At 58.8% G+C, this 56,986-nt stretch carries 56 protein-coding genes and 3 pseudogenes (1 of these 59 cut by a window edge); 33 read left to right on the forward strand and 26 right to left on the reverse strand.

Going from position 1 to position 56,986, the window contains the following annotated elements; genetic code table 11:
* From HNW77_RS04230 to HNW77_RS04245, 4 genes and pseudogenes are all read left to right on the forward strand, one after another.
* Window positions 1-115: transposase (locus HNW77_RS04230; protein ID WP_146044241.1), on the forward strand; the 115-nt coding region annotated here is incomplete at its 5' end.
* Window positions 116-178: 63 nt separating this feature from the next.
* Window positions 179-535, forward strand: a complete 357-nt coding sequence (locus HNW77_RS04235; RefSeq protein ID WP_276592069.1) for a sensor histidine kinase — start codon at window positions 179-181, stop codon at window positions 533-535.
* 190 nt (window positions 536-725) lie between these two features.
* A complete protein-coding gene (locus tag HNW77_RS04240; RefSeq protein WP_241694289.1) occupies window positions 726-1,472 on the forward strand; it encodes a sulfite exporter TauE/SafE family protein in 747 nt (248 codons plus the stop codon).
* A 209-nt stretch (window positions 1,473-1,681) separates the two neighbouring features.
* Window positions 1,682-2,436: pseudogene (locus HNW77_RS04245) on the forward strand (IS5 family transposase); the annotation flags it as partial.
* Window positions 2,437-2,680: 244 nt separating this feature from the next.
* Here HNW77_RS04245 and HNW77_RS04250 read toward each other — a convergent pair.
* The 14 genes and pseudogenes from HNW77_RS04250 to HNW77_RS04305 form a co-directional block, all read right to left on the reverse strand.
* A complete protein-coding gene (locus HNW77_RS04250; RefSeq protein ID WP_010511654.1) occupies window positions 2,681-3,091 on the reverse strand; it encodes an RrF2 family transcriptional regulator in 411 nt (136 codons plus the stop codon).
* A gap of 169 nt (window positions 3,092-3,260) precedes the next feature.
* Window positions 3,261-4,598 carry a histidine kinase dimerization/phospho-acceptor domain-containing protein gene (locus HNW77_RS04255; RefSeq protein WP_007396722.1) on the reverse strand — a complete coding sequence of 446 codons (1,338 nt, stop codon included), beginning with the start codon at window positions 4,596-4,598 and terminating at the stop codon, window positions 3,261-3,263.
* The gene (locus HNW77_RS04260) at window positions 4,595-5,266 is read right to left on the reverse strand and encodes a response regulator transcription factor (protein ID WP_007396721.1); all 672 of its coding nucleotides are present in this window, start codon (window positions 5,264-5,266) and stop codon (window positions 4,595-4,597) included. The genes HNW77_RS04255 and HNW77_RS04260 overlap by 4 nt, the downstream gene beginning before the upstream one ends.
* Entirely contained in the window at window positions 5,266-8,340 is a 3,075-nt protein-coding gene (locus HNW77_RS04265) for an efflux RND transporter permease subunit (RefSeq protein WP_172155688.1), read from the reverse strand. The genes HNW77_RS04260 and HNW77_RS04265 overlap by 1 nt, the downstream gene beginning before the upstream one ends.
* Complete coding sequence (locus HNW77_RS04270) at window positions 8,340-9,491, reverse strand: efflux RND transporter periplasmic adaptor subunit (RefSeq protein WP_019092070.1); 1,152 nt, start codon at window positions 9,489-9,491, stop codon at window positions 8,340-8,342. Before HNW77_RS04270 ends, HNW77_RS04265 begins: the two co-directional genes overlap by 1 nt.
* Window positions 9,488-10,678: a TolC family protein gene (locus HNW77_RS04275; RefSeq protein WP_172155748.1), complete on the reverse strand. Its 1,191-nt coding sequence runs from the start codon at window positions 10,676-10,678 to the stop codon at window positions 9,488-9,490. The genes HNW77_RS04270 and HNW77_RS04275 overlap by 4 nt, the downstream gene beginning before the upstream one ends.
* Window positions 10,679-10,747: 69 nt before the next feature.
* The gene (locus HNW77_RS04280; RefSeq protein WP_370664434.1) at window positions 10,748-11,224 is read right to left on the reverse strand and encodes a hypothetical protein; all 477 of its coding nucleotides are present in this window, start codon (window positions 11,222-11,224) and stop codon (window positions 10,748-10,750) included.
* Between the two features lie 198 nt (window positions 11,225-11,422).
* A pseudogene (locus HNW77_RS04285) lies at window positions 11,423-11,935 on the reverse strand (transposase); the annotation flags it as partial.
* 519 nt (window positions 11,936-12,454) lie between these two features.
* The gene (locus tag HNW77_RS18040; RefSeq protein ID WP_338033768.1) at window positions 12,455-12,814 is read right to left on the reverse strand and encodes a type II toxin-antitoxin system PemK/MazF family toxin; all 360 of its coding nucleotides are present in this window, start codon (window positions 12,812-12,814) and stop codon (window positions 12,455-12,457) included.
* Window positions 12,697-13,506 carry an IS5 family transposase gene (locus tag HNW77_RS04290; RefSeq protein ID WP_171791363.1) on the reverse strand — a complete coding sequence of 270 codons (810 nt, stop codon included), beginning with the start codon at window positions 13,504-13,506 and terminating at the stop codon, window positions 12,697-12,699. Before HNW77_RS04290 ends, HNW77_RS18040 begins: the two co-directional genes overlap by 118 nt.
* Window positions 13,475-13,633 carry a hypothetical protein gene (locus HNW77_RS18045; RefSeq protein WP_338033769.1) on the reverse strand — a complete coding sequence of 53 codons (159 nt, stop codon included), beginning with the start codon at window positions 13,631-13,633 and terminating at the stop codon, window positions 13,475-13,477. The genes HNW77_RS04290 and HNW77_RS18045 overlap by 32 nt, the downstream gene beginning before the upstream one ends.
* An 87-nt stretch (window positions 13,634-13,720) precedes the next feature.
* The gene (locus tag HNW77_RS04295; RefSeq protein ID WP_053323998.1) at window positions 13,721-13,873 is read right to left on the reverse strand and encodes an AbrB/MazE/SpoVT family DNA-binding domain-containing protein; all 153 of its coding nucleotides are present in this window, start codon (window positions 13,871-13,873) and stop codon (window positions 13,721-13,723) included.
* Window positions 13,874-13,942: 69 nt separating this feature from the next.
* Window positions 13,943-14,611, reverse strand: a complete 669-nt coding sequence (locus HNW77_RS04300) for a MucR family transcriptional regulator (protein ID WP_039998424.1) — start codon at window positions 14,609-14,611, stop codon at window positions 13,943-13,945.
* A 384-nt stretch (window positions 14,612-14,995) separates the two neighbouring features.
* A complete protein-coding gene (locus HNW77_RS04305; protein ID WP_039998423.1) occupies window positions 14,996-15,295 on the reverse strand; it encodes a WGR domain-containing protein in 300 nt (99 codons plus the stop codon).
* A 542-nt stretch (window positions 15,296-15,837) separates the two neighbouring features.
* On the opposite strand from HNW77_RS04305, the gene HNW77_RS04310 reads away from it, so the two are divergent.
* The 3 genes from HNW77_RS04310 (at window position 15,838) to HNW77_RS04320 (ending at window position 17,826) form a co-directional block, all read left to right on the forward strand.
* Complete coding sequence (locus tag HNW77_RS04310) at window positions 15,838-16,227, forward strand: hypothetical protein (protein ID WP_039998422.1); 390 nt, start codon at window positions 15,838-15,840, stop codon at window positions 16,225-16,227.
* Window positions 16,228-16,288: 61 nt separating this feature from the next.
* A complete protein-coding gene (locus tag HNW77_RS04315) occupies window positions 16,289-17,293 on the forward strand; it encodes a hypothetical protein (protein ID WP_019092077.1) in 1,005 nt (334 codons plus the stop codon).
* Window positions 17,290-17,826, forward strand: coding sequence for a hypothetical protein (locus HNW77_RS04320; RefSeq protein ID WP_039998421.1), 537 nt, complete (start codon window positions 17,290-17,292; stop codon window positions 17,824-17,826). The genes HNW77_RS04315 and HNW77_RS04320 overlap by 4 nt, the downstream gene beginning before the upstream one ends.
* A gap of 409 nt (window positions 17,827-18,235) precedes the next feature.
* Here the strand turns inward: HNW77_RS04320 and HNW77_RS04325 are convergent, their stop codons facing one another.
* The 6 genes from HNW77_RS04325 to HNW77_RS04350 are packed head-to-tail and all read right to left on the reverse strand — an operon-like array spanning window position 18,236 to window position 24,719.
* Complete coding sequence (locus tag HNW77_RS04325; protein ID WP_139064262.1) at window positions 18,236-18,733, reverse strand: hypothetical protein; 498 nt, start codon at window positions 18,731-18,733, stop codon at window positions 18,236-18,238.
* A gap of 23 nt (window positions 18,734-18,756) precedes the next feature.
* Window positions 18,757-21,117 carry a DotA/TraY family protein gene (locus HNW77_RS04330; RefSeq protein WP_039998419.1) on the reverse strand — a complete coding sequence of 787 codons (2,361 nt, stop codon included), beginning with the start codon at window positions 21,115-21,117 and terminating at the stop codon, window positions 18,757-18,759.
* A gap of 22 nt (window positions 21,118-21,139) precedes the next feature.
* Window positions 21,140-22,552 carry a hypothetical protein gene (locus HNW77_RS04335; protein WP_007396697.1) on the reverse strand — a complete coding sequence of 471 codons (1,413 nt, stop codon included), beginning with the start codon at window positions 22,550-22,552 and terminating at the stop codon, window positions 21,140-21,142.
* A 9-nt stretch (window positions 22,553-22,561) separates the two neighbouring features.
* Complete coding sequence (locus HNW77_RS04340) at window positions 22,562-23,746, reverse strand: hypothetical protein (RefSeq protein ID WP_007396696.1); 1,185 nt, start codon at window positions 23,744-23,746, stop codon at window positions 22,562-22,564.
* Window positions 23,746-24,333 carry a hypothetical protein gene (locus HNW77_RS04345; protein ID WP_172155690.1) on the reverse strand — a complete coding sequence of 196 codons (588 nt, stop codon included), beginning with the start codon at window positions 24,331-24,333 and terminating at the stop codon, window positions 23,746-23,748. Before HNW77_RS04345 ends, HNW77_RS04340 begins: the two co-directional genes overlap by 1 nt.
* Window positions 24,330-24,719: a hypothetical protein gene (locus HNW77_RS04350; RefSeq protein WP_241694290.1), complete on the reverse strand. Its 390-nt coding sequence runs from the start codon at window positions 24,717-24,719 to the stop codon at window positions 24,330-24,332. Before HNW77_RS04350 ends, HNW77_RS04345 begins: the two co-directional genes overlap by 4 nt.
* Between HNW77_RS04350 and HNW77_RS04355 the strand changes: the two genes are divergently transcribed.
* The 13 genes from HNW77_RS04355 (at window position 24,718) to HNW77_RS04415 (ending at window position 38,018) form a co-directional block, all read left to right on the forward strand.
* Window positions 24,718-25,095, forward strand: coding sequence for a hypothetical protein (locus HNW77_RS04355; RefSeq protein ID WP_172155691.1), 378 nt, complete (start codon window positions 24,718-24,720; stop codon window positions 25,093-25,095). The genes HNW77_RS04350 and HNW77_RS04355 overlap by 2 nt on opposite strands.
* Window positions 25,096-25,450: 355 nt before the next feature.
* Window positions 25,451-26,254 carry a helix-turn-helix domain-containing protein gene (locus HNW77_RS04360; RefSeq protein WP_172155692.1) on the forward strand — a complete coding sequence of 268 codons (804 nt, stop codon included), beginning with the start codon at window positions 25,451-25,453 and terminating at the stop codon, window positions 26,252-26,254.
* A gap of 248 nt (window positions 26,255-26,502) precedes the next feature.
* Window positions 26,503-27,381: a hypothetical protein gene (locus HNW77_RS04365; RefSeq protein ID WP_010511937.1), complete on the forward strand. Its 879-nt coding sequence runs from the start codon at window positions 26,503-26,505 to the stop codon at window positions 27,379-27,381.
* A 132-nt stretch (window positions 27,382-27,513) separates the two neighbouring features.
* Window positions 27,514-28,149, forward strand: coding sequence for a DotI/IcmL/TraM family protein (locus HNW77_RS04370; RefSeq protein WP_048852104.1), 636 nt, complete (start codon window positions 27,514-27,516; stop codon window positions 28,147-28,149).
* On the forward strand, window positions 28,146-29,126 hold the full coding sequence (locus HNW77_RS04375; RefSeq protein WP_172155693.1) for a DotH/IcmK family type IV secretion protein: 981 nt from the start codon (window positions 28,146-28,148) through the stop codon (window positions 29,124-29,126). Before HNW77_RS04370 ends, HNW77_RS04375 begins: the two co-directional genes overlap by 4 nt.
* Entirely contained in the window at window positions 29,126-30,364 is a 1,239-nt protein-coding gene (locus HNW77_RS04380) for a DotG/IcmE/VirB10 family protein (RefSeq protein WP_172155694.1), read from the forward strand. The genes HNW77_RS04375 and HNW77_RS04380 overlap by 1 nt, the downstream gene beginning before the upstream one ends.
* A gap of 531 nt (window positions 30,365-30,895) precedes the next feature.
* Complete coding sequence (locus tag HNW77_RS04385) at window positions 30,896-31,597, forward strand: hypothetical protein (RefSeq protein ID WP_241694291.1); 702 nt, start codon at window positions 30,896-30,898, stop codon at window positions 31,595-31,597.
* Between the two features lie 17 nt (window positions 31,598-31,614).
* The gene (locus HNW77_RS04390) at window positions 31,615-32,160 is read left to right on the forward strand and encodes a hypothetical protein (protein WP_014106830.1); all 546 of its coding nucleotides are present in this window, start codon (window positions 31,615-31,617) and stop codon (window positions 32,158-32,160) included.
* A 907-nt stretch (window positions 32,161-33,067) separates the two neighbouring features.
* On the forward strand, window positions 33,068-33,340 hold the full coding sequence (locus HNW77_RS04395) for a BrnT family toxin (protein WP_014106829.1): 273 nt from the start codon (window positions 33,068-33,070) through the stop codon (window positions 33,338-33,340).
* Entirely contained in the window at window positions 33,309-33,587 is a 279-nt protein-coding gene (locus HNW77_RS04400; RefSeq protein ID WP_172155695.1) for a helix-turn-helix domain-containing protein, read from the forward strand. The genes HNW77_RS04395 and HNW77_RS04400 overlap by 32 nt, the downstream gene beginning before the upstream one ends.
* A gap of 187 nt (window positions 33,588-33,774) precedes the next feature.
* Entirely contained in the window at window positions 33,775-34,245 is a 471-nt protein-coding gene (locus HNW77_RS04405; protein WP_023524230.1) for a hypothetical protein, read from the forward strand.
* A gap of 274 nt (window positions 34,246-34,519) precedes the next feature.
* Window positions 34,520-34,921, forward strand: a complete 402-nt coding sequence (locus tag HNW77_RS17610) for a hypothetical protein (protein WP_227744670.1) — start codon at window positions 34,520-34,522, stop codon at window positions 34,919-34,921.
* A 13-nt stretch (window positions 34,922-34,934) separates the two neighbouring features.
* Complete coding sequence (locus HNW77_RS04415; RefSeq protein WP_014106826.1) at window positions 34,935-38,018, forward strand: secretion protein; 3,084 nt, start codon at window positions 34,935-34,937, stop codon at window positions 38,016-38,018.
* 168 nt (window positions 38,019-38,186) lie between these two features.
* Here HNW77_RS04415 and HNW77_RS04420 read toward each other — a convergent pair whose 3' ends face one another.
* The gene (locus HNW77_RS04420; protein ID WP_019087396.1) at window positions 38,187-39,419 is read right to left on the reverse strand and encodes a type II toxin-antitoxin system HipA family toxin; all 1,233 of its coding nucleotides are present in this window, start codon (window positions 39,417-39,419) and stop codon (window positions 38,187-38,189) included.
* The gene (locus HNW77_RS04425) at window positions 39,419-39,796 is read right to left on the reverse strand and encodes a helix-turn-helix domain-containing protein (protein ID WP_019087395.1); all 378 of its coding nucleotides are present in this window, start codon (window positions 39,794-39,796) and stop codon (window positions 39,419-39,421) included. The genes HNW77_RS04420 and HNW77_RS04425 overlap by 1 nt, the downstream gene beginning before the upstream one ends.
* Window positions 39,797-40,007: 211 nt before the next feature.
* Here HNW77_RS04425 and HNW77_RS04430 point away from each other — a divergent pair, with 211 nt between their 5' ends.
* A complete protein-coding gene (locus tag HNW77_RS04430; protein ID WP_172155752.1) occupies window positions 40,008-41,168 on the forward strand; it encodes a pyridoxal phosphate-dependent aminotransferase in 1,161 nt (386 codons plus the stop codon).
* 210 nt (window positions 41,169-41,378) lie between these two features.
* Here HNW77_RS04430 and HNW77_RS04435 read toward each other — a convergent pair whose 3' ends face one another.
* Window positions 41,379-41,768, reverse strand: coding sequence for a hypothetical protein (locus tag HNW77_RS04435; protein WP_007396668.1), 390 nt, complete (start codon window positions 41,766-41,768; stop codon window positions 41,379-41,381).
* Between the two features lie 326 nt (window positions 41,769-42,094).
* On the opposite strand from HNW77_RS04435, the gene HNW77_RS04440 reads away from it, so the two are divergent.
* The 11 genes from HNW77_RS04440 (at window position 42,095) to HNW77_RS04490 (ending at window position 52,157) form a co-directional block, all read left to right on the forward strand.
* Window positions 42,095-42,553, forward strand: a complete 459-nt coding sequence (locus HNW77_RS04440; protein ID WP_172155696.1) for a DotD/TraH family lipoprotein — start codon at window positions 42,095-42,097, stop codon at window positions 42,551-42,553.
* Window positions 42,546-43,586: a type IV secretory system conjugative DNA transfer family protein gene (locus HNW77_RS04445; RefSeq protein WP_172155697.1), complete on the forward strand. Its 1,041-nt coding sequence runs from the start codon at window positions 42,546-42,548 to the stop codon at window positions 43,584-43,586. The genes HNW77_RS04440 and HNW77_RS04445 overlap by 8 nt, the downstream gene beginning before the upstream one ends.
* Window positions 43,583-44,746 (forward strand): type IV pilus twitching motility protein PilT, encoded by a 1,164-nt coding sequence (locus HNW77_RS04450; protein WP_172155698.1) that lies wholly within the window; start codon window positions 43,583-43,585, stop codon window positions 44,744-44,746. The genes HNW77_RS04445 and HNW77_RS04450 overlap by 4 nt, the downstream gene beginning before the upstream one ends.
* Window positions 44,746-44,994 (forward strand): IcmT/TraK family protein, encoded by a 249-nt coding sequence (gene icmT, locus HNW77_RS04455; RefSeq protein ID WP_010511855.1) that lies wholly within the window; start codon window positions 44,746-44,748, stop codon window positions 44,992-44,994. The genes HNW77_RS04450 and icmT overlap by 1 nt, the downstream gene beginning before the upstream one ends.
* Window positions 44,991-45,413: a hypothetical protein gene (locus tag HNW77_RS04460; RefSeq protein ID WP_172155700.1), complete on the forward strand. Its 423-nt coding sequence runs from the start codon at window positions 44,991-44,993 to the stop codon at window positions 45,411-45,413. Before icmT ends, HNW77_RS04460 begins: the two co-directional genes overlap by 4 nt.
* Window positions 45,410-45,919: a lytic transglycosylase domain-containing protein gene (locus HNW77_RS04465; protein WP_007396660.1), complete on the forward strand. Its 510-nt coding sequence runs from the start codon at window positions 45,410-45,412 to the stop codon at window positions 45,917-45,919. Before HNW77_RS04460 ends, HNW77_RS04465 begins: the two co-directional genes overlap by 4 nt.
* Window positions 45,916-47,061: a secretion/conjugation apparatus DotM-related subunit gene (locus HNW77_RS04470; RefSeq protein ID WP_172155702.1), complete on the forward strand. Its 1,146-nt coding sequence runs from the start codon at window positions 45,916-45,918 to the stop codon at window positions 47,059-47,061. Before HNW77_RS04465 ends, HNW77_RS04470 begins: the two co-directional genes overlap by 4 nt.
* 10 nt (window positions 47,062-47,071) lie before the next feature.
* Window positions 47,072-47,677, forward strand: a complete 606-nt coding sequence (locus tag HNW77_RS17615; RefSeq protein ID WP_007396658.1) for a hypothetical protein — start codon at window positions 47,072-47,074, stop codon at window positions 47,675-47,677.
* A 3-nt stretch (window positions 47,678-47,680) separates the two neighbouring features.
* The gene (locus tag HNW77_RS04480; protein WP_172155704.1) at window positions 47,681-50,023 is read left to right on the forward strand and encodes a type IV secretory system conjugative DNA transfer family protein; all 2,343 of its coding nucleotides are present in this window, start codon (window positions 47,681-47,683) and stop codon (window positions 50,021-50,023) included.
* Complete coding sequence (locus HNW77_RS04485; RefSeq protein WP_010511861.1) at window positions 50,020-51,324, forward strand: DUF1173 family protein; 1,305 nt, start codon at window positions 50,020-50,022, stop codon at window positions 51,322-51,324. Before HNW77_RS04480 ends, HNW77_RS04485 begins: the two co-directional genes overlap by 4 nt.
* A gap of 227 nt (window positions 51,325-51,551) precedes the next feature.
* Complete coding sequence (locus HNW77_RS04490; protein WP_081472674.1) at window positions 51,552-52,157, forward strand: hypothetical protein; 606 nt, start codon at window positions 51,552-51,554, stop codon at window positions 52,155-52,157.
* Between the two features lie 34 nt (window positions 52,158-52,191).
* On the opposite strand, the pseudogene HNW77_RS18050 reads toward HNW77_RS04490, so the two are convergent.
* A pseudogene (locus tag HNW77_RS18050) lies at window positions 52,192-52,465 on the reverse strand (MucR family transcriptional regulator); the annotation flags it as partial.
* A gap of 306 nt (window positions 52,466-52,771) precedes the next feature.
* Between HNW77_RS18050 and HNW77_RS04500 the strand changes: the two are divergent.
* A complete protein-coding gene (locus HNW77_RS04500; protein WP_172155706.1) occupies window positions 52,772-54,316 on the forward strand; it encodes a Fic family protein in 1,545 nt (514 codons plus the stop codon).
* 389 nt (window positions 54,317-54,705) lie between these two features.
* On the opposite strand, the gene HNW77_RS04505 is transcribed toward HNW77_RS04500, so the two are convergent.
* Window positions 54,706-55,191 (reverse strand): MucR family transcriptional regulator, encoded by a 486-nt coding sequence (locus HNW77_RS04505; RefSeq protein ID WP_010512514.1) that lies wholly within the window; start codon window positions 55,189-55,191, stop codon window positions 54,706-54,708.
* A 625-nt stretch (window positions 55,192-55,816) separates the two neighbouring features.
* Window positions 55,817-56,986, reverse strand: the 3' portion of a protein-coding gene (gene mobF / locus HNW77_RS04510; RefSeq protein WP_172155708.1) for a MobF family relaxase. 2,049 nt of this gene lie beyond the right edge of the window; the window shows 1,170 of its 3,219 coding nt (coding positions 2,050-3,219); the start codon falls outside the window, past its right edge; it ends in the stop codon at window positions 55,817-55,819.

Consider the following 56,986-nt stretch of genomic DNA (forward strand, 5'->3'; position numbering starts at 1 on the left):
CCTCTGGGCTCGCCTCAAGGAGTGGCGCGCTGTCGCAACCAGATATGAAAAAACAGCAACGTCGTTCCTCGCGGTCATCCACATCGCTGCCGCAGCAGACTGGATCAAGCCCTAACAGGCCCTAGAACCGTATCGCTCCGTTATCGAAGACAATGGACAGCGCCTGGAAACCGAAATCATTCCCGCCTGCCCTACCGTCACCGGTCATCCAGTCCTTTTACGGCAGGCATTCTCCAACCTGATCGAGAATGCCGTACGCCATACGCCTGACCAGACCACCATCACAGCGACCATAATGCTTTCGGACAAGACCATCACGATAGAAATAGCCGATAATGGTCCAGGCATTCCGGACGAAGCCATGCTTCGGGTATTCGACCGCTTTGTCCGTCTTGATACAAGCCGTACGCATGACGGTAACGGGCTAGGGCTTACCATGGTGAAAGCCGTAGTACAACTGCACCGGGGCACGATCGTCTTGTCTCACAACAACCCTGGCGTAAGGTGTATCGTTAAATTACCCATAGAGATCTAGCCTTCACGGCCTCATAGACAGCAGACCTCCTGGCTGGTTAGAGATGTGCAAATACGACTGAAGATTGGGGCATTGTAAGCTGACATCCCCGTGAGCTTTCGCCAGAAATAATGATGCCGCGCGCCCATGCGATGTGGCCGCCTGCAACGGTCCCGGCGAGCAGGGATCCAAATCGGGATTCATACAAACCATGCTGCTCTGGTCCCTGATTCTGGTTGCATCAGCCGCGGCATTTGGCCTGAGCGCCGTGTCGGGAGGCGGTGCCCGGCTGCTCCTAATGCCCCTGCTGGGGCTGGTGCTGCCTGGCACTCAGGTGCCAGCCGCCCTGTCGATCGGGACAGTTGCCAGTTCGGCGACGCGCATCATCTCGTTCCGGCAGGCGATCTGGTGGGACATCGTCCGGCATTTTGCGCCCACCGCGTTGCCCTTCGCCGCCCTGGGCGCATGGGCATTGAGCCGTATGGAGCCAGCCTATCTGTCGCTGCTTCTTGGCGTATTCCTGATGGGCAATCTTCCCCTTCTCTTTCGCAAGCCTGCACCCCAGGTCACTGTGAAAACGCCCCACGCTATCGAACTGCACGTGCTGGGTGCTACCGCCGGCTTCATTTCCGGTTTTACCGGAGCGGTCGGCCTGGTGTTCAATGGGTTTTATTATCGACTTGGTCTGCGGAAGGAAGAAATCGTCGCAACCCGCGCGGCCAACGAAATCATGCTGCATGTGCTCAAGATCGCTCTCTACGCTGAGTTCGGCCTGTTGAATACCCGGGCCAGCATTGCGGGTATCGCTGTTGCTGCGGCGGCGGTTCTGTCATCAATAATCATGAAGTACCTGTTGCCGCACCTACATGATCGCTTGTTTCACCATATTGGTCATGCCGCCATGGTCGTGGCGGGTGTCATGATGGTGATCTCCGCCAGTAGTCAGTTAGCGCGGTAGGCAAATGTCACGGTGCATTTCGCCCACGTAGCCCATGAAGCCGCAGCGTCCGTGTCATGGCGGCAACACACTTTCGCGGTCGAATGGGAAAATGGTGATGAACGCGAGTTGAGCCCCCGAGTGCTTTCCAGACTGGCTTCATCCCCTATGATAACAACCCATTGATTTGAGTGCGGGAATCTGATTCAGGCTCTGTGAGGAGACTGGAGATGAGCGACCTGTTTTGGCTGCCGGACGAACAAATGGAGCGTCTGCGGCCCTTTTTCTTTAAGAGCCATGGTAGAGCCTGCGTTGATGACCGCCGAATGCTGAGCGGCATCATTTTTGTCAATCGGAACGGCTTGCGCTGGCGCGATGCGCCCCGGGAATACGGTCCACATAAGACGCTCTAAAACCGTTGGAAGCGCTGGGGCGCCATGGGGATCTGCGCCCGGATGATGGACGGTCTGGCTGCCGGAAAGGCAGAGCCCCAGACCATCATGACTGATGCGACGTATCTCCAGGCACACCGCACGGCTTCGAGCGTGCGGCTAAAAAAGGGGATCCAGGTCGCTTGATCGGCCGCACCAGAGGGGCATAAACACGAAGCTGCATGCGATCACCGACCAGAGTGGGCGACCGCTGAGCTTTTTCATGACTGCGGGACAGATAAGCGATTATACCGATGCCGCTGCCCTGCTGGATAGTCTTCCTGAAGCACAATGGATGCCGGGAGATCGCGGGGATGACGCCGACTGGTTCAGGGACGCCCTGGAAGCAAAAGGTATAAAAGCCCTGCATTTCAGGACAGAAATCTCGCGGAAAACCGGTCAGATACGACAAGAGAAAATATAAACGCCGCAATCGCGTCGAGATCATATTCGGAAGGCTCAAGGGCTGGCGGCGGGTTGCAACCCGCTACAACAGGTGCCCGACCGTCTTCTTCTCAGCCATCTGTCTCACCGCAACCGTCATGTTCTGGCTATGTGTCCCGAGCCTAGAAGCCGTCCGTACTTTGGTAAAAATCTTTCAACACCGCAATAATAATAACGTCCGCTATCATTATATTACCCGCAACAAAATGAACTTTGCACCTGAAGATTATATGAATCTTACTTCACACGAGATTCACTATGACTACAGTGACATTTTTTTCATCGACGGCTTCAAATGTTCTATCAACTGTTTGAGGGAGGCATCATGCCAGGATAGAAAAGTGAGCAAACACATTATCCTGAACCACTAGTGAGATCCAGTAAGCTCATTCCATCGGAAAATGCCATAAATGCATCAACGGCCTGTACTATGAGATGGCGAAACTGACAAGCATTGCCCAGTATACACTGGTTATTGCCAGATGGGTGACAGGCACCAGGGGATTCTTTTTCAGTTTCCATGAGCCGCATAATATGACCGACGTTGATGTTTCTGGCAGACACAGCCAGACGGATGCCACCAGTACCTCCCCGGGTACCTTGTACGATCCCGGCATGACACAGGTGTTGTACAACTTTCACAAGATGATTGTGCGAAATGCCCTGCAACTCAGTGATGTTCCTGACGGTAACACGCGAATCAGGATTACACGCCAAGTGGATTAACACACGGAAAGCGTAGTCGGTACGCAGCGAAAGAGGCATCAGCCCCACCACCCATAGGCACGTGTTGACTGATTTTCCCAAGCAGCCTCTCAGAATATTGCCAACGGGCTGCTGTACCAGGCAACCGTGACGCAGGGCATTCGTGACATAGGGGAGTAGAGTACGCAAAATGGAGTTGCCTGCGCGTCTGTTCCTCTACTGTCATGAATTAGGTTACCTTCGAGTTTGGAAAGGTGACACACACACCAAATCCTCTGGCAGATCCTGTAAGTGGGGAACGTAAGCGCAGAGTAACGTCCATTTGGGTAGCGATATTACTGGCAATGGCGAGACCCAGGCCACTGCCATGATTACCGGTCCCGCCGCGCACGAATGGGCTAGTCAGCCGCTGGAATATGCCGGGTGGCAGCGCGGGGCAGTCATTGGTGATGTCGATTCCACCATCTGGTAGCACGGCCACCCGCACGGGCATATGGTGCCCTCCATGCAGCAGGGCGTTTTCAAGCAGGTTGCGCAACATGATGCCGGTCGCATCCATGTCACCATGTACGAATATGTGGTGAATCCCGTCTGGCGCGATGACAATGCCCTGCCCGTCACACGGATTATGCCCAAGATCATCGACAAGGACATGCACTACGGTCATCAGGTCGAAACGGTCGCGCCGGAAAGCGACGCCGGACGAGGCGCGGGAAAACTGCAGCAGTTTTTCCACCGTGCGGCCCAGCCTGCGGGTCCGGTCGGCAATGAGCTCCACCCGCCGGCCCGTATCCGAACCCGCCGGCATCAGTCGGCCCAGCATCTGTACCTGCGCCAGAAGGGCTCCAAGCGGGTTACGCAGTTCATGCGCAGCGCTTGCGGCAAAGGCGCGCTCGGTAGAGAGCGCTGCCTCCAACCGCGCCAACAGCGTATTGATCGAGCGCTGGATGGAGACTAGTTCGTCAGGGAGATCAAGGGGGGGAATGGGCTGAAGGTTGCCGCTGCCACGTGCGCGCATCTCGTCATGCAGCAGGTCCAGCGGGCGCAGGGCGCGCCGCACGATCAGGCGCACCAGCCACCAGATCACCGGCATGAAAAGCAGCATGGGCACGACAGAGATCAGCATCGCGCGCCGGACGGCCTCGCGCCGGTGGAAGGTCGGTTCCCCCACAAGAACGCGGTATTTCTCCGCCACGGGTGACGCGACATAAACGCGAAAATGCGGAACATTAGCAAACCCGGTCCGCCACGCGCGCTCGAATGCGTCCTGCGGGGCATTCTGGGAACGCAACACGACATGCCCGGTCACATCCACGATCTGATAGGCCAGGGTGCGTGGCCCGACTTCCGGCAGCCAGGCGATGGACGACGCCGCACCCGGATCATGCAGTCGTGTCTCCACAGCCGTCTGCAGGCGCTCGGAAACTTCCTGAAGCGAGTTGTCCAGCCGTTCCGTTACCTCGTAGCGGGTAAATCCACCTACCGCGACACTGAGGATCAGCAGCCCCAGTATCACGACCATGAGTACGCTGCTGATGATCCGGGTAGACAGGCTCCAGCTTTTCATGCGCCGTCCCTTGCATCGAGGCAGTAGCCACGGCCGCGTATGGTCCGGATGACCGTGTTGCCGACCTTGCGCCGCAGGCGGCTGATGAAAACCTCGACGGTATTGCTGTCCACGTCCCGGTCCAGCGCATACAGCGCGGTGTCAATCTGCTGGCGCGAATAGATCCGGCCCGGACTGCGCGACAGCAGTTCCATGATGCTCCATTCCCGCGCGGTCAGGTCCAGCCGCTCGCCATCACGCGATACAGACCGGTTCTCCCGGTCTATCGTAATCTCTCCCACGCGGCAGTGCGCGTGCCTGCGCGGCGATGCATACCGGCGGGCCACTGCCGCAATACGTGCCACGAGTTCATTCAGGTCATAGGGCTTGACGATATAATCATCTGCCCCTTCGGACAGACCCGCGATACGGTCACTGATCTGGTCCTCTGCCGTGGTGATGAGGATGGCGATGTCTGATGATGTCCGACGGACCTCACGCAACAGGTCGCGCCCACTTCCATCGGGCAGGCCAAGGTCGAGCAGCATGAAATCATAATCCACCGTTGCCATGGCCGCGCGCGCGTCCTCCAGCGTCGTGAACCAGTCCACGGCATGCCCGTCCAGACCCACGCGCTCCTGCACCGCCACACCCAGATCGTATTCATCCTCGACAATAAGGATACGCATCAGTCCTGATCCTTTTCCCGCATGACCCGGGCATACAGTGATGGCAGCACAAGCAGGGTCAGCAACGTGGACGTGACCAGCCCGCCGATCACCACACTGGCCAGCGGGCGCTCGACTTCCGCGCCCGCACTTTCGGAAAACGCCATGGGAAAAAAGCCAAGGCTGGCGACAAGGGCTGTGGCCATGACGGGACGGAAGCGGGATTCCGCGGCCGCAAAGGCCGCCTGTGCCACGGCCATTCCCCGTGCCCGCAGGGCTGCGATCTCACTGACCAGCACCACGCCATTCAGGATCGCCACGCCAAACAGCGCGATGAAGCCGATCCCCGCCGAAATGCTGAACGGCATGCCGCGCAGCGTCAGCGCCACGATGCCGCCGGTTGCCGCCACCGGCAGGTTGACGAACACCAGCAGCGCGGGCCGCACCGCGCCAAACGCCACCACCAGCAGCGCAAAGATCAGGCCAAGGGCAACGGGCAGCACGATCTCCAGCCGCCTTGTAGCTGATTGCAGGTTACGGAACTGCCCGTCCCACTGCATGTTATATCCTGCAGGCAGTTTTACGTCCCGCGCCACACGGGCCTGTGCTTCGGCCACGAATGATGCAAGGTCACGCCCGCGCACGTTGGCCTGCACCACCATGCGCCGGCGTACCCGGTCGCGGCTTATGCGCGGCGGCCCATCGACTTCATGCACATGCGCCACCTGTGACAGCATCGCATTCCCCTGCCCGTCCATCCGCCGGACCTGCAGCGCGCCAATGGCGGCGGCGGATGTCGCCACGCGGGGGTCAAGGCGGACCTGCGTGCCGATGATGGCGTTATCCACGATCACCGGCCGGGCGCCGATATGCCCGCCTATGGCCTCCACCGTATCGAGAATGTCCTGCACCGCCACATTGCGGCTGGCAGCCTGCGTGCGGTCAATGTCGACCACGATCAGCGGCACGGTGCCGTCCCCCGCAGCCGCCACGTCCGCTGCCCCCTTCACGCCGGACATAGCCGCCACCACCCGATCACCCAGCTCGGCCAGCATGGCCAGGTCATCGCCAAAGATCGAGACGGCAATCTGCGTGCGCACGCCAGAGAGCAGGTCATCCATGCGCATCTGCACCGGCTGGCTCCATGAATACAGCGCATCGGGCAGTTCGCGCCGCAGGGTATCATCCATCGCGGCGACCAGCCCCGCCTGCGTGCGGGCGGTTTTCCATGTGGAGGGCGGGTTGAGGAAGATGAAGCTGTCGGTCTCGTTCACGCCCATCGGGTCGGTGGGAATGGCGGACGTGCCGGTATTGCTGACCACCGCGCGCACTTCAGGGAAGCTGCGCAGGATCTGCTCCTGCTTCGTGACCGAAGCCAGCACGGTATCAAGCGAGGCCGAGGGCAGCCGCGTGGTGGTGACCGCCAGCGCCCCTTCATCAAGCTGGGGAATGAACTCACCGCCCAGCCTCATCGCAAGCCCCGCTGAAAGGGCCAGCACCACCAGCGTACCGCCAAACAGGATGCGTGGATGGGTTTCCCCCCATGTCACCATATGGGTATAGGGCCGGCGCAGGAAGGCAATCAGCCGCGTATCACCCGCAGGCCGCACGCCCCCCAGCGCAAGGGCGGCCAGAACGGGCACGCAGATGAAGCAGTACGCCAGCGACGCCAGCAGCGCCATGATGACCGTCTGCGCCATGGGGCGGAACATGTGCCCCTCGATCCCCTGCAGGGTCAGGATCGGCAGATAGACCATGATGATGACCAGTATGGCAAACCCCACCGGGCGCATGACCTGCTGCACGGAGGAGATGACCAGCGGAATGAATTCGGCGTCCGGCTCCTCCTCCCTGCGCGACAGCACATGTTCGATCACCACCAGCGAACCATCGACAATCATGCCGAAATCGATTGCGCCAAGGCTGAGCAGGTTGGCCGAGATACCGAACTGCCGCATGCCCGCCATCGCGCAGACAAGGGCAACCGGAATGACCGAGGCAATGACAAGGGCGGCCTGCCAGCGCCCGATCACCACCACCAGCACCCCCACCACCAGCACGGCGCCCATGACCAGGTTGTCACGCACGGTGGCGATGGTCTGCCCGGTCAGGGTGGCGCGGGTGTAATAGGGTTCGATCGTGACGCCTGCGGGCAAAGCCTGCCGTATGCCCGGCAGCGCACGGTTGATGGCGGCAAGCGTTGCGTTGGAACTCGCCCCGCTTTCCATCATCACCACGCCGATCACGATCTCGCCCTGCCCGTCACGCGTTACCGCCCCCAGACGGGTGCGCGCGCCCCTGGTGATGCGGCCAAGGTCACGCAGCCGCACGGCGGAGCCATCGGGGTTGGTCCGCACGGCGATATTGCCAAAATCCGCAAGGCTGCCCACCAGCCCGCGTCCGACCACGCTCTGCTGTTCGGCATGGTGCGTGATCCATCCGCCGCCGGATGCCGCGTTGCCGGCATCCACCGCACGATAGACCTCGCCTACCGAAAGGTTGCTGCCGATCAGCCGCGCGGGGTCCAGCGTCACCTCATAGGTTTCTTCCGCCCCGCCATTGACGTTGACATCCACCACACCGGGTACAAGACGCATCTGCGGCACCACGGTCCAGTTCATGATGCGGTTGAGTTCCATGAGCGAACGCCCCGCGCCACGGATCTGGAACTGCATGATTTCGCCCATGCCAGTGGCCAGCGGCCCCATGCTGACGGTAATGCCGGGCACGGATATGTTTGAACGCGCCTGCTGCATGCGCTCGTTCACGCGGGTGCGGTCCAGGTTGATGTCGGTATCATCGGCAAACTGCACATACACCACCGAGACGCCGCCGCGCGATACGGAACGCAGGTCAGTCATGCCGGGGATTCCGGTCATGCTGGTCTCGACGGGAAAGGTGATGAGTTTTTCCACTTCCTCCGTCGCAAGGCCCGGCGCCACGACCGAGACGAGAACCTGCCGGGGCGAAATATCCGGCACCGCTTCCACCGGCAGGCCCAGGACAGTCATGATGCCCGCGGCCAGCAGCAGGCCAAGACCGCCCAGCACCAGCATGCGCGCGCGGATCAGGGTGGCAAGGTAGGCATGTGCCATCAGTCTGCATCCATTCCGGCCAGACCGATGACGGAACGCAGGGCAAAACTACCATGACCCACCACCGGCTCGCCCTCTGTCAGGCCGGAACGCAGCACTGCCTGCCGCCCGTCATCCAGTGCCACATCGACCACGACCGGCCGGTAGTCCGTCGCGTTCACCCGCACGAACACGACGCTGCGCCCGTCAATCTGCTGGATGGCTTCGGACGGCACGACAAGACCCGCCACGCTGTCACGCTGAGCCAGTGCGGAATCCAGCACCATACCGGGCACCAGCGCGCCAGTGGGGTTTGACACACGGCTTATGACCCGGACCAGCCCGGTCAGGGAACTGGCCATCCCGTCCACCGTATCGATACGGGATGTAAACGGGCCGTCTGCCGTCCGCGTTACCTGCTGGCCGCCTGGTGCGATCCGCGCCGCCTGGTCCGGCGGGATGTCGGAGACAAGCCATATGCTGGACAGATCCGCGACGGTGGCCACATCCATGCTCGGGTCCACATCACCCGCCACTGACGTACCGATCACCTGCACCATGCCGTTGACAGGGGAGATCAGGGTCGAGGTTTCGTCTTCCGCGCCCTGACTGTCCTGCTCCGATGATGAATTGAACTCCTCGGCAAAACGGTGGCCCAACGTGTCCACATCCGCCTGGCGTGCACGCATGGTGGCATCCGCCTGTGCCAGCACGTCCTGCCTGCGGCGCAGTTCGGCCAATGATATGCTCTCGCCAGCCAGTGCCCTAGCCCGCTGCACCGCGCCTGCCGCATCGGTCCGGGCCGCAATGGCGGCAGCAAGCGCTGCACGCATCTGAACCGCCTGCAGGCGCGCAACATGCAGGGAATGATCCTGATAGCGCACCAGCGCCTGCCCCCGCTGCACGGATGCTCCGGGCTGTACCATTACTGCCAGCACCTTGCCACTGCCGGCGGGATGGATATGCACGACCCGCGTCGTATCGGGCATGACCCGGCTCATGACCGGCAGCATGGGTGCCACGCGACCCGGCGTGGCCGTGACGATGGTTACCCCTTCATTGGCAACCGCCGCCCCGTCCAGCTTCACGATCGGGGGCAGCGCCCCCTCCCCGGCATGGGCAGGCAGGGCGGGCAGGCCGAGAAGAAACAGGATGGAGGCAATCCGCTTCATGGCACAACACCTGTTGCAATCAGCATGCGGATGCTGGCGACATGCCACTCCACCTCAGCCCGGGCACTGGCCAGTCGGGTATTGGCGGCCGCCTGCCGGGCGGCAAGCGCCGTATCCACACTGGCTTCGCCTACCCGCCAGGCCCGTTCCTGCGCCTGGGCCCGCTTTTCCATATTCTCTGCGGCACTGCGGGTAGCCTGTCGTGCCGTGGTGGCCGCGATCAGGCGTTCACGCACGCGCATCATTTCCAGATGCACCATGCGCCGCGCCTGCGTTTCCTGACTGGTGGCCGTGGCCAGGCGGTTGCGGGCTTCGGACATGATGGGCGTGTTACGGACCTCGCTGGGCAGGGGGATGCTGAAATTCACGCCCACACGATCATCCCACGGGCTGCCATACTGCTTTTCATGAATGGCGTCCACGCCGATTTCCGGGTTGGGCATGAACGAACGGCGCGCCAGTTTCATGTTCGCTTCGGCGGCTTCCACATTGCGGTGCGCGACCTTTATGCGGGGATCGTTGTCTTCCATGTCGCGCGGGCTGACAAAACGGGCCTGCGTCACGTCGCCGCCGCCATAACGGCTCAGGTCGGGCACAACCGGACGCCCCAGCAGCACCTCCAGGGCCGTAGTCGCGTTCTGCGCTTCCTCCTGTGCCAGGGCTAGTTCATTGTGCGCGTTCTCCATCGCCGCCTGCGCCATCTGCCCATCGACCGAGGCCAGTTCCCCACCATGCACCGCATGCGTCGCATTGCCGGCCATGCGCGCTGTCGCATCGTACAGGGCATGGGCCACATCCATCCGGGTACGGGCAATCAGGGCGGCGGCAGCTGCGTCCAGCACCCGGATGGACAGCGCCATGTGTTCGACATTGAGCTGCTCATCAATCGACGCGGCTTCCGCGCTGGCGACCTGTTTCGTGGCGCTGCCCTGCCCCGGCAGCCACAGCGGCACCGACACGCCGCCCTGATAGGTTGTATAGCCTTCGTTACTGCCCAGCATGTGGTCATCCATGTATTCACCCGACAGGGTCGGGCCGCCGGCAAACCATGACCCGGCAGCGCTGGCGCGGGCGCGGGCGGAATGATGGCCGACCTGAAGTTCGGTGCGGACGGGATCGATCGCCCAGGCCATGCCGACGGCTTCATGGAAGGATGGGCCAGGGCGGGCGTCCTGGGCCAGGGCCATCCATGGCAGGGCACAGGCCATGGCGATCGACACAATGGGGGGGGATGGCGCGGTTCATGCTTCAGGCCATCATGGAATGGCGCGACCACCATGGCTGATCCGTTCGGCCAAATCGCTCCACAGTCGCGCCATCAGCAGATTGATCTCGGACGTGACCGAAAACGGGGACTGCGAACGCGCCAGGGGCGAAAGGGACATGCGTTCCCCGATGACAAAATGCCCCTGCGAGAACAGCCGGGCCGAAATCGCCCCCTGCTGCCCCTGCCCCATGGGCCTCGTAACGGAAATACGCAGGTGTGGCGGCGGGTCGGCAATGAGACCGAAGACATGCCGTTCAGCTTCATCAGAGGGGCACGCCACGCCCTGCAGCACGGCGTCACGCAGTACGGAATGGGGATAACCCCCATACATGCCATCTACATGCAAACGTATACCATGCCGGACCGTCATACATATGCCCTCTGTCCCATCATCCGCCCAAGCGGCCGACACCCCTAGGAAGAAAATACAGGCTGCATACAGACTATCCCGCACTATCCTTTGCATAATAAGCGTCTGTTCCCCGGCGTACATAAAGTTCCTGCCATCACGACGATGACTTTCTGACGGTAACAGAGAAACCTGACGTGAACCTGAACATCCGGTCTACAAAAGAGAATTTATATTATGAAAATGATTATCATTTCTATATTTAGAGTAAACGATAATTTCATATGTGAATTTAAGGCTCTGTTAGAGCCTGAATTAGAAAGCGGTTTGATTGATTTGTCTCAGCACCCTGCAGATATGGACAATCATCAACTGTGCACAGGATAACGAGATTGGTGCCTCGACATGTTTCGTGAAACGGCGGCAGCGTCCGAGCCATACGAAGCGACGCTCCACGATCCAGCGTTTCGGCATGATGATGAAGCCTTCAGCCCGATCGCTGCGCTTGACGATCTCGATCGTCCGTCGGCCACGTTCGACCAGCACACCACGCAACTTCTCGCCAGCATATCCACCCTCACCAATCAGATGGCGCAGCCAAGCGAACAATGAGCGTATTTTGGTTGCTGCCGGCGGCGCACCGTTATGATCCTGAATGTCGGCGGGATGCACGACAGCTGCCACGACATGACACAGCGTGTCGGTCGAGATATGCCGCTCGCGACCCTTGATTTTTTTTGCTCGCGTCATAACCACAGCGGCCGCTGTTGTAGCGGTTTTAACCGACTGGCTGTCAATAATACCCACCGAAGGCGTGGCGTCTTGCCCACTTGTGCTGCTCTGCCACAGCTGGCTAGGCTCGTATCTCGGATTTGAGCATCTGTTAAAGTTCCTTGCTACGGACGGACATGATGCTGTCGTGCCCTCGGTACCCAGCTCTGCCTTTTTCAACCCGATCACCGGTATCATACATAGGCCCGCGTTGTGCAGCCGCACTCATATGCGGGCTGATGGCTCGTCTAGCCGGTACCCGGCGTTTTGAACGCTCATCGGCGTCAGGATAAGGCTCCAGACTCACCCCGCACCCAGACTGAAACAGGTGATTTCACACCCCTGCCCAATTAGATTACAAAACCCGACCACAGCCCGGTGCCATTGCTAACGTATAGCAACCTACCGCCAGGAATGTGCTGGCAGCCGCAACCGAACGTGACCCTGTTCGGCTGTGCTGCACATCTCATGTTTCCGTTTTCTGGCGCAGAGGCCAACGTTGCCCTGTATGTCGGCGTAGAACGTGGTTGATCGCTCATCAGACAAGCGCATGGAGCGTCGAACCTACACCACATATTAAGAAGTCCGGCAGGACATGTTTGAATACATTGAAATGTTCGGGCTTCCCTGTTTTCCTCGGCCAGCCAGTAATCTGGCATGCTGACGAACTGCCTCAATTTCCTTTGCCGAGACCTTTCCTTTGAGCTTCGCGTTCCGCATCCGCCAGTCCAGACTTCTCACCTGATCAGAGAGGACCACACTGGCGGGTTTTACTACTACGGCTACTTCAAACGGATAGCCTTTGATTTTAGAGGGTGTTATGCACCTTGAGCGAGTATAGCGGCGTTTCTGAGCATGAAACATGCGAAAGCGACGACATGGAGACTTGCGAGGGTTGAAGCGTAACGCTCGTAGTCCTTGACGAGCCTGCGGCATCGTGTGGCCCATGCGAAAGACCGCTCGACGACCCACCGGCGCGGCAGCAGGACAAAGCCGCGCTTGGCTTCGGGCAACTTGACGACTTCGAGTGCGATACCGTGCGTGCGAGCCGCCTCGTCTGGTTTTGAGCCCGTATATCCCTGATCGACATAGGCCAGTTCGACGCTTTCGTCAGTGGCCTCCTGAATGGCAGCGGCGAGGCGTCCGACCTCGGCGCGATCATCCCGATTGGCTGGCGTGACATGCAGGGCCAGCAGGTGGCCCAGCGTATCCACAGCCATATGCAGCTTCGAGCCCCGTTTGCGTTTGGCCCCGTCGTAACCGGCGCGAGGCCCGCTCTCGGGTGTCGAACGTAATGTCCGGCTGTCGAGGATGGCTGCAGTGGGGTCCGGCAGGCGACCAGAAGCCATGCGCAAGACGGCACGTAGATCGCAGGCCAGCGTCTCGAAGCAGCCGGCATCCATCCAACGACGAGACTGCTGATAAACCGCCGACCACGGCGGCAGATCGTTTGGCATCGCGCGCCAGGCAATCCCGTAGCGGATCACGTAGCGCAACCCGTTGAACAGTTCGCGCAGATCATGCCGCCGCTGTTCCGCGTCCTCTCGCATCAGGACCAGATACGGAACGACCAGAGACCATTCTTCGTCTGATACATCAGAGGGATACGGTTTGCGTGCGGGTGCCATCCCTCATTACTGCACCAATCAGGAACGAAAGTACATAACACCCTCTAGTGGTCATGGGGCAGCAAAGCGTCATCCCCGCTTTGGCATTATAACTTGCAGGACTGAGAAGCACCGCAGGCCGATGCACAGCCCGTTTCCGCCCCGGCTGAGGGATCAAATTCCAACCAGACAATGTCGCCGCAGTCCGGAACCCACGTGACCTGCGATTTGGTGTTCACCAGCTTTCGTCACCTACAGACTGTCCAAAGTCAATTTCATCATGCCCGTTCAGATCGGTAATCCCGGCGACGAGATCTTCCAGTTTGAGCAGTGTGGCGCGAACTGGCGCAATGATAACTCGAACATCTTCCTCATGAACATTCATCATCTGATCATCCTGACGTTCGGGTGATGCCTGGCTGCCTTATGACAAAGCCGGATAGGCCGGGCTGATCAGTCAGACCTTGGCCCCTTTTGCTTTCGTGCCGGTCTTCCGTACCGCACGCGGTCTCGCTGAAGTCTTGGAACCCGGCGTTTTCTTTGGCGATGCCGCGGAAGATCCGGTTTCAGTTGCCGACGACCTGGATCGCTTCGAAATCGTTTTTTTGGGGGGTAATACAGCCTCAGCAGTGTCGATCAACACTTCTTTCGTCGCACTATCGACAGAAGGTGCTGCGGTTGCTTCGTCCACGGGAGCGGTCTGGGGCACCAAAACCTTACGTCCGAGACCCGCGTCTCGCGCCAGAGTCGCTCGCATTTTGGCATACTCCGGAGCAACCATGGGATAATCCATAGGAAGCTGCCACTTCTCCCGGTATTGCGTTGGCGTCATTCCGTACCTTGTCTGCAGGTGACGCTTGAGCATTTTGAGTTTTTTGCCATCTTCCAGACAGACGATGTGGTCAGGAAACACCGACTGCCCGACTGGAACTGCAGGCTGCTGGGCAGGAATGCTGCTGTTTTTCTCTGTGGCCGGTGTTGTTTCGCGGATAGCAGCGTAGACATCGCGGATAAACGCCGGGACATGTTCTGTCGGCAGAGAGGTATTGGTATTGCCGAGATGCGCTGCCACTATGTCGCTCATGGCAATTACAATTGCCGGGGATAGGTCGTCTGATTGGTCCATGATAAAGCCTCTCCGCTATATTTTTACCGAATAACATTGCCGGAGTGTAAGTCTATATGCAATCGGCAAAATATGGCGTATCGAAAGCTGAATTATATATTGCGGTACGTTGCATACATCGATCACATCGCACCATGAACATCAAGTTTTACGCAAATTGTATGCGGCGGAGCCTGCCCCTGATTACGCTATCAGACGGCGTAAACTGGCTTATGCAACGGGCCTTTCACAAAAACTACGGCTCACCCCAATGTCGATGATAAGTTTTTTAGTCCGAATATATCCACACACGAATTTTCCATGACGTGGTGAGCGGATACAGTATTTATCTCTATCACCTGCCTGATGATCACAGCGGGCTACCCCTGCAGGTAATGCAGCCAGTCATGGCTGTGTAACGATATAGCCGCGTTTCAGGCGATAACGGATCATCGCGGTCAGAGCATTCACCGCGGCGCCCTCGTCGGCATAGAGATCCACGCGCTGGGTGCCAGCTGTCCCGATCCTGCCCCAGTTACGAACAAGCGCAGCACCACCGAACAGGTCGGGCTGAACTGACAGTCCGTAATACCGCCACTCATTGAAACTGGGTTGAATACGACGCAACTGGACAGATAACGGGAACAGTCCAAGCTGTATTGTTTTCCCTGGGGGAACGGCGCTCCTTGATCTTCTGGATGTCATATTGGTCCTGCGCATCGCATGATGCTAACATGATCTATTATTCAAGTACAGATATTCTGAACTCCTTTCAGCCTTTTGCAACGCCGCGTGGAGCATGCATGGATCATTGCCTGCGATCTATAGGTCGGATGGTACGATGCGGATGTCTTCCGATACGTCAATCATCCAGCACATTGGTGGTTGCCTCAAGCCATGACCCGGTCGGAAGATGACGTAGAAGACCCTTTTTCTCGCCACTCAGGCGTGAGTGTCAATCGATCAGCCAGAGAGCACTCTGGATGTTTCGAACATGCGTTGCCCGCAGAACATAGACGATACACTCGGTAACAATAATGAGATATACGTTACAACAAGACGGAATCGTGTAGATTGAGCAGCCTGATCATGAGTCCGTGGAGCTAAGTGACCAGATTAAATCACGACGAAAATCGTCAATAATAGCAAAGTATATCGAGTTATGCCGCTCCAGCGCTCCGTAAGAAACATGGCAACCGTGCACTGCGTTGCTTCAGTGTGTTCGTCTTGATCCGTGTGAGGATGACATGAAGTTTGATGAACTTCGCTCGCGTTTCGAGCTTATCGATGACGAACAATCCGGACAGCTATGTCTGACGCTGGTTCAGGCGATTTTAGCGCTGAGATGCAATATTGAATACATTGCTTCTCCAGTGAAAACATCAACTGCCAGGCGTGAGCAGGCAAGATCATTGCACCCCATTCTGGTGCTTTGCCACGAAAAAGGCCGTCAGTTGAAAGACGACCACCCGAATTCCCATTATTTGCAACTCCGCGTTGATATTCTTGTAAAAATGATAAGCGAGATGTCGGTCGAGGAGTTAGGAAGCGAAGCAGGAGAGACGTTTATTCTCTCCCCGATCACCCCCCCTTTTGAAAATCCCCTGTCTCGAGAAAGGGGGAACGAAGAGGCATGATTTTTTAATCGCAGTCGCATGATCAGGGCGTACAGGACATAGGTATTGTCCGGAGTCCGCCATGCGCAGTTTCTACGTGTTGCCATTTCTCCTGCTCATGCACGCGCCAGCGCGAGGACAGCAATGCTCTGTGTCTACTCCGATTGAGTCCAGGAGCGATACCATAGGGCCGCCCCTGGAACACAATGATAAAGATAGGACCGATGCAGTCGCCCATCTTGGCATCGCAGGGGCCAACATCGAAAAATTACCCGATCTCCACGGGTTCGAAGCTGGCATCGCCCATACCCGGAACGAACTCCTCGTCTTTTTCGCTCCGGAAAGCCATGCGATCGTGCTTAGCGGGACGCTGATCCCGGTACCATACGACACCCTACGTTCCCTGGCCGGATCGCGCGCCCACGATCTCGCACCGGTCGATGGCATCAGGGGAATGTTTGTTCGGGCGGATAACCGTTTTCAGGTCGTCTATGCGACCCCGGATGGCAAGGCGGCAGTCGCGGCCCGGATGTGGGGTGCCGCTGGACAGGACATCACGAAAGACCAGATCAGGGGCATTCCTGGAGCCGTCCCAGAAATCAGTATCTCTGGCGCTTCATCCAACGCTAACGAACAGTCCGAGCTCCAGGGGCTCTCGGGAGGCCTTATAGGGATACCTTCAGCCCCGGAAGTCATCACGTTCATAGACCCGCAATGCATTTACTCGATGAAGGCGATGCATATCCTTCAGCCCGCAATCGATGCGGGGAAAGTTCGCCTGAAAATAGTCCCGCTGTCATTGCTTGATTACGAGGATAACGGCGCCAGTACCGTCAATGCGAGAGCCATGCTATCGCTCCCGGCAAACGAGATGGCACAAGCGTGGGTCAACGGTCGTCTAAACCCGGGATTGGCTGCACCTGAACCGGATAGTGGGGAGAAGCTTGCCCGTAATACCCGGATTGCACGGCAGATAGGGCTCACAGGGACACCAACGTTCGTCTGGATGCACCGCAATGGCGGGACCGGCCGGCTCGACGGCGTTCCCACGGATGTCGCCACATTTCTCACCTCGGTCTCGCAATGAAGACACGACAGGACCAGACCGGCCCGCGGCGTTTTTTTGAAAGAACGCGCAAGGTGGCCCGCGTGGTGATTGGCGATCCACGTACATTGGTCGCCTGGTCCGATGTAACGAGGAATGCCGCGCTGATTGAAGCCCTCGGGAAGGCATTACTGAAGCCTAAAGCCGGTATGCAGGGCCCGCGGGCGCCAGACGGTACCCCTATTGATATCGCCGCGATCGCTGCCGAATACGGCGTCGAACCCTGCGTTGTGGAGATCTTACTCGATCAGAGACAGCATGAGACATACAGGCGGGCGCTTGCTGCCAGTATGCTCGCTGTTGTTCTGGTGCTTGGCTGGACCGGAGAAATGCTCCTTTCCCACTGGAAGGGCAGCCAACTCCTCGCTGCGCTGGAATTCGCGCCCTTCTGGACATTTCTGACACTCGTGGCGTTTCAGAACGCGTGGCTCAACTGGCAGATCCGCGAACGCCGCCTGGGTTCCGCTCGCCAATTTGTCGGCACCGCCGACAGCCTCATTCCACGCAGGCCGTAACCGCAAGTCCATCTGCATTACGCTGGTGAATAGATAGATAGGATCGGTGGAGCACTCAGAACGTGCCGGGAGGCGCGTTCTTGTCGCCGCCCTGGGCGCCTGTTGCCCAGGAGGCATGTTCGTAATCCTCGCGCCCCGACATCGCCCGTGAATCATCAGGCCGGACGATCGTACTGGCGCGATCGTACGTAGGGGGTGTCCAGATTACACGTGTCGATCCGTATGCAGCGTGCGGATCGTAACGCGCATGCCTGGTGGGGGGAGCCTTTGGGCCATGCACATGGGCAGCGGATGACACGTTGCCAGCGCTGCATGCCGCAAGCCAGGGGGAGAGGACAAGAGGCAGAATGAAATGTTTCACGAATGGTCTCCCGCGTAGAGGAGACCATCCTGACCAAGGATCTTGCGACTAGGGCTGCCGCTTTCTCCATTCGTCTTCCATGGAGAGATAACCTCGAATGCGTCGTTCCATGTTCTCGGCTTTGGTCTTCAGCATTGTATGATCATTGCTAAGTCGATGGTATTTGTCGTGGGCTGCCGCAAGATCGCACGCCAGGCGTTCCTCTCGGTCCCCAGCAGCCTTGAGTTGAGCTACCTGCCGCGCAGTTGCTGCATCTGCAAGAGCGAGAGCGTCTTTCAGGCCTTTGATCTGAGCCTCCAGACCAGAAGCATATTCCCTGGATCTGAGCAGATGCTCCTCAAGTCTGTCAGATTCCGCGTTCTTCTGTCGCAGTAAACTTGTCATCTGCGAAAGCAGGCCAGCGAGTTCATCGGCTTCTGTCGGTCGCGCAGACCGTCGGCCGTAAAGCGCACGTTGTATGGAGTTTCCCAGCGTCTGTTCGTACTGGTGCGATGCACGTCCCAACATGAACGCTGCAGCCCCGCTCAGGCCACCATAGTTCGACATCTCAGTTCCTCCTGACCCTAAAGTCAGACGCTCTTTTTCATTGTTGTATCACTTATTAGAGCCCGAGCACCAGAAGATATGCCACCGTTGCCTTGTCCCGGCCCATTCTGGTTATCTGCTTTATTTCGTGCGAGAGACTGCTGAATCGAGAGCAACGTGCCCGCCATACCGACAACGGCGGCGTCTCTGCTGAACTGGTCGATATCGACCCGGTCCACGTCACCAAATCCGATCATGGCGGGAACCCGCTGGGGCAGGATCGAGATCATCCTGAATGAAATGAACGCCAGGGTGACGTGAATCATGACAAAGAGGCTGACCAGAACAATCATGCCGAGGAAGTTGCTGACAATCCAACCGTTTGACAGCACCAGTCCGGCCGCAATGCCGAAACACATGTGGATCAGCCACGACACTGAATCAAATATAAAATATCCGAGGAAAAGCCCGAACAGCATCAGCACCGGCCGGAAGATGACATTGAACAGAAGGGCATAACCCTGTTTTGCATGACCGTGCAGCCCTTCCCCGTTCATGGTCATATGCGCGAGCATCCACAGAGGTGCCGCAATCACGGACTCACAGACCATGATGAACCATCCCGCCACGGCAAACATCCACATGACAAACGGGATCATCGGGATGACATAGGCGATGGTGAGGCCTGGCATAAGCATGGCGAAACAGCCGCCGATAATCGGCGCGCCAAAAAAGTGCATCAGCGCGTGCCCGGCCCCGGCCGCAACGGCGCCTTCTGGATTCCCGCTCAGAAGCGACAGCACGCCGATACCAACGGTCCCGGCCGTAGAAGAAAGAACCGACGCAGTGCCCATCGTGAGAAGGGCAGTCGTGATCATCCAGTTTCCAAGTGACATGAGATTGCCAAACGGATCGGTCCAGTAGCCGTTCGTCCCGGACGGCTCGATAAATCCGGTCACGATCTGCAGGGCGTAATCGTTCAGGTGCAGGGCGCGGAACAGCTGGTCGAGCACTCCCGCACCGTCTCCACCCGGTATTGCGCCCGTGTACAGGTCAGCATTCCCGCCTGGCGCGGTCACGCCGTCCTGCGTCGCAACCATGCTGTCGATGTTCTCCATAAAGGTGTCCGCAGACTGCACCAGGGGCGCAATGTCCGAGGCAAGATAGTTTCCGAGACCGGAATAGGATGGCGTAGTGATGGTTGGCGTTGCGGTCATGAGAGACAGGGTCTGGCCATTGAGGCGCGCGAATTCGAGATAGTAGGCTCCTGCGCCAGTCCACCCGAGATTATCCATCTGGTTGCTGGTGTTGACCGCATCTCCGTTCGTCGAAATCCCCCATTGGTGGAGCGCTAGCGTCTGATTGTTGACCGTGTCCTGAAGCTTCGAGCGCAGTTGTGCCGCCTGCGTCGTGAGACGCGACGCATAATCGTTGGTGGCATTGACGATGATGGTCATGAGTGGGGCCAGGGACGCTGTCGTTTTCGTCTGCCAGTAATTCTGCGCGACCTGCGCAACCTGGCTGCGAATGTCGACAAGGATCACGGAATCAAGAACCTGTTTTTGCATACCCGCCTGGTCGACCTGGAAACCAGCCAGATTCACTGCGTCAGTATTGGGCGCCTGCAGACTTACGGCCCCGCAAACTGGTGTCCCGTCTCCTGCGCCGGCTGCCATATTGTAAGAATAGTTGATGATTCCCATCTTCCCGCCGGTCACGGACAGGACGGTCTGCCCGGTCGGGGCCGCAATCAGGTTCGTGTTATTCGCAGCAATGTTAATAATGGCCCGGCAGAACTCATTTTTCACAAGACCGGTCACAATCCCTTTTGTGCCGGGGATAAGGGGCTGTGCGATGACCTTGCCGTCTGGTCCGATTGCTTGCTTCGCCTTGTCATAGACGACCTTCGCCATACCGATGCCCCAAAGCGAGCCCTGCACGACAACGGCCTGCGCCGCATTGAAGCCGGTTGTCGGAAGCGGCCACATCAGGATGGCCGCAATCCCGATCCGCACGATCGACATGCTGGTCTGGTTGTTACCAAGGAGTTGTGCTGTTTCTGCACCCCGGTGGATGTTCATGAAGTAGATATAGCTTACGACCGCCATCGCAAATGCCATGACGAACCCGGAGAACCACCCGATCATGGTTCCTATGACGGTCGCCTCGTTGCCGATGCTGGGCGCGCCCGTATCCTGCCCGAAAACCGGGAATACAGACCGGATGACCTGCGCCGCCCAGTCACTGCCCGGATCAAGCAGGTCCCATGTCACGTTATAGCCCGTGCTGCTGGCTGCATCTCCCGAACCGGTCGCAACAACCGTCTGCGCTGCAGCGGACACGGTAAGAGCCGACAGTAACAGGAGTGGCAGGATGGCGAATACAGGGCGACGAAAGGGCGTCATGGTTTGTCCTCCAGCAGCACAGTCACGGCGCAGGACTGGCGGTGGGACCGGGATTCATCCGCGTCATGAAGTCCGTGACCGCAGTCACAGCCTTGTGCATCATCTCGCGGACTTTCTCGCTCATGTCTTCCAGCGCACTGGCCCCCTCTTTTTTTCCGGGCACTTCGGCAGCAGTCCTGCCAATCTCGGCATCGATCTGGGTGAAGCGCTGCGTCACACTGCCGGACATTCCCATGCGCTGGCCTGTTGCCTCGGCGGCTTCCCTTCCCTTTCCGTAGGCTTCGAGCCTGCTGGTGACATTCTCCAGTTGCGCCGCGAACGCCTGGTTATTCTGTTTCTCCGTCACAAACTGGCTATGCAGATCGGCATACCGGCCACCGGCCTTCATCTCCGACAACACACCGGCAACACCGTCAGGGTCGCCCTTTCCTGCATCTGAGATCGCCGCCATTATCGAGGAAGCTGGCCGCTCCCTGAGGTCACGCAGGGCCTCCACCGCCTGCTTTCCCAGACGTTCGGTCGCCTCCAGGCTCTTTTCGTCACGCGCGTTGTGCAGCCGGGTGCTGAAATCGGCGGCCTTTTCCATCCACGATGATGCCGGGCTCGCAGGCTGGCTATCAATGCGCGAGGCAATCGCTTCTGCTAGGCGGGCAAAGCCGCCACCGCGAATAACCTTGACGTCCTCCTGATCCCTGGCCGCCGCGTTCGTTTCCCGTGTGTTCGCTGCCGCCTTTTCCTTTGTGCCGTTGCCATCCATCGTCGATCGGCTTTCCGGCGCATCTTTTGCCGGACCTGTCTGTTTCTCTCGAAAGTCCTTCGGAGGATCCGTCGTATGGGTCTGTCCAGGCTGGCTGCTGGCCGACTGCTCCGGTCCAGGCGGAGCGCCCTCCCCGGGCGACGCCATTCCTCGGGTTTTGTCCGCCTGACCTTTCTCATCGTGCGCAGACCCGGCAGCATGGTCATGCCCTGGTGCTGGCTGGCGCCCTGGTTCGGGAAAGACGGTCGCCCTCAGGTTCTCGATGGTGTGCGCGATGTCCGGGTGGTCCGGATCCTGACGTCCTTCAACCAGTTCGCTGGCAAGTGTCCGGATCGCGTTTACCTCTGGCTGCTGAAGGCGATGCGTTTCACGCATCATGGCGGCAACCATAGGTTCGTTCAGACCTGGGTAATGCGCCGCGCGCTCCGTCATCTCAGCATGAAGCGGATGATCATCGTTCAACGTCGGTCCCAAAAGACGCTCTACATCCTGCACGGCGTATGCGACGCGCGTACGGAAGCCGGGATCATTATGGACGTCAGGCTCGCGGGATTCCTGCCGCAGCCGATCATATGCGGCGGCCTGCCCGGGTGCCTGCTTCCTGTATTCGGACTGCACGCGATCAAGGGTTTTCAGCACATCCTCGATATCGCCGGTTTTCTGCTGGGCCTCAGACATGGCAAACCTCTAGGGATTGATCGTGGGGGAAGGCATCGGTGTCAGGCCGTCCTTGAAGGCGACCTCTTCTTCCTGTGCGACCCGGGCAGCTCCCATGGTCGCGAGGTAGAGTCCGAGACGATAGTTCTGCAGCGCAAGGTAATTGGACTGCGCCATCTCGGTGGCAACTTCGCGCATGACCGACGCGGGAGGCATTGCCTGGAGCGAGGCGTTCCAGCTTACGCTGGAGACCCTGCGATTGACTTCCAGCGCCATGGCCTGCAGCCACGACGCCTTGTCGAGCGGCGTGAGCCCCTCGGCCGTCATTTCAGCCTTCTGGTCCCGCGTGAGCGCGACAGACGGAACACCAAGAGATGTGACGTAGCCCGTGACCCAGCGGGCAAGAGACATACGACTGTTGTACGACCGGCGCCGGGTTGCGGCTTCACGTCCCCGAAGGCTGGACAGCTGCTCGCCACGCAGGGCCGCCGGCGCTACCGGCTGGATGAGCGTGGTCGCATAATCATTGGCGGCATCCACTGCGCCATCCGCAGACAGGGTATCGGCGCCGAACAGGCTGGCGGCACGCTGGTCGGCGTTCGGCAGCCGGGACACGGAAGAGCAGAGCCCCTGCGCCACGTCGTCGGATGAACAGTAGCGCTTGAGGTGCAGGGACATGTTCGCATCCGTGCCCTGTGACTTGCCGTAATAGGAGGGCGTCCCCTGACCTGCCTCACCACGCGGATCGCTTACGGTCGCGATGGCATACACCGCGGATCGAGCCGCCTTGGACGCGGCCACGGTGGACTGCTGGGCATCAAGGCCCGCGCAGAATTCCGGATTCATCATATGCTCGTCCCGGATTCCGGTTTCCTGCTGACGCCTTAGAAATCCGGCCATCGCCGCGTCCTGGGCATCCATGAGTTGCGACTGGGCACCGACCTGGGCTTTCGCGTAATTGGCAACCTGCGTGAAACCCTTCGTCAGGAGAGACGCAACGGAATTCGGGTTTGTAAGGCTACTGAGATTTGAATCGATGCTGTCCGTCAGGTTTTTCGTCATCGTATTGAGGGCGTTGCCCGTGAACGCCTGGAGAAGCTTGATCGCCGCAACGACAGCAGCATCGCTGAAAAGCGCGTATGCCGGACGCGGCGTGACTGCCAGCACGCAGACACACGAAGCGGCACCAATGGCAACCATCTGCAGCCTGCGCATCAGAATACTCCGTCCACGAGATTGCTCAGGCTGTATCCAGTCGGAAGCTGGGGAGATCCGTTGATATACAGGTCAGTCGCACCGCTCGACGTTCCCGCAATGGTGGTCGCAATTGGCGGCCCACCACCACCGAAACTCAGGCTCGGGCACATGAGTCCGCTACTCGAGCCAAAACCGAGCCCCAGGTTAACGCCCGACAGACTGAGTCCACATTGGGTCGACCCCATGGCGTTCCCCCATGCAGCCTGTGCGGCCTGACAGACCTGGCCACCTATCTGGCCCTCGACGGCCTGCAGGAGGGCTGCTGGGTCAAGGCCGTTCGTGATGAGATTCAGTCCGGTGCCGTTGAAAAAATTGCTGAGGCAGGACAGGCCGTTGACGCTATCCGGCTGCTTTTCATAGGCGTCGTTGGCCTGGACGCGTTCGTTTACGGCTGTTGCCGCCGCCTGGGTCAGGGCAGCACAGCCGACGCTTCCCGTAGATGTCGTGGCACCAGACGCGGCTGACGACGTGGTCTGCGCATGCCCCTGTATCGATACAAGAGCGGCAGCCACTGACAACAGGACACGGAAGCGCAGACGGATCATGCGGCCTCCTGACGTGTAGCCGGACGCGTCACAGCCTCCAGCAGGGCAATCCTTTCCGGAGCAAGAAGGCGATGAAGCGCCTGGCGCCTGCTTTCCGAGATCACGCCCCGTCCAAAAGGGCTGCCCGCCGACAACAGGTCCCTGCGGCCGCGCAGATAGGGGATCAGCGCGTCAAGGGAGTTGACCAGATCAGGCCATTCAGGCGACGCGACACCAGAGAGGATGGCGTGCCAGGCCGTCCTCGCTGTCATATCATTGTCCAACATCGCGATGACATCCTCTCCGCCCCTGATGCGCCAGATCTCGCCGAGCGCATTCAGCGCAAGGGCGACATTGGGCATCGGGGAAGGAGATCCGGATTTCCGGACGGATGAGGGCTTGTTCATGGAACCTTCCTCGGGTGATTACGACGAAGGTGTCGGGCCATCATGCGACCGGTCAGCGAATTCGACGTCGGACCGCGACTTTATTATGGCCGACATCAATGACGTCGCCCGCCTGGGCTACCGTGGTCGCCAGAACCTTGTTCCATTCCCGGCCGCCCTGCCAGTCAACAGGAACGCTGGTGTCCACGTCCGCCGCGAACACGACGCGCACCCCATGCGGAACGATCTGGCGTATGGCGAAGCCAAGTGGAACCTGCTTTCCGTATCCACTGGCGATATGGAAATATCGACGGGCTGGAACATTCCCGGATGTTCGAGGATCCGTACCAGTGCCCGGCAATACGCCCGGACTATCCTGACCAGCGTCTTTCGGTGAGGGTAAGGTCTCCCCGCCGGTCGTCCCCATTGAGGGCGACGTCAACGCCGGCTGGGAGGGAGTTTCCGGAGAGGTCGTCTGGACCAGATGAAACGCGGCAGGTGTGACAGATATGGGGCCAGAGGCCAGCGCCATAACCACGGCAGGCATAACAGGCATATGAGTGTCTCCATCAAGCTCTCCTGACCAAAGCAGCGGCCTTTGCGACCTCAGACACCTTTTTTGCGGGCTCCAACTCGACTATCATGACGTTCCGTCACGGCTGATCCCCTATCAGGACGCGGCCAGTCGATATCTTCTGGATGTTGGAAGTTTCTTTTGCTGAGGAAAACGCCCGCCGTGAGAGTAAACGAAAATGTCCCATGACAATGGCAAGGTGCAAGCCGAGGCTTTATTTGCATCCGGCCAATTATATAAAGACATCGGGGAAATCATTTATGACAGGCGGACGGCGCTTGACTGGACGCAGGTGCACCTCGCCAAACTGGCACGGTTGAATGTATCGGTCATACGGAGCATCGAAGCAGGTCGTCCGGTTTCCCTGGAAACATTATCGGCGCTGCTACGGGTGTTTGAGATAGATCCGCGCGATATTCTTCCGCAAGGTGCACCGGAAGGAACATGGTTTGCCCATCTGGATCTGGTGGCATCCGCCACGCAGCTGAAAAAAACCATGAAGCAGTGTTCGGACTACAATCTGGCAATCCAGAAATTACGCGACATTATCGGCAATATTTCCAAGACGTTTAACCTGCCGGAAATACCGGCCAGATTGCCGATCGATCATTATTCACACAGTGTTGCCTTCACCTCGGGGGAGCGGCAGGACCTCCTCGAGATATTTGGGCGCAGGATTCAGATCTTCAGGACGCTTCAGGGGGCAACAGCGAGCCAGATCGCCCATAAATCACACGTTTCCCTGACCAGCCTGAGCCTGATTGAAGCAGGGCTGAGAAATCCGAGCCTTGAAACGGTTTATCGCATTGCCGAAGGACTGTCCGTCTCCGTTTATTACCTGATCCCGGGAATACATGACGACGCAGACCTTTTGCGTTCCCTGGACATGACCGCGTGGGCAATGTCCGCGCAATCACAACTCGAAGCCCTCGCTGATCTCGAGTCCATTATTGGTCACCTCGACGATATCGCAAACCACTGACCGGGTGCATGAAGGTATGGAGACTGTCAGGAAAGGGGTCTCCTTTCTTATGGCAGACCCTATGCCTTGGGCTGTCCATTCCAGGTGATGTGCCCCGGCTGATCACAAACGCGGACCGGCGACCGCGTTCGGAGTCATATTAGCGCGTTCTGCGCTATTTATTTCTTGACGGTTATATAACGATTAAGAGATATTATTCCCAAAACACGCAGCCTATCCCGAAAACGCGATGACGAGGGCATACCGCCATGAAGTCAGCATCGTTCGGCCAGGTTATAAAACACGGTCTGTTTACATGGCTTCAGACCTATCCCACGCCAGAAATGACGCGCGCCCTCTATGCCAGGCTGTGCGACGAGGTCCTTGTAGCGACAATGCTTACCCTGACAGTACAGGAGGTGAAGGAGTCAGTCGCGCAATGGGCCGACCGACCCCAGAATGTTTTTTATGAAGCGCCTGCACGCAGGGGAGCATGGACAAGGACCCAGTTGCTCATCCTTGGCCAACGCTGGCTCTGTGGTGATAAAACCGCCGACATAGCCGAGATGCTTGGCCGCTCGGCCGGGAGCGTGCGTGCGAAAAGAAAGCAGCTTGGCCTGCCACCGCGCATCAGGCTCTCAAAAATACAGGCGGAGACCATACTTGCCGAAAAGCGGAGCGCCATTCCCGCAGATCCCGAAGCTGTCCTGACATGGGAACAGGCCTCCCTGCTTCCTCATGAAGCCCGGCGGGGACGGACATGGCTTGTCAGGAACAGCCTCAACAGGCTGACCCTCACAGGACATAAGGGAGGAGACAAGGTACGGTGGCACGAGGCCGCCAACATTGAAATCGCCTACCGCCATTTTGCATTTCAGAACCCGCGTGAAATTGCGCGGGACTTCCTTATTTCGGAAAGCGCGCTGAAATCCCAAAGCTGCTGGGAGCAGCTTCCGCCACGACGCGGCGCTAAAGTGCCCTGGTTCATTCATGCGAGGGCCGAATATTATATCGGCGAACACCACTACATCCGGCGGGAATGTCTCTGCAAGAGCGGATGCTTTTTCTGGACCACCCGCAAGGGAGGCGACCGGGTCAGCAGACGGTACCGCCGCAGCATTGCCGCCACGCATGGCATTGCCGCCTGAGTAGTAGCGGGAACCATCAAAGAAAAAACGTGCTGGTCGCAAGATAGACTTCCAGCCTGCTCTCATCACCGTCGGGAAATGAGAGTAGAGTGATGACCACCTTTTTTCATGCCCCCGTAAGGGAGGCGCGCCATGCGGCTGTTTAATTCCGCAGTAACCAGGCGGCTTACCGACCCCGACTTTCAGGGGATTGTTGTAGACAGATCACTGCTGCTCAACATCGCACTGGCGGGCGTGGTCATCGTGTTCTCGGCGCACGACGCCTATATCCGTGCACACCCTCCCACACCCCTCTATTTCTACGTTGACGGCCAGAATGCTCCCCGACCGGCCGTGGCGCTCACCAGTCCGGTACTTGGCCAGGACCAGCTTCTCGGCTGGGCCGTCAAATGGGCGATCGCACCCTACAACATCAACTATCGTGATTTTCCAACCCAGATGAACACCGCGGGCGCTCACTACACGCTCAACGGATGGAACACCTTTGCAAAGTCTTTCATTACGCAGGGGAATCTGGCGAAACTCAGGGATGCAAAGCTGCTCTGTTATGCGCAGCCGACACGGGCCGCGACCGTACGCGCCGAGACTGTCGTACAGGGACATTCGCGCTACGTAATACAGTTTCCTTTCATCCAGACCTGCGAAAACGTGAACCAGCAGAATACGCAAATGCTGATGGCAACCGTGACGATTGATCGCGTGGAGGACCTGGATCACCCGGATGGACTGGCCATCGAACAGCTTGTCGTCTCGTCGGGGAGGGAGTGACAGCCGTGCGAATTCTTTCTCTCTTTCCGCTGACCCTGTCCATCCTGCCACTTGCAGCACTCGCACAGCAGCCATCACAGCCCGGGCCTGCGGCAACGACACTTGCAGACGATCAGGATCAGGCAGCCGAAGATGAAGCCGAGCATGAGGCCATTCCTTTCACGCCCAAAGAAATCCTTCGGCTGGGGGAACGCCTGAAGGACGTGCGTCGTGCCACGGAGCAGGTCGGCACGGAATTCGCAACCCCTAATGCGCGCCCGGCGATCCGTGTCTCCTTTGCGCCTGGTCAGCAGACAAGCCTGATCTTTACGACAAAAGGCTATCCGACCGCATTGTCCTTCGTGGACAGCACGGGACAGCCCTGGCCGATCGCATGGAATACGTCTGGCAATTCCGCCAACCCGGACGGCAGCACGAACTGTGCTTCCGGCAAAAGCGGCGCATCAGCCGGGAATCCTGCGGTTGAGACAACAGGTTTCTATACCTGCGTCCCGTTCAAGGGCTCCAATACCATCAATATCGAACCGATGTCGCTCCAGCCCAGAGGTGGACTGCTCGTAACGCTTCAGAACGCGCCAAAGCCGGTCTCCTTCCTGCTGATCGCGGGACGTGGATCCTACGATGACAACCTGACCGTTCGCATGTCCGAGGGAGGCCCCAATGCCCGGGAGCCGGTCGACAGCCGCCCCGGAGTACCCGCGACAGGCGAGCCCTACATGAACGCCATGCTAAGCGGCATTCCACCAGCGTCAGCCGTTCCGCTGGCCGTCGAGGGTATTTCACCCGATGACGTGCGCGCCTGGCGGATTGGAAACGAGGTCTATCTTCGCACGCGCCTTCATCTCATGACGCCCTCCTCGGACAGCATGGAGCAGGGTGAAGGGGGATACACGCTCTATGCCTTCCATGAGTCTCCCGTTGTCCTTCTCTCCGATGCGGGACGGACGGTCTCGGCCCATATCAGGGACGCACAGTGATGAAACCCAGGTTCAACCAGCTGCTCAGTGATGCGTCGCGGGGCGGAAACCGGCGTCTGCTCGCAATCCTTGGGAGTATCGGCACCGTTCTTGGCGTCACGCTACTCATCTCCACCATCCACCGTAAGGAGCTTCCACGCTCGGACCCCGGCAGGCCACCCGCCGCCAACCCCCTGCCCGGGGGCCTGAATTCCAATCCGCGCCAGCAGGAACTCCGCGAAGATCAGATCCGCGACGAGGCAGACCGGGCACAGACTGCGGGACAGTCGTATTCACCTGATATTGCGCCGGGCACGCCCACCCATCCCGACGACAAGCTTCCCCCGCCCCCGGTCGCCCACGAGGTCGGGGCGGACGTCAACCCGGCGATGGCCAAGGCCGCCGCAGCGCCAGCCCCGCACGCGCCTGAGGTCGTACCAAGCGTTCCCGTCGTACCAGTGCAGACGGATGCAGCCTTCCGTGCTGCCATGCCACGTGACCCGCAGCTCCAGAAGGACGCAATCACCGCATACAGACATGCGATCATGGATCTTGCAGGCCGTCTTGATGGACGATTTCCTGTCACAAATGTCCTGTATGAAAAGACGGAAACTGGAAGGGAGCAGACAAAAAAACCGGCGGTCTCCCCTTCAATAACTTCGGTGGCGACAGCAAATTCCCAGACGGCCCTCTCCCGCGTCCTTGTTCCTGCCGGGAGGGGGATTTACGCCCATACCGTTTCAGCAACCAACAGCGATCTCGGGGGAGAAATCATCCTGGAAGCTGATTCAGGTCCACTCGCTGGCGACAGGATGAAAGCATCCGTCAGAAGGGCCGGGGGACATCTGAACAGGCTGGTTGTCCGCGTTGATCAGGTCTTCCATAAGAATGATCCGACCCCGATCCAGGTCGAAGGTATGGTGGTTGCGCCGGACACCATGGAAGCTGCCGTGGCCTCAAGCGTTGACCAGCTATACGTCGAGCGCTTTGTTCTTCCCGCCGCAGCCGCTTTTGTCCAGGGTCTCGGGCAGGCGATCGAGATGACGTCGAACACGACCGGTTCGATCGGAGCCCTCGGCAACGTCAACTACGTCCAGTCACTGAATTTCCCGCAACAACTGGGCGTGGCGGCCGGTGCAGCGGCCTCGCAGGTCAACAGCGCGCTCATGCAGCAGATGCCGACCCAGCCGCGCGTAAATCTTGCCGCTCAGGTCAGTGTTGGCGTGATCTTCATGTCGGACGTCGTCATGAAGAAGTAAGTTTTCGGGCACCGGTCGCATGATATCGACGAATTCTGCACTCTCTACCAGAAGGCAGCATTCACCATGACCTCAGCCGCAACCGCAACGACGTCCCGGGATCCGTTCAGCGCGGATCGCGGCATTGAACCTGTTCCGTTTCGCAAACTGGGCACGACGCCAGAGCCTGACCCTTCGCCTGAACCGGACACAATTGCCGAGCCTCCCTCCCCTCACCTTCAACCTGTGACAGCAGCACCTGACAGGAACCGACCCGTTCCACATGCCATAGCCCTTTTCAGGGCGCTTCCGCGTCGCAGGCAGGTCATGATTGCGGGTACTGCCGTCGGCAGTCTGCTCTCCCTCTTCCTCGTGATGGGCATAACAAAGAGGCAGGCGTCTCCCGTGGCCCAGGAAGTCGGAATGATTTCCGCCCCGCTGCCATCAGGCCCCAAAGCGTCTCCCGCGCCGGGACACTCACCTACATCATCGCCATCACCGCCGGCACCTCAGGTCTCGGCTACAGATGAGGATCTCAAGGCACTTCTTGCGATGAAAAAGCCGCCCCATCCCGCCAGCCCAATACCGGCTACCCCGTCGGCCGAGAACACGCCCGCGCAGAAACACGACACTGGCATCGAAAAGGCTGTTCCGACGGACGATGCGGTCCAGAAAGCAAGCCGCCTGCAAGCGGCTCCCATGACATCTGACGACCAGTTGCAGGTGCTGCAGCTTGTAACGGAAGAAGCAGCATTGGTGCAGCGGACCCGCAGCGACATCGCAGCACTCCGGCAGGATATTGACCGGCTGCGTATCGCCGATACGGCAAAGGCTTCGGATCTCAACCGCCGGATGTCGCTCCTCGAAGCGAAACGGGCCGTGGCCGACGCCGAAGCTCCCCCGTCAGATGGACCGGCCGCCACACGCGCCGCGGCCGACAAGGCACGGGCAGCCCTGGAAGCCGCGGCGGCCGAGCCGCGGCCAGCACCAACGCCGCCGCAATCTCCAGCGTCCCGGACAGCGAAAATGCGCCCGACGCCTCCTGCTCCGCCCCCGACATGGACCCCCCACTACCGGATACTTGCCGCATCTCCCCAACTTGCCATGGTGCAGGACGACGCGGCGCCGGCCGGGCAACCGCCACAGTCCGAAATCGAAATCGGCACCGATCTCCGCGGATATGGGCGTGTGCGCGCCATCTCTCAACGCGGCACGATGTGGGTGATCCAGGCTGAACGCGGCATCATCCAGTAAGGCAAGGACACATCGACGTGCAAGGTCTGGTCAACCTCGTCAACGATCTCGCTCTCGCCATGGCCTGGCTGCTGCCAATGGCCTGCTATATTGCAGCGTGGATTGCCTTCCTGACCGGGGCATGGGGATTATGGCAGCAGCGCCAGCCCCAGAACCCGTTCGTCGGCCGTCCCTGGGTGCCCTGGATCGGGATTGTCCTTTCCGGCGTCTTTGCCACCTTTGACAGGATACTCACCAAATCCACCACCTCTGCCGGTCTCGATACGCAGGTTGCGCTGGGAGCTTCTGTCACCGGCTACACGGAAGCGACGACGGGAAGCGTCATTTCCGGGACTGGCCCAGAGGATGCCATCCTGTCAATCGTCAGTGATTTCGCCCTGTTCTTCGAAATGTTCGGCGCCTGGGCGGCGTTCATGGCGGTCGTTGCGTGGAACGCGTCGGCGACCGGAAAAACAAACCGCTCAAAACTCAGTTGCCTCATCCAGTTCGTTTTCGGCGTGATCCTCCTCAATCCCGTCAAGGAAGCAACCTGGATCCTGAGCCACTGGACAATGTCCGGCTAAAATCATGACCCAACCCGTAGCGCTGAGATTGGCCAAGGTTCGATACTTTCTTCCTGCGCATTTTTTTAATAACCGATAAACATGATAAAATTGGGAAATAATAACCCGAAAAAGCGGGGCGCGCGCCATCTGGAGAGATGGCCACATGTGGCCGTGCGCCAAGGCATGAACCGTGCTGGAGCAATCCGCCGCCTGATCGCGAGGGAACTTGAAGCCGCCGAACGCGATGGGTGGGATGGGTAATCTTGTTCATAACGAGCGGACCAAGCTGCGGGCAAACCTGCAGGATACCGCTGCGGGATCTTGCCTTTCGCTAGGTGTCCTATCTCCTTTGGCTGCGTCATTTTTTAATCTGACAGCCAACCGCATTCCTACTCATATCGTTATCTTGGGAGTCGCTTTCTGGCTGGGAATGGCATATTTTCTCCCTCAATGGGCACAGACCGTTTTAGGGGGGCTTCGAGAATGACCTTTATGCAGTTCTTCGCCTTCATTGGCATGCCAATCATCATTGGTGTTCTTGGTTATGGTATTTCTAAAATGCCTATCAAGGATAATTGAGAGTTTACCGTCCATTCCAACCAACGGTTGACCGTGTGAAACTTGTTTATAATGAGGGTAACAGACCCATCAAAGTTGAGGTCCGTACAAAAATAGGGATGTATTCGCGGCAGTACCTAAAATACGCTCGATCACTTTCGCTTGCTGTTCATATTTTCTAGAAATTAAACAAGAAATATTTCATTATTACTAAATATTCAAGCGATTCTGGATAAATATATATGCCCCGGATTTTTATGCTATCGGGCATACGAGGTTGATGGCGACCTGTCGAAATGGCTAAGAGTTGCGGGATGCCCGTAGTTTTCACTTTACAGTAACTACGGTAATCCCGTATTATCGTCTCATGGATGACAGGTTTGACCCCGCAAAAGACCTCGCCAACCAAAAAAAGCACAAACTGTCTCTGGCCTTTGGCGACCGTATTTTCGAGGACGATAATCACCTGATCTTGCCCACCATCCGCATTGAGGATGAGGAGGATCGCTACAAAGTGGTTGGCGTCGTGGGCGAGAAGCTGTTCACCGGTGTGTTTGTCTGGCGGGACGATCTGCCCCGCTTTATTTCCGTGAGAAGGAGCAACAAAGGTGAAGAGAGAGCATATCATTCTGCCTGCTGATCCGGCGGATTCCGAAGACCGCGCGGTATCCATCGAAGGCATGGAGCGTGGGCAAAGGGCGCGGTTTATCCGTAAAACCCGTAACGATCTCGGTCTGTCTCAGGTCGAGTTTGCCAGCCGTTTCCGCGTTCCTGTCGGTACGTTACGGGACTGGGAGCAGGCACGGGCGATGGCCCCCGACTTCGCTGTAGCCTACGTTCGGGTCATCGGACGGCACCCCGATATGGTAGCTCAGGCGGTGGCCTGAGCTGCCTTCTCAACGAGCCTGGGATTCAGCCCATCAACCCCAAACGCCGGATAGCCATTTTTATACCGAAGTCATAGTGTAATGTTCGGCAAGGTAGATTTTTTCGGAAAAAATATCCGCAGTCGCATGTTACTGGCCGAAGACTCCTCTGAGGGACATGCCTCCCTCTTTAACGGAGCCCTTGACCATGAACCTCTCTCGCACAAGCACCCCCGACGCGGCGCGATTGACGCGTCTCGTGACCAAACGGGTCGGATACAGACAGCGTGCCGTCACGGCGCTCGGTACTTTGTACGTCCCGATCCTCATTGCCAGCCATGCGCTGGCCCAATCCGCAACCGGCAGCGCAAACGGTATCGGGGCCCAGATGCAGGCCACCGCCCAGGAAGGGCTGACAGCGGGCGGCTTTGTCGCTGCTGCGTGCATGTATGTCGCTGCCTTCATCTGCTTCATCGGCGGCGTATGGGCGGCCTGGCAGAGCCGCAACGAACAGAACCGTTCGCCCGGAAAGGTCGGTATGGCAATCGCCGGCATCGTGCTGTGCGGTCTTTTCGCAACGGGTCCGCAGTGGATCAACAAGGCTGCCAACACCGCGTCCGGTGGCTCGGCAACCGTTGGTACGCAGGCTCAGGCCTATCAATTCACGAGCGGCGGCTAGGAACCCGATCGCAATGGCCCGTCTCACACAGTCTTTCCGGCTGCTGCCGCGCCCATGGGATCCGTCAGCGCCAGGCGCCGGGGAGATGGGTGAGCCGGGCCTTTTCACATGTGCCTGCTGCGGCCTGATAACGCTTGGTCGCAGGTTTCCATGGCATGGTGATGGACCCGGGCCTGTCTGCGCCTTATGCAACATCCTGCAGGATCCGACCCGTCCGGCCATTGAACGCGAAGCCGTCCTGATATGGTGGCCGAAACTGCCGCAGGCCCGCATCATGACCCTGACCCGCTGCGCGCATCAGGCTCTCATGCAGACGCTCGGCAATGGACCAAACGGACAGGATGTCGTCTGGCATCGTGCAATGGACGCGATCGCGTCAGGGTCGGACACCGCGATGATGCCTGCGCAATGCAAAAGCGCTCTCGCTGTGCTCCGCGCTCTGCACGCGCGAACGACCGAAGCCCGGCGGCGGCTGGAGACAACCTCTCCCCGACTGCTGGCGACTGCCCTGCTGATGGCGAACCGGGCGGACCCGCAGATCAATGAAAGCGCGACCACCCTGATGGACGGCATCCGGCTCTTCCCCCTGGGCCGTCTCTACAACGGCCCCACCGACATCTACCCGGCGCTTGTCAGGGAATGGCTTGATGCCGATCCCCAACCGGTCATGACATGACAGGATCATATCAATGGGCGGTATTCTTTCCAGTCTGCTGGCCGGCATCAGCCTCGGGCTGCGCCAGCCCCTTGCCTCATTCTGCGATGTGGAAAGTACGCACGGGGACCATCTCATCACCAAACGCGGTGAATATGTCTCCGTACTACGCATCAATGGCCTGCGTCGTATGTGCACGCGGCAGGAAGTGGAAGCACTCGCCGAGCAGCAGCGTATAGAATTGCAGGGTCTCCTTGAAGAACGTGGCCATGCCATCGTGGGATGGTATATTTCCGATCCCGAGCGCTCAGGTATCGAGATTGACCGACTGAGTCTCAATGGTTGCCGGTCCATAGCCCGGCAGATCGGAGCAGACCTTTCGGACGTCATCGAAGAGAGGCGCCGGCGCTGGCCAAACGTCATGCGCTGGGAGGCCACCTGTTATGTCCTGTGGACCCGGCCCAGCGTGCTGACACGTGAGGACCGCAAACAGGTGGCAGAGGAGCGCAGGACCCTTGCCTCCCAATTTCCCCGCGTGGGCAATACCCAACGTTTTGCCCTGCGCTCCGATATCATGGCGGCCCGCCATGAATCGTTCATTTCACGCGTCCAGGCTGCCCTGCAGGGGTTCGACATTTCCTGCGAATTCCTTGGTCCACATCAGGCATTGCAGGTCGCGCGCGAAGCGACCTATCGTGAAACGGCGGGCTCCGCCTGGAAACCGACCCTGCTGGGTGACCGGGTCATGCCACGGCTTCCGGACGATCTGGATGACCCGCAGCCACATCCGCAGGGCCTGCTCTGGCCAGCGATCCGGGACCAGATTTTCAATGCCGACGCCGAAACGAAAGGCGGACAGCTCGTGACCGTGGGGGATTATACATACGCCCCGGTCGACATGACGATTGGCCCAGAGGATCCGCGCCCGTTTTCCGAACTCTCCAGCGTGCTTGGCCGCAAGAGACTGCCATGGCGCAGCGCCATGATCCTGGAGGGTGGTGGCCGCGCCGCCTTCGGCTTCAAGGAAGCCGGAGCCGGGTTTCTGGCGATGTTCCCCGGAAATAGCGACATTCGACGGGCGTTTGCCGCACTCAAGCTGGAGCGCCAGAAAAACAACCATAATTCCGTGCGGATGCGCATGACCGCCACAACCTGGGCTCCGGTTGGAGCAGAGGCGAAGCTGCGACGGCAGGCGTCGGATCTCTCCCAGGCAATTGATGCGTGGGGCAACAGCAAGACAACGCGGATCTCTGGCGATCCGCTGGAAGCGGCCATGGGTTCTGTCCCTGCCCTGGCGCTCGGTTCGACTGCGACCTCATCGCTCGCTCTTGTCGGTGATGCGTTCTCCATGATGCCGTGGGCACGCAGTGCGTCACCGTGGCAGAGGGGATCCATTCTCTTCCGCAAACCCGATGGTTCAATCTGGCCCTATGATCCGACCGGGGGCGGGCTACGCCCATCCGTCGTAGACATTATCGTAGCTCCGCCTGGCGGCGGAAAATCCGTTCTGGCCAATACCATTCTGCTGGGCTTGATCCTCAGCAGCGCCGCGATCAGCAGCCACGGCACGAAGCTCCCCTATATCGGCAAGCTCGATATCGGGCCGTCCTCGCGCGGACTGATCGAGATGCTGCGCAACGCGCTTGGCCCCGAACGCCAGCACGAGGCGGTTTACGTCAAAATGCAGGCAATCCCGGGCTTCGAGGTCAATGTCTTCGATACCCAGGTCGGGCTGGAATATCCCCTGCCACTCGAGCGCGTCTTCCTGCAGAATTTCATCTCGCTCCTTGCCACGCCGCTGGATGGCAGGCCGTGGGAGGGCATGGACCATCTGGTAGAGGACGTGATTGATGAAGCCTACCGCCTCTGCACCGGGGTGCAGGGGGGCACGCCTAAAATCTACACTCCGGGGATCGAGCCCGACGTCGATGCCGCAATAACATCGCTGGGCATCAGCCTGCCCCACCATGCGGGAGAGGACGATCCGACATGGTGGCGGGATGTCGTCGATGCCCTTGTCAATCTCAGGGAATACCGCCTTGCAGGTTTTGCCCAGCGCCATGCCGTACCAGTCCTGCAGGATCTGCTGATTGCGGCCCGCAGCCCGGAAATCGAAAAACGCTATTCCAAGATCACCCTGGAAACTGGAGAAAGCCTGATCGACACGTTTGATCGCTACATCATGAACGTGATCAAGAATTTTCCCATGCTGGCGTCCCCGACAAGGCTGGATATGGGGGACGCGCGCGTGATCGTTCTCGATCTTGCCGAGGTGGCACCATCCGGCTCTCCCGCGGCCAACCGCCAGACAGCGCTCATGTATATGCTTGGCCGCCATATCCTGGCCCGGAATTTCTTTCTCCATCCCGATTATGCCGACGACCCGCATATGCCCCCGTCCATGCGGGACTATCATCTCGCCCGCTTCACTGAGATGTATGAAACGACGAAGCGTGTCGACTTCGATGAGTGGCACCGTACCGAACCAGCGCCCCAGGTAGACAAGCAGGCTGTCCGCGACGGCCGCGAGGGGCGCAAGCACAACGTCCAACTCGCCTTCATTTCACAGAACCATACCGATTTCAGCGAGGACCTTTACAAGATATCAACCGCCCGATGGGTCCTCAAATGCGGTGATCAGGAGACGGCAGACAGCCTTATCCGACGCTTTAAACTGTCCGATGCCAGCGCCTATGTGATCCGCAACGCACTGCCGGGACCGGCAAAGAATGGTGCGCCATTCTTCGTGGACATGTCGGCCGGAGAAGCAAAGTATGAACAGCTTCTGGTGAACGTCCTGGGGCCAATCGAACTCTGGTCTTTCTCGACGACGCCTGGCGACACGGCGCTCCGTTCGCGCCTTTACAAACGGATCCACTTTGCCCGAGCCCTGCGGATGCTCGCCACCGTATTTCCCTCGGGAACAGCAAACAGCGAGATCGAACGCAGAAAAAGCGAGCGCATGAATGTTTTCGGTCTCGCGACCGATGAAGCGTTTGCCGGCGTTCTGGATGAACTGGCGGATGAGATCGTGGAAGGTAGAGGCGTGGCCGCAGGATTGTATGAAACCCTGCGCGCCATTGATGAACAATCGGAACTCGAATTTACCATTGGGTAGAAGGTGACCGATATTTTCCTGACGGCCTCACATCCCGATCATTGCGGACACAATGATGTTGACCATGCTGTTCGATCAATAGCGCGGCGGCGTCTGGCAGGGATAGATTCGACAAATTTATGTGTCGAATCTGGCATATTATACGATATTATCAGTCATATGTGACTATCAGATCGTTAGCGCGATCCCGATCTGATCGTTTATGAAGGCGGCTTCATAATGACGCGCCATCGCCCCGGAAACACCAACCTCTCGCAGAACAGGCCTCCACTCATCCGAAATTCGCCGCGCTGTCACGCGGATCATCTGCCGGGCCTCAGCAGGGGTAATTTCGAAGAATTCACACGCCTCCAGTGCCAGACGGATGGACCGATCATGCGGACCGCCCTCCAGTATCGCCGTTTCCAGATGCGGGTTACGGTCGGGTGCTGGATTCACATCGAAAACGGGGGATAACCGCCAGTGTCCAGCGCCCACATAGAGAAATCCGTGATTTTTCAGATGATCGTCCTTATTTGACACGAGAATAGTATAAACCAGACGCAGGAAGAGTTCGCGGAACTCTGCCTGGGGATCGGCGGCATAGGTCCGGATAAAATCGACAATCTCCGTATAGGAACCCAGTTCCGTTCCGGTTTTCCCCAGAGCAGTCCTCGCCGAAATATAAGGAATCCGGCCAGCCCCACGCCGATCAAACCGCTGGATCAGAGCCACAGGAAACGGCGTTTCAGCCAGTTCCAGCCTGACCTCTGGCGTCCGGATTCCGCATGCTCTTGCCAGACGAAGCGTGGCAACTTCAATACGTTCTATTGGCCACTGGTCGTGAACCGAGGTAAATTTTGCAAGCCAGAGCACATCGCCGTCCCGAACATTGGCCTTCGGTCGCGCCCCACCCGAACCACCTGCACCAGCGAGCGCCTGCATATCCCTTTCGGATATGTCCTTGCCCTGTTCATATGCCCGCGCGATAGCCGTAATAGCGGCAAGATCGACCAGACGCGGTATGATGTCATCGGCGCCGCCACGAATGATTTCTCCGTTATCATCGGCGAAACGAAGCGCACCCTGCCGACATACGTCATCCGACAGTGTGAGATATTCAAACTCGGAAAGCCCATTACCGTAGGCACGCTCGAGAAGCCTGCGCCCCCAACTGTCGGGCGCAGCATCAGCAAAGACACCCGCAAGGGCATCGCGCACGTTCCCTGGTTGGCCAGCTGCATGAAACGGCCCAGAGCCAAGGGGAAAGGTTGGCTGGATGGCAAAGGCCCGAGAATTCTCGACCCAGGCCGGATCATAAGTGAAGGTCGAAAACTGCCGTGGACCTGCCTGCGTAAAACGCAGTTGACCCACGGGAGTCAGGCTGTTGCCAAGAACGACATGGGCGCTGAAATCAGGCATCAGAACGAAGCACCGTCCATATCAATAACATCCGCTCCCCCATGCGTGGCCTTATCCTTATCCTGCTGCCTGCGTAACGTGGTCGCAGAAGACCGGCCTCGACGAGGCTGACGTTCAGCAGCCAACGCCAGTCCCAGATCATCCTTGCGGATATCAATCAGGTCGGCCAACCGGTCCAGAAGACCAAGCACGACAAGCACGTCAGCCAGAGTGCCGATCCCCACACCCGGGTCTCCCTTTTCCAGGCGCGCGATGGAACTTGCTGACGTGCCGGCACGAGCGGCTAGGTCGGCTATCGCTATGCCGCGCCGCAGGCGCGCGCCACGAAGGTCACGCCCCAGTCGTTCAAGAGCCGCGCGGGATTTTGGTGAGCCCATTACTATCACTCATATTTGACAGATAATGTGCCTTATACAGTCATATATGGAATTCTGCAAACTCCAGCCTCTGCCCTTCACAACACGTTCCTGGCAGGAACTGGCACGTCGCGTAGAAAACGCTGGGCAGACCGCCTGATTTCCAGAGGCAGTTTCTGGTCGCAGGGCGATCATCGCCCTATAAGTCTATTTTCTCCACCTCGAGGTCATGATGCCTGTGCCGCCAATCGATCCCTTCCACGCGCTGTCCATCAGCGCACTGGCGCATGAACTGGCCGCACAGGGGCGCAGCATCATTCATATGGAATTTGGTCAGCCTTCCACCGGCGCGCCAAGCGCGGCGATCGAACGCGCCCAGCACATACTGGCGACCGACCCCATGGGCTATTGGGAAAGCCAGCCCCTGAAGGAACGGATTGCCCTGCACTATGACGAAACATATGGCGTTTCGCTCCGGCCTGAACAGATTATCCTGACCTGTGGCGCATCACCCGCGCTGGTTCTGGCGCTCATGACCAGTTTTGTGCCCGGCGCGCATGTAGCCATGGCGCGACCGGGTTATGTGGCCTACCGCAATGTCGTGCGCTCGCTCCATATGAAACCGGTTGAAATTCCATGTGGGGAAAAAGAACGCTTCCAGTTGACCCCCGACGCCATTGCCGCGCTTGAACCTGCTCCCGACGGGTTGATCCTGGCCAGTCCCGCCAACCCCACCGGTACCATCCTGTCTCCTGATGAAATACGGCGCATTGTTGACGTCTGTCGCGCGCACGGGATCTGCATCATATCGGATGAAATCTATCACGGCCTGAGCTTTGGCGAACGCGCGCACAGTATTCTGGAATATGATCTCGATGCGCTGGTGGTAAACAGTTTTTCCAAATACTTCAGCATGGCGCCGTGGCGGCTGGGGTGGCTGGTTGTCCCGCCAGCCAAGGTGGAAGCCGCCCGCGCGCGAATGGGTAATCTGTTCCTGCCGCCCGCCGCCCTCAGCCAGCACGCGGCCCTTGCCGCCTTCGACTGCCGCGATGAGCTTGAAGGGCATATGGAAACCTACCGGCGCAATCGTGACCTGCTGCTGCGTGCCCTGCCCGAAATGGGGCTGCGCCATATCGCGCCACCAGATGGAGCGTTCTATATCTATGCCGATATCCGGCACCTGACGGATGACAGCATGGCGTTTTGCAAGCGCCTGTTGCTGGATACGGGTGTTACGACAGCACCGGGCATTGATTTCGACCCCATAGACGGGAAATACTTCATCCGTTTCAGCTTTGCGGTCGCAACGGACCAGATTGAAGAAGCCATCCGCCGCATGGTCCCATGGTTTCGTCACCAAAAGGACCGCTTACCCGTCAATGCAGTGACTTAAAGGGGGATATACGTCTGGAGCGCGTATAGCTGTGTTTCTGATCAGGAGACATGCGAATACGCACTTACCGCGACTCACTACTACGGACCATGCAGGGGGTTTCTTCCAACTTAAGTTCTGCGACACACGTCTTGATTATAGTCAGCCCCGGCTGCATGCCTTACCCAGATCAATACATTCATACCAAACCATTAACTGCCTGCGATATTACTACCTCAAGCCACTGCTGGAACTGAAATGCGAGGTGGCAAAACTATGCTTCAGCACGATCCCGTTACTCAACACAACAGTCAGCATCTTGCTTTTGTTATTTGATCTTTCTCCAAGCATGCCAAGTCCGACTACGTCCTGCGCTATTGAAAGACCATCCTCCCTGCCGGACGTAAAACTATAAATCCAGACCTCATAGCCATCTTCATAGGTTTTCTGCCCCGGTTCACCGTAAATCTGACGCACCTGGGATGAAGTTGTCACACCATCATGAATATTCTGATCAACTTCCGCGATGGTTGTTTTTTTTATGGAAGCATCACCCGTGGACGAACAGGCACTCGTGCCTGCAATGATCGCCATCACGATGGCCGTTCTGATGATCTTCATCCTGCACTCTACCCTCTCGGCTACATATCATCGACATACCTCATTGTGTCTCATCGATACAGATTGTTCAGCGCACATCAGATGCTTGGTAGGACTGTCAGCAACATGGATGGCTGCCGGTGATCCCCTCACGTTCAGAGCCGAAAACAGAAAAGGGTTGCTCCTGTCCCACGCAATTCTGCGCGTCAATCCGGCGACAGCATACCCCAAAAGAGGACACGAATCTGTTCTCGGGGCCTGCATGAAAGAAAAAGCAACGCAGCCAATTTTTGCTGTAGCAGTCGCAAGATGATCTTCGAAGCTGCTCCCATTATCCGGAGAAGCTCATGAAACATTCTCTGCTCATTTTTCTTTTGCCCATGGCGCTCAACGCCTGTGCGCAGAGCCTGTCGTCACCTTCTCCCATTGCGACGACCGGCATGGCCAATCCTGAACTGGCCTTGCAGCGGTCAATAGCAGAGACCACGACTGATCTTCGGGAACTTGGCAGCATCCGCCCGCCTCCGGTCGTTGCATCTACCAACCAACCCCCGCTCCCCGATGACCTGACCCGCCGGATCTGGTTCGTGTGGGACGGCCCGCTGGGCAAGGCCGTCGCAAAACTTGGCCAGGAGATTGGCTATAGCGTGACTGTCACCGGCCATCCCCGAGCAATGCGCGTCGCGACCAACAGCGTTGCCGCCGTGGCGGATATCCTTCGGACATTGGGCGATCAGGCCGGAGATCAGGCCATGGTCGAGGTAGACCCGCTTCACCACGCGATAACGGTGGCCTGGCATGCGTAAGATGGCGCTCTTTCTATCTTCGGCCATCGTCGTGACGGCCGCAGGTAGCCCGACCCATGCGGCGTCTGTCTCCACGGGGAAGGTTGTCATTGAGGAGGGGCAGCACGTCCGGCTACCGACATCGTCTCCATCCCCGCCATCGGCCCGCAGCGGCACATTGGTCCCGGAGCCACAGCCGCCCCAGCCGGGTGCGGATCAGGTGGACGGGGCTGACCCCGCCCTTGCCAATCCCATCAATAAACCGGTGACAGGGGCCTCAACGCTCGACGAGGTGGTTGGCGGCGAAGCGCCCCCCTCTCTTGAGGCCCTTGAGAACACCCGCCCCAATGACGAGCCAGGCGATGACCTGAAACCCGGTCGAATCGTCCAGCTTCGGGAGGCCGCGCATATTTACGGCGCGCAGGGCGGTCTGGCCGCCCGGGCATTCGCCATCAACGAGATGCTGCGGCGCCATGAGGAGACACTCGACGCCACTTATGATTTCCGGTCGATCGTGCTTCCGATCGGGAGTGGCCAGACCCTCATGCAGCCCCCGATCGTCACCGAGGCACAGATGGCCTTCGCGCTCAATGACACCGGCCAGGTGGCGCACGAGACAGAATGTGTTTTCGAGATCACCCGGGAGGCACAACTGACATCCGCGCCCCCGGACTGGCGCACGTATCTCGTCCGGACATGGGGCAAACCGCATCACCCGGTAGCCGCGGCCCTGCCCCGCACAAAGGCGGAAGTGTCACACTGGAACCAGTGGGTGGCCGAAGGCTGGGCAGATGGAGAAAAGCAGGCAACCGAGATCTTCCTCTCCGATCTGTCGCGCCTGCAGCGCGACATTACCGGCATGGCCCGCTACCGGGTGCTGCTGAACGCCGGGCGCGTCGAAGAACCACGCGTCGTGTTCGAGCACCAGGACGCCGTGGGAGGAGGAGACACCCTCCACCTCAATGACCGCACGATCCGGATCGCGAGCCAGCCGGGGCTTCAGGGCCACGTCCGGCGCGGAAGCGATTACGGTTATCCGGAGCATTGCCGATGAATATCACCATCCCCATCACGACCGACGAACGCTGGCCGGATGAAGGCAGGAAAGGGTTTGCCTGGGTCGAGGAGCGACGGCGTAACGCGCCGGGGCTGGACTCCCTCCTTCGCTGGGCGCATGGCCTCGGCGCCTCGCGCATCGACATCAAGACCGGCCATCCGGTCACGATCAAGGTGCACGGCGTGATCCGCTACGCCACATGCAAAGCGACGGACTCCCTCGCGCTGGCGGATATCGTCGGCCATGTCTATGCCTCTGACGGGATGGCCATGCTTGGTGTCGGCCATATCCTCGATACGGCCTACAGCGTGGCACTGGACCGCAAGGTCAATCTGCGTTTCCGGATCAATCTTTCACCCATCTCGGTCAAGCGGGGCAGCGGCGTCCACATCGTCATGCGTCCGATCCCCGCGCGTCCCGCAAGCCTTGACCAGCAGATGGTCGAACAGGAAATCCGGGACACGAACAGGCTCAAAAGCGGCATGGTCCTGTTTGGTGGGGCAACCGGTTCCGGAAAGACCACGTTGCAATTCGGGCTTGCCATCGAAAAACTCATGGACCCGACCGTGTATTGCGACATGGCAACTGGCGAGGAGCCCATCGAGTTCCTGCTGGACGACCTGCGACCGCCTTCAGGCTCGCGGATCAGCCAGACGGAGATCCGCCCTCCTACCCTGACTTTTCCCACGTTCACCCGCAGCCTGACACGCCGCGAGATGAGCGATGGCATCATCACGGAATGTCGGGACGGCGAGACCATGAATGCAGCCATCAATATCGCCATGATGGGCGGTATCCTGGGCACGACGCTGCATGCAGACAGCGTCTCCCTCATGATCCAGCGCGCGATCGCGCTCTGTCCGCCCTCGGAACGTGACAACCTCGTCTCGGCCCTCGCTCAGGCGCTCCGGTTCTGCATCAACCAGCGCCTTGTGCCCCGCAAGGGCGGCGGGCGCGTTGCGATCCGCGAATTCCTCACCTTCGATCGTGATCTGCGCCGCAAGCTGACCCGGACCGAGCCAACAGACTGGCCGGACGTCGTGGCCGACGCGGTCGAGGCGCAGGGCCAGTCCTTCGGCAGAGCCATCCGCAAACTGCTTGATGCCGATCTGATCACCGAAGACACCGCTCTGGCGGAAGAAAGGAGAGACGCGTGATGTGGCGTGCAACGGCCTATCCTGTCCGGGTTTTCATTCTCGATGCCCGCAGCTGTTTTCCCATTCTCATCTCCGTGACACACTGGAGCCTCACGACCCTGCTGATCGGGGTCTTCGGCGTGGTGTTTTTCGGCACGATCTCGTTTTTCGGGCTGACGCTGCCGGCCGCGATACGCTCCATGCGACGCTTCCTCATCGGGCCGGTCCGCACCGCCCTGCCGACATGGCAAAGGAGGCGGTTCTCATGAGCGCGATCGACCTGGCGGCGATCAGTGCGGCGCAGACACGGCTTCTGGCCGAAATCGGCAAGCCGATTGAGCTGCTGGACCGTGGCACCGGAAAACGGGTGGTCGTATCACCGGCTGACGCCGCACACCCTGAAGCCTACCTGCCCGTTTTCCTGATCAGTGCCGAAGCCTTGTGGCTGGAACTGACAGGGACGGGCTTTGCCCTTGATGTCAGCAGGACGCCCGACAGCGCGCTCGGCTATGCCGTAAGCAAGGTGCGCGCCGGTTCATTTACGGTCGTGATGTTATGTCTGATCGATGTCACGATGAGGCTTGCGGAGATGGACGACGCGCTGGTCCTCAATCATCTGATCGACTTCTGGGGCGAAGCCCACGGCCGGATCGCTGATGTCGCGCCGACCTTGCAGGGGGCGACATGATCCCCCGCCTCGCTCTGGCGGCACTCGGGGCGTTTCCCCTCTTTGCCGCCAGCACGACCGCCCACGCCGCGAGCATCGAAGAAAATAGCCGCCAGATTGCAGCCTGTCTGGAGGCTTCGGCAAAAATCTCCGGTGTGCCCCGTGGCGTGCTGCTCGTCCTCCTCTATGTCGAGGCCGGCCGTCCCGGAATGGTCAGCCCGAACAGTAACGGCACGGCGGATCTCGGGCCGATGCAGGTCAACACGACATGGGTCGATCGCATCGCGAGGCGATGGCACAGCACGCCCGCGCAAACATATGCGGCGCTGCGCGACAGTTCGTGCGCCAATATCGAGGCAGGCGCCTGGATCCTTGGTCAGGCGATGCACGAGACACACGGCGACCTCTGGCAGGCCGTGGCATTCTATCACTCTCATACCCCACGCCATGGCAACGCCTATCTCCGGCGTTTCTACGACATCGCCCTCACGATGATGGCCAGAAACCGCAGGGACGATCGTTCATGAGCACGAGCCGCGTCCCATGGTCATCCAGCGATGACTATCTGCTCTTTTCCTCGATCATCATCATCGTCGGGGTCCTGCTGTTCAGCTACATGGCCTGGAGCCTGTGGCATACGCAGATCACGGCCTTCTATCTGCGGGTCATGCTGGGGCAGATCAACCTGCTGCATACGTCTAATCCCGACCTGATGCGCCTGCGCTTCCAGTTGCAGGCCGCGCAATATCGACCGGATCTGGTGCGGGCGATCCAGCTTTATTATGGCCTTGCAATCCTGGGCAATGCCCTGAAATGGCCGGTGGCCATCGTGATTGCCCTCCTGGGCGGGTTATGCATGTGGCGTGCTGCCCCCGGCCGATTTGCAAAAGCGCTCGATCTGGAAGGTCTGATCGCGGTCCAGGCAGAAATGTTTCCGACACTGAAAGGCTTCGTCCGACGCCGACTGGACAGGCTTGTAACGCCCACGGATGGTATCCCCCTGCCCGCGAACCCGGCTCTGACACGTGCCGAATGGGGCGCGCGCTTCGCTGTCGATGCACAGGACCGCTACAGTGAAACCGGTGCGCTCGAAGCGTTCACGCGCCAGCTGGGCCGTCACTGGTCCAGCATCCACGCCGCGTCCCCTGTCGAACAGGTGCTTCTCGTTGCCTTTGCGATGCACTACCTCCAGAGGCGCCGGGAAGCCCTCGCCCTGCTTGGTGAACTCTCTGCCGGCCTGGCCGACGCCGGCCTTGATGGTCCGCATGGTCCGCTGGCGCCGCTCACGGTGCCAGAGTCCGTTATGCGCAGCGCCCGCTCTGCCCTGCAGGACAAGGAAATCACAAACTGTATCGATACGGTCTGCGAGCGCAGCGGATGGAGCGTGACCGCGCTCATGACCCTGCTGCACGAGGCCCGGCGTCAGGCGGGCGTACTGGCACCCTCCTCATTCGCCATCGTGAAGCTTATCGACCGATCATTATGGTACGCGCTGCACTCACTCGGCTTTCCTGCTGAAATCCCGGCCGAAGACCTTCATCCCAATCCCCGCATCGAGGCCGCCGGCGCGCGTGCGCACTGGAGCGAAGAGCGGCGCTACCAGCGTCCGATCTACATCCCTGCGGTTGAAAACGCACTCGCCATCCTGCGCCCGATGCCCGAAGCATAAGGATCTTCCCGTGACCCGTATCATCCTCCACGCTGATGGCCGGGCGCCCATCACCATTGAACTCGACGGGACAGGCTTACAGCCCCTCCATCTCCATCTCGGATCTGATTTCGGGCAGACGGAGACGAGCGATGCGGCACCGACTTTACCAGAAGCGGCAGCAGCACGGCGCGGGCGCCTGAAAAAGGCGTTGCCCGCGCTCATCGCCGGGGGGCTGGCCGCCATCCTGATCATCGGCACACGTCAGGCCATGGTTTCCGACCGCGCCGTTCCCGACACCGGGCCCGCTGGCATGCTACGGCCGCCTGCAATTCTACCCCCACTCTCCGGCTCGCCCATGACGGACGAAGGCGCGCCAGGGGTCCGCTCAACCTATGTCCCGGGCGCGCGCATGCCGGTCGATGGGAATGTGGTCGGCAATCCCGACGGTCACCCGGCGAGCGCGGAAATCGATGCCGCACGACGCATCATGACGCAGCGGCCTGTCGTCACTTATCCGCAACCCCCAGGTAGCGCGCAGACAGCGCCGACGGCGCCGGTTTCCCCCACGGCACCAACCGCTCCCGTGGCGCCCACGATCGACACGGGAAAATCTCCTTTCGGGCTGGAAGACTGACGCATGGTGAAGCGCGAGATTGGCGGACCGCAGGTCCACCAGCAACTGAAACACGGCTCCACCTATCGCGACACGCGTCCCTTCACGGTCCGGATCGCTGAAGAGCTGCAATCCAGCAGTTCCGGGTTCGCCCTCATGATTCTGGCAGGGCTCAGCGTGCTGGCTCCCGCGATCGTCGGGATCACCTTTCCCCTCGCCCTCTGCCTGACGCTCTGGGTCATGACCCGCCAACCCGTGCTGCCTTTTCATCTGCCCAGATATTCCGGACTGAAGGACAAACACGATCTTGACCCCAAAACCCGTCGGCCGCGAGCGGCGGCAGGCATCATATATCTTGGAACGGACGGACTGACTGGCCAGCAACTCTGGCTTTCATCCGACGCGGGACGCCAGCACGCCGCCGTGCCAGGCACAACGGGTGCAGGCAAAACGACATCCGCCATCTCCCTGCTGGCCAATCCTCTTGCGCACGGATCCGGGTTCATCCTGATCGACGGCAAGGGTGACAACACGGTCCACGGCGATGTACTGGCGCTTGCCCGCCGCTTCGGGCTGGACGACCAGGTGCTCAATCTCAATTTTCTGACCGCAAGCGGCATCCGCCAGTCCAATACGTTCAATCCGTTTGCGACCGGCAATGCCGACGCCATCCGTGAAATGCTGGTCAGCCAGCTTGGTGAGCCGTCGAGCAACGACGCCAACGGCGTCTTTCGGGATCGTGCTGTCGGCCTTGCCGGCACGATCGCCCCGGTCCTGACCTGGATGCGCGACACCCACGGCGTGCCGATCAACATCGAGACCATGCGCTACGCCATGGAACTGCGCTGGATCGGCACGCTGGCCCGGCATCGCGTATTCCTGATCCGCAATCCCGGCTCCGATCACCCCATCGAGATCAGCGTTCCCGAAATTCCCGATGATATCCTCTATCCGGCCCAGGCCTATCTGGGCGAACTGCCGGGATATGATTCCTCTCTGGCGTGGAATGAGCAGAAAGAAAACAAACCGAGCGAGCAGCATGGCTACGCCAAGATGTATTTCACCCGGGTCTTCACGCAGCTTGGCGTCAGTCTCGGGCATATCTTCCGCGCCCAGACACCCGACATCGATATGCGCGATGTGGTGCTGAACCGCCGCATTCTCGTCGTCACGCTGCCCGCGCTGGAGAATTCCTCGGATACGCTGGCCGGACTGGGCAAGATCGTGGTCGCGGCCGGTCGCGGCGTCATGGCCCAGCTTCTTGGCGCCCGCCTTGACGGCCCCGCCGAGCAGGTCTTCAAGCTCAAGGCAGGCAGCGGCGACGCGCCGTTCCATTTTTTCTACGACGAACTCTCCGCCTACGTCACGGACGGCATGGACCGGCAGCTGGCCATGGGACGCGGCCTGAACTGCATGTTCTGGCTGGGGTTTCAGGATCTTCCGGGTCTTACGACACGCATCGGCGACAAAGCCTTTACCCTGCTCGGCAACGCCAACCTCACCCACGCCATGCGCCTGCAGGATGCCATGCGCACGCGCGAGTGGATCGAAAAGCAGTCCGATCGGATCGAGGTCAGTCAGGCCACGCATTTCGAAGGCAACTCGGCTGGCAGTTATCGGGAAGGACGGGGTGCCGAAGTCCGGGAAGTCGCCCGTATTCCCTGGGCAGACCTTCAGTCACTCATCGAGGGCGAGGCCATAACGATGTATGCCGGCCGCATCGTCCATTCGAAGACGTTCTTTGCCGCCGTCAATGGGCGGTCAGGCGCGATCCGCATGGCCCAGCCGGTCATGCTTGCAGCGCCGCTGGACCTGAATCGGGTGCCCCCGGACCAGCAGTTGCTCGCCCTCCTCGCGACGATCGAAGGCGGCCTGTTTCAGTCTGAACTGACCACGGTACACGACGAGCCGGATGTTTGCGCACTCGAGGAAGCAGTCGACCGCCTCGGTCCAGGTTCTCAAGACATCCTGCGCAATTTTGCACAGATTGGTGCAGCAGTCGCCGCCGCACCACGCCGGGTTGCGACCGCCAATGACGCTGAAGAGAATGAGCCCGCAGCCGGAACAGACATGCTGACACCATTTTCCTATATGCTGCGTGACGCTGCCTCCATCCCGAAACCCGGTTTTCAGACACCGCCCCGCACCATACCTCCCATCGACGGTCACCTGCTTGGACGCCTTGAAGCCATTGAACGCCGCGTGGACCGGCAGCCTGGTATAGCCCGGCGTCGGGCACTGCTTATATTGGGTGTCAGGGACGCGATGACAAAAGGCGCACCGAAGGAGGGCGCGGCCAGCACCGGGATGACCGAAAAGGAAATCCTCGCCCAGATCAGGATATTGCGAGAAAAAACCTCGGCATGACCGGCACGGTCATCATCCTTCCCGGCGGGGAAAGGTTCCAGCTCGAATGGCGCCGGACCGACCCGGAGCGCTGGGAACGCCGCCTGAAGGCAAAATATGATGAAAGCCGGAGCGCGGAGCGTTCTGACAAGGCGCGATGCCTATGCCAGCATCGCGGCGCCGTACTACCTCTACAGATCCGTTACCGGGCAGACAGTCACAGTTATCACCTCGCCGTCTGGCCAAATGAAGGGTCGTTGCACGAAAAGACATGCCCCTTCTACAAGCCTGATCCGGAGAAAAGCGGGCGCGCCAGCTATGTAAATAGCGTAATTCGCGAGGGTGAGGATGGGGATGTCGCTGTGACCCTGTCGATCGGCCTGCGCCGCAAGGGGCTACCCCGGCCAGTCGATGACACGCCGCTGCCTGCTTCAGATCGGCCTGGACAGGCGCGACAACGCCGGATGACGCCTCTCGGGCTGCTCCATCTCCTGTGGGAGCGGGCGGGGCTGACCGAATGGCGGCCACAATTCGCCGGACACCGCACATCGACGGTCGCCCTGGGCCGGATCGCCTCTGCCGGAACCCGGATCCGGGCGCAGGGCAGACTGATCTCCGATCTTCTCTGTCCTGTTGCCCCAGGGCATGAAAAGTTCGGACGGCGTCTCCATGCCGTTGTCAGGACAGAAGGACAGGAAAACCATCTGTTCCTGATCGGGTTCGTGGAGGCTCTGGAACCAGATCCCAGGGGCAATTTCACGATGGCCCTGAACGGACAGCGCGACGGTTACCGCTGCTTTCTGACAGTGCCTGCGGCCGAGAGGAACCGTCTTGCCCGGTCGCACCAACTGGCGGCAGCCACGCTCGCCCTGCCCGAAGCGGCGCGGCAGGCACATGTTGTAGCGCTGCTCTATGTGACGGCACGAAACATCCTAGCCCCCAATAGCCGGTGGAGGGGCTGGATCCAGGCGGAAGTCAGGACCGGTGCCCTGATGACCGTCTCTCGCAGCATGCTTCCTTTCGAAAGCAGCCATGAACTGGCGGTAGCCGATGCCCTCGTGGCAGCGGGACGCGCATTCGAAAAACCACTGCGTTTCGACGCAGAGCGGGATCTCGTTTTCCCGGATTTCATCCTGCAGGACACGGCGCGGAATGACGGATATCCAATGGAAGTTTTCGGTCGCACGGATGAGGCCTACACTACCAGACGAGCCGAAAAGGAAAATTACTACGACGCGACCTTCGGAGCAGGTGGATGGTGGTCATGGGATGCGACAACAGGGAGCCGGATGCCGCCTTTTCCATCAGGCAGGCTGAGATAAAACAGGGTGACTTCTTCACTTGGCTGCCTTATATGTAGCATCATGAAGCTGAACTCCCATAAGGCTGCTCTAGCAGCAATAAGAAAGCAGACCCTTGCGAACACGAAGAGCAAGCGGACAGCCCATGCGGCTTTGCTGCGAATGGGGATTATCGATAGCAAAGGCGCGGTTACCAAAGAGTACACGCGTGACCCACGCATTGAGGGCATGCTTAAAGCGTAACTGCGTTGACAGTTCTTCATACATCTTTTGTACTCGGTTATCATGGTTGTTCTGAAGAGGTCGGCCGGAAACTGATTAACGGAGAAAGCGCACCAACTCCGTCGGAGACCGACTACGATTGGCTTGGACCGGGTTTCTATGTCTGGGAGTCCGACCCGTTACGTGCGCAAGAATGGGCATATCAGAAACAGCGCAGGGATTCCGGTTTCAAACCGTTCGTTATTGGTCTGGTCGTAGATCTGGGCAACTGTCTTGATTTAACGACACGCGAAGACCTGGAGATGCTCAAGACCGCCTATGAAGGCCTGCGAGACACATTAAGCACGGATGATATACCGATGCCGGTGAATCGTGATTCCCGGCACGACGTAAATAGTGATAAACTTTTTCGTAACCTCGACTGCGCTGTTATCAGGTATCTTCACGATTCTATTGAAGCCCCAGAGTCTCATCTCGCACCTTATGATACGGTGCGCGGCCTTTTCCAGGAAGGCGGCGAACTCTATCCCGGTAGCGCCTTCCGGGAAAAGACACACACGCAGATCGCAATCCGCAATCTGGATTGTATAAAAGGAATCTTTCGTCTGCCGGACTCTAGCGTCGGGATATAAGGTAGACAGCGGTCTGTTCATCATCATGACTGAATCAAAAGAACAGCCACGCCGCCTCGTCTGACGGCGCGCTCCGCTTTTGGTGGATGGCCTTCTTTCTGCCCCGACGCTTCTCCTGCGACCTCTCTGGCAATGCCGATTCCGTTGCCCATATCATCAAATTCTGTCGCAGCAGACGTTATGTCTCGCCCCAATCCGATTTCTCGTGCAAGTTCCGATCTGCGCACTGTGTAATTGGGAGCGACCATAGGATAATGAGACGGAAGTCCCCACTTCCGCCGATATTCTTCAAGCGTCACGCCATAGGATGTTGATTTTCACTAAGAACTGACGGTGTGGACGGCTCGCAGTGGTCCTGAGAGGATGCTGAAGAGTTGACTGTCCAGTGGAGGAATCCATCACGCCGCAGTTGATCCGTACCATCAGTTCTCAGTGAAAATCAACGCCGTGAGGGCGCTTCAGCGAGTGGGAATTATTGATCACAAAGACGAAGTGACGGAAGCATACGCGTGGCCACGGCTGTCCATATATATTTTTTTACACAAGGCATCGTTTATATGCGATTTTAAGCATCAATAAACGGTTTTGGACAACTCGGCAGGAATCTAATTCGAATGGCGGACCCGATTGGCGGCATGTGGCTCGCACTGAAATATGATGCAGAGCCATTCGGCGGACTGGCTGTCAAAAGCCAGCTTGGAAGTCGTCGCTCGAGCAGTCATCATAATTTATACAGCATCGAGACGTATCCCGAAAACATGCGTCCGGCCGACACCGCAGCCGCGCATCTGCAGTTTCATCTGCGACACGAACCCACCAGCCTTGAGTTGCTGGCGCGCGTTTTTGCGAAGACCGGACCAGGTTTTGTCCAGGAGTGGATAAACAGTGCACCGACAGGGCAATATGCCAGACGGGCGTCATTTCTCTTTGAGTTCGTCACCGGACAAACGCTCGTGCCGCCAGTCGACCTCGGCGGCAACTACGTCTCCGCACTGGACGGATCTTTTCAGGTAACAGCGTCTCCAGACAGGATGAGCAACGTCAGCCGATGGCGCGTCCGTGACAACATGCCCGGGAACCGCTTTTTTTGTCCCTTTATCCCGCTATCCACTCAACTCAAGACGGCTTCGGAGATGGACGTATCTGCCGGTTACGGTGAACTGGTGCAGGAGTTCGGCGAGAGCATGCTTGCCCGGGCCGCAGTGTGGCTGACAAATCGTGAAAGCAAGGCAAGTTTCACCATTGAAGGCGAGGAGCATCAACTTGACCGGATCCAGCGCTTCAGCCACGTACTCGCCACGAGAACCGGGCAAGGGACAGTCCCCCTGACAGATACTGACCTTGCCGAATTGCAACGCAACATCCTCGGTGACGTCACAATAACCGAGCATTTTGGCTTGCGACTGTCTCCGGTATTCGTTGGAGAATACACGATGAGGTACGAGAATGTTGTTCATTACCTCGCGCCTCCCGCACAAGACGTAGCGGATATGCTTGAGGGATTAAAAATTTTCCTCGACAGGACGGAAGGACAGTCTCCTGTCATGCGTAGCGCCGTGGCAGCCTTCGGGTTTGTCTACATCCATCCTCTTTCTGACGGGAACGGCCGTGTCCACCGGTTCCTGATAAATGACGTTCTCAGGCGGGACGGCGCCATCCCCGACCAGATCATTCTCCCCATCTCAGCTACGATCATCGGAGACCCGACGAGCAGGCGAAACTACGACCAGATTCTGGACAGGGTTTCAAAACCCCTGATGCGACAGATCACGGATCATGTCTCTTTCGATCGTGACATGAAGATCTATCCTGATGGGATAAAATCCAATCTCGACTTCTCGAACCCTGATCTGGCGAGACCGGCCTGGCGCTATATCAATTTCGCCCCCCACGTTATCTATCTCAGCGCAGCACTCGAGATGACCATCAAGCACCACATGAAAGAGGAAGCCATATATCTCCGGTCGCACCATAATGCCCGGCAGGCACTCAAGGAGCTTGTTGAAATGCCGGATATGGATGCCGACCGCATCATCAGGTCATTACGGGATACTCGTTTCATACCCAGCGGCAAGATTCAGAAAGAATACCCCATGATCGTAAAATTCAGGCTTTGGAACGCCATCTCTGAGGCGCTGAGGCGTTCCTTCTCTGAATGATTACACATGGACCGACCATGATAAGTAGAAAGCTGTTCGTCACCAGACATGGGATCTGCAAAAGGATTGTCCGAGTGGAAAAGGCAGGTTGCCCTCGTGAGAGCACAACTTTCTAGTCATCGCCTATGGATTTTCACTGAGAACTGAATTCTTCCACAAGGTGCATAACGCAAGGGCTTAGGATCGCGATCCGCAACCTGGATTGTATAAAAGGCATCTTTCGTCGGGATTTATCGACGTCACGCCCCGAACTGGATCATGGTCCGGTCAAACAGGAACATCCACTGTCGACACCCTACAGCGTAGCGAAGAAGTTCTGCCTTCGTATATTGCCGCGTTCCTGAGCCAGGAGAGCGCCGCGCCGCCCGGTCCGGCGGCGCGTTCCCCTTTTAGTGGATGGCCTTCTTTCTACCCCGGCGACGTCCTTGCGGCCTGTCAGACAATGTAGGTTCCGTCGTGTCCTCATCACCAGATTTGGTGGCAGTGGACGTTATATCCCGCCCCAGCCCAATCTCTCTTGCAAGTTCCGATCGGCGTACTGTGTAATTGGGAGCGACCATAGGGTAATGAGATGGAAGTCCCCATTTCCGCCGATATTCTTCAGGCGTCATGCCATAGGACGCCTGAAGATGCCGTTTGAGCATTTTCAGCTTTTTCCCATCTTCAAGACATATGATATAATCCGGAAATACGGACCGCTTGATGGGAACGGCAGGTATCTGTTCTTTTACGCCCGAAGCAGTCGGGACGGACAATGAATTGTAAACAGTCCCAATCAGCCTGATAAGTTCGTCCGACGATATTTTATTTTCCGATACATAAGCAGTTATGATTTCCACGGTCAGCGCCAGCTGTCTTTGTTGTTCTTCGGGCATTGTCCATCACCTCAACAGACGAAAAAACTGTGGCCCTGTATATAGCACCGCTATTGGGAATAGTCCTCGACGTTTTCGAGGATTTGGCAGATTGCAGAACTGGTATGCTCTTGAGCAGATATCCGATAGGATCCTGCGCCTGCTCATCTGTATTTCATCTGACCGTCAACACTTCTTGCTTTCTACGGCAATCCTGTTACCCGTTTCCCGCCCAGCATCAAGACGCCATATCTGCGATAAGAGATCATCTGGATCCGGTGTCAGCAGAACACTCAGACACAGCTTCCTCTTCGGTCCAGGAAGGTCTTGAGGCGTGAACATGCCCGGAAGCTTCAGTTGGACCAATAACGCATAGCAGGCTTTCAGGGATCGGTTCGCGTACAACATCATTGAACCGAGTACGCAACTCCTTCTTCAACCAACAGTCGAACGGATCAGGATCTCCCCGGAAAGACACATCATGCATCATTGACCTGCTATCTACTGCTCGCCGCCTCCCTAACGATACTCAGCCGACTTCGTTGCGCAAATGACCAAAGCGTGCGTCAGATCTGAGATGTTGTCGCGGTATGGCACATGGTCGGCAGGATTCAAATCCGGTAAGAACAGCAGAAAGCCGGACGCTCTAGCTGGCGGCGCCTGGCGACGCAGATGGCACAGGGGGACGCCTGCCCAGCACCTGGGCGGCCCGTTGGCTCCGAAGCGTCTGCTCCGCACCCGTCATGACCGCTGGTGCGTTCCTGATCATGACCTGCAGCCTGGCGTCGATCTCGGCCAGACGCGCCTTATGCAGGCGCTCGGCCTGCCGCGCCTGCGTTTCCAGAATAATCTCCCTTCCATAGGGACGACCTGACTTCGTCAGTGTCTCCTGCATGCGCCCAAGCGCGATCAGTTCCCGGATCCTCGCATCCCGGGCCTTGCGGGTTCGGGCAACCAGATCCGTGCCTAATGATTTATAGGGTTTATGCGCCATTTTCTTTGCGACGTGTTTCCACAGGTCGTCACTGGTGATGCGCGTCGTGTCCCCAAGCGCCCTCTGGTTCCGGACCGCCTCAAACGTCGCGCCATCGGAGATCATGGTCCATGTGGTTCCGCGCGCCCGGCTTTCCGCGACGTACGAGGTAAATCCCGTCGCCAGTTCAACGCCTCGCGGCAGGGCGTTGATGTGCTCGTCTGAAGTAAGCCCCTGTGCCGCATCAATCGTCATGGCATGTCCGAACCCGAGCAGTACCCGACCAGTCTTCGCGTCACGAAACCGCCGCCATTCGACATCGGCAACAAGCCCGTCCTTCGTGCGGACGCGAAGCCCCGCATCGCCATGGGCCAGAACCTCCACCACGTCGCCGTTATTTCCGACTGTGGCGCCCTTTCCATCCACACTGCCCCATGTCCGACGATACAGCCGAAGCCGGTCGCCCGTAGCGATCGCGAGATCATAGGTTTCGCCGCGCTGATCAATAGCCTGCACGGTGATTTCATGCGTCGAGATCTCGCCGCGCTCCTGCAGGATTTTACGGACGGCACGACTCAGGTCGGCAGCATCCTGATTGGTCAGCGCCGACATGCTGATCGTCTTGGCCCGGCCACGCCGCGGGCCGGCACCCTCGGCGACCAGGGCGTCGCGACGCGTCACATACAGCCGGGCAATATCCTGCAGAACTTCCTCATGGTCGCCACCGACCAGACGGATCGTTCCATCCGCCCGTTTCATATCAATCGCGTCCCGGACTTCCTTCAGATGGAACCTGTTACGGACGTCGTCATCATTTTCCTCGTCCGTATGCGCGTTGGCCGC

It is taken from the genome of Komagataeibacter melomenusus, from assembly GCF_013155395.1.
GTDB lineage: Bacteria > Pseudomonadota > Alphaproteobacteria > Acetobacterales > Acetobacteraceae > Komagataeibacter > Komagataeibacter melomenusus.

What these genes read in the sequence shown, in the direction of transcription:
- HNW77_RS04315 (WP_019092077.1), top strand. Translation starts at nt 16,289, where the DNA reads ATGCGCAGTTTCTACGTGTTGCCATTTCTCCTGCTCATGCACGCGCCA.
- HNW77_RS17610 (WP_227744670.1), top strand. Translation starts at nt 34,520, where the DNA reads ATGACCCTGACCCGCTGCGCGCATCAGGCTCTCATGCAGACGCTCGGC.
- HNW77_RS04395 (WP_014106829.1), top strand. Translation starts at nt 33,068, where the DNA reads ATGGATGACAGGTTTGACCCCGCAAAAGACCTCGCCAACCAAAAAAAG.
- HNW77_RS04500 (WP_172155706.1), top strand. Translation starts at nt 52,772, where the DNA reads ATGGCGGACCCGATTGGCGGCATGTGGCTCGCACTGAAATATGATGCA.
- HNW77_RS04440 (WP_172155696.1), top strand. Translation starts at nt 42,095, where the DNA reads ATGAAACATTCTCTGCTCATTTTTCTTTTGCCCATGGCGCTCAACGCC.
- HNW77_RS04470 (WP_172155702.1), top strand. Translation starts at nt 45,916, where the DNA reads ATGAGCACGAGCCGCGTCCCATGGTCATCCAGCGATGACTATCTGCTC.
- HNW77_RS04430 (WP_172155752.1), top strand. Translation starts at nt 40,008, where the DNA reads ATGCCTGTGCCGCCAATCGATCCCTTCCACGCGCTGTCCATCAGCGCA.
- HNW77_RS04415 (WP_014106826.1), top strand. Translation starts at nt 34,935, where the DNA reads ATGGGCGGTATTCTTTCCAGTCTGCTGGCCGGCATCAGCCTCGGGCTG.
- HNW77_RS04420 (WP_019087396.1), bottom strand. Translation starts at nt 39,419, where the DNA reads ATGCCTGATTTCAGCGCCCATGTCGTTCTTGGCAACAGCCTGACTCCC.
- HNW77_RS04405 (WP_023524230.1), top strand. Translation starts at nt 33,775, where the DNA reads ATGAACCTCTCTCGCACAAGCACCCCCGACGCGGCGCGATTGACGCGT.
- HNW77_RS04240 (WP_241694289.1), top strand. Translation starts at nt 726, where the DNA reads ATGCTGCTCTGGTCCCTGATTCTGGTTGCATCAGCCGCGGCATTTGGC.
- HNW77_RS04290 (WP_171791363.1), bottom strand. Translation starts at nt 13,506, where the DNA reads ATGGCACCCGCACGCAAACCGTATCCCTCTGATGTATCAGACGAAGAA.
- HNW77_RS04380 (WP_172155694.1), top strand. Translation starts at nt 29,126, where the DNA reads ATGAAACCCAGGTTCAACCAGCTGCTCAGTGATGCGTCGCGGGGCGGA.
- HNW77_RS04445 (WP_172155697.1), top strand. Translation starts at nt 42,546, where the DNA reads ATGCGTAAGATGGCGCTCTTTCTATCTTCGGCCATCGTCGTGACGGCC.
- HNW77_RS04425 (WP_019087395.1), bottom strand. Translation starts at nt 39,796, where the DNA reads ATGGGCTCACCAAAATCCCGCGCGGCTCTTGAACGACTGGGGCGTGAC.
- HNW77_RS04275 (WP_172155748.1), bottom strand. Translation starts at nt 10,678, where the DNA reads ATGGCCCTGGCCCAGGACGCCCGCCCTGGCCCATCCTTCCATGAAGCC.
- HNW77_RS04485 (WP_010511861.1), top strand. Translation starts at nt 50,020, where the DNA reads ATGACCGGCACGGTCATCATCCTTCCCGGCGGGGAAAGGTTCCAGCTC.
- HNW77_RS18040 (WP_338033768.1), bottom strand. Translation starts at nt 12,814, where the DNA reads ATGCCGCAGGCTCGTCAAGGACTACGAGCGTTACGCTTCAACCCTCGC.
- HNW77_RS04450 (WP_172155698.1), top strand. Translation starts at nt 43,583, where the DNA reads ATGAATATCACCATCCCCATCACGACCGACGAACGCTGGCCGGATGAA.
- HNW77_RS04310 (WP_039998422.1), top strand. Translation starts at nt 15,838, where the DNA reads ATGAAGTTTGATGAACTTCGCTCGCGTTTCGAGCTTATCGATGACGAA.
- HNW77_RS04255 (WP_007396722.1), bottom strand. Translation starts at nt 4,598, where the DNA reads ATGAAAAGCTGGAGCCTGTCTACCCGGATCATCAGCAGCGTACTCATG.
- HNW77_RS04250 (WP_010511654.1), bottom strand. Translation starts at nt 3,091, where the DNA reads ATGCCTCTTTCGCTGCGTACCGACTACGCTTTCCGTGTGTTAATCCAC.
- HNW77_RS04345 (WP_172155690.1), bottom strand. Translation starts at nt 24,333, where the DNA reads ATGATCCGTCTGCGCTTCCGTGTCCTGTTGTCAGTGGCTGCCGCTCTT.
- HNW77_RS04335 (WP_007396697.1), bottom strand. Translation starts at nt 22,552, where the DNA reads ATGTCTGAGGCCCAGCAGAAAACCGGCGATATCGAGGATGTGCTGAAA.
- HNW77_RS04360 (WP_172155692.1), top strand. Translation starts at nt 25,451, where the DNA reads ATGTCCCATGACAATGGCAAGGTGCAAGCCGAGGCTTTATTTGCATCC.
- HNW77_RS04280 (WP_370664434.1), bottom strand. Translation starts at nt 11,224, where the DNA reads ATGCAAAGGATAGTGCGGGATAGTCTGTATGCAGCCTGTATTTTCTTC.
- HNW77_RS04300 (WP_039998424.1), bottom strand. Translation starts at nt 14,611, where the DNA reads ATGGACCAATCAGACGACCTATCCCCGGCAATTGTAATTGCCATGAGC.
- HNW77_RS04270 (WP_019092070.1), bottom strand. Translation starts at nt 9,491, where the DNA reads ATGAAGCGGATTGCCTCCATCCTGTTTCTTCTCGGCCTGCCCGCCCTG.
- HNW77_RS04505 (WP_010512514.1), bottom strand. Translation starts at nt 55,191, where the DNA reads ATGCCCGAAGAACAACAAAGACAGCTGGCGCTGACCGTGGAAATCATA.
- HNW77_RS04265 (WP_172155688.1), bottom strand. Translation starts at nt 8,340, where the DNA reads ATGGCACATGCCTACCTTGCCACCCTGATCCGCGCGCGCATGCTGGTG.
- HNW77_RS04295 (WP_053323998.1), bottom strand. Translation starts at nt 13,873, where the DNA reads ATGATGAATGTTCATGAGGAAGATGTTCGAGTTATCATTGCGCCAGTT.
- HNW77_RS04385 (WP_241694291.1), top strand. Translation starts at nt 30,896, where the DNA reads ATGAAAAAGCCGCCCCATCCCGCCAGCCCAATACCGGCTACCCCGTCG.
- HNW77_RS04355 (WP_172155691.1), top strand. Translation starts at nt 24,718, where the DNA reads ATGGAACCTTCCTCGGGTGATTACGACGAAGGTGTCGGGCCATCATGC.
- HNW77_RS04320 (WP_039998421.1), top strand. Translation starts at nt 17,290, where the DNA reads ATGAAGACACGACAGGACCAGACCGGCCCGCGGCGTTTTTTTGAAAGA.
- HNW77_RS04305 (WP_039998423.1), bottom strand. Translation starts at nt 15,295, where the DNA reads ATGACATCCAGAAGATCAAGGAGCGCCGTTCCCCCAGGGAAAACAATA.
- HNW77_RS04460 (WP_172155700.1), top strand. Translation starts at nt 44,991, where the DNA reads ATGAGCGCGATCGACCTGGCGGCGATCAGTGCGGCGCAGACACGGCTT.
- HNW77_RS04365 (WP_010511937.1), top strand. Translation starts at nt 26,503, where the DNA reads ATGAAGTCAGCATCGTTCGGCCAGGTTATAAAACACGGTCTGTTTACA.
- HNW77_RS04260 (WP_007396721.1), bottom strand. Translation starts at nt 5,266, where the DNA reads ATGCGTATCCTTATTGTCGAGGATGAATACGATCTGGGTGTGGCGGTG.
- HNW77_RS04340 (WP_007396696.1), bottom strand. Translation starts at nt 23,746, where the DNA reads ATGCGCAGGCTGCAGATGGTTGCCATTGGTGCCGCTTCGTGTGTCTGC.
- icmT (WP_010511855.1), top strand. Translation starts at nt 44,746, where the DNA reads ATGTGGCGTGCAACGGCCTATCCTGTCCGGGTTTTCATTCTCGATGCC.
- HNW77_RS04350 (WP_241694290.1), bottom strand. Translation starts at nt 24,719, where the DNA reads ATGAACAAGCCCTCATCCGTCCGGAAATCCGGATCTCCTTCCCCGATG.
- HNW77_RS04370 (WP_048852104.1), top strand. Translation starts at nt 27,514, where the DNA reads ATGCGGCTGTTTAATTCCGCAGTAACCAGGCGGCTTACCGACCCCGAC.
- HNW77_RS04465 (WP_007396660.1), top strand. Translation starts at nt 45,410, where the DNA reads ATGATCCCCCGCCTCGCTCTGGCGGCACTCGGGGCGTTTCCCCTCTTT.
- HNW77_RS04480 (WP_172155704.1), top strand. Translation starts at nt 47,681, where the DNA reads ATGGTGAAGCGCGAGATTGGCGGACCGCAGGTCCACCAGCAACTGAAA.
- HNW77_RS04435 (WP_007396668.1), bottom strand. Translation starts at nt 41,768, where the DNA reads ATGAAGATCATCAGAACGGCCATCGTGATGGCGATCATTGCAGGCACG.
- HNW77_RS04330 (WP_039998419.1), bottom strand. Translation starts at nt 21,117, where the DNA reads ATGACGCCCTTTCGTCGCCCTGTATTCGCCATCCTGCCACTCCTGTTA.
- HNW77_RS04325 (WP_139064262.1), bottom strand. Translation starts at nt 18,733, where the DNA reads ATGTCGAACTATGGTGGCCTGAGCGGGGCTGCAGCGTTCATGTTGGGA.